We start from the raw sequence: 56,935 nt of genomic DNA, 5'->3' as shown, positions 1-56,935 counted from the left end.
GCCCTGCCGTCGCAGCTGTCGGCGGGCGAGCAGCAGCGCGTTGGCATCGCCCGTGCCATCGTCGGCGAGCCGCGGTTGCTGGTGGCCGACGAACCCACCGGCAACCTCGACCCGGCCCTGGCCGCGGAGATCATGCAGTTGTTCGCCGAACTGCCTGCGCGCGGCACCAGCGTGCTGGTGGTCAGCCACGATCTGGCGCTGCTCAAGCAGATGCGCAAGCGCGTGCTGATCCTGGATCACGGCCGCCTGGTCGACGACATCTCGCCGCAGGATCTGGCCGAATGAGCAAGCTCGCCAATACCGAAGCCGTGGCGCCCTCGCGCTTTGGGGTGTGGATCGACCACCACCTGCACAGCATCGCCTTCAGCCTGGGCCGTGCGATGCGCAAGCCGTGGGCCACGTTGCTGACCATCGTGGTGATGGCCCTGGCGCTGGCACTGCCACTGGGGCTGTCGATCGCGCTGGACAACGTCAAGCTGCTGGCCGGCAGCGTGCAGCAGTCGCGCGAGATCAATCTGTTCCTGAAGGTCGATGTCGCCGCCGATGCGGCGCAGGCGCTGGCGGGCGAGCTGCGTGCACGCCCGGATGTCGCCAAGGTCACGCTGCGCACGCCGGAGCAGGGCTTGGCCGAGCTGCGCGAGAGCGCCAAGCTCGATGAAGCGGCCGATGCCCTGGGCGACAACCCGCTGCCCACCTTGTTGATCGTCACTCCCGCCGATGCGACCGACGACGCGCAGCTGGCCAATGCGCTGCAGGCGCTGCCGCAAACCGATCAGGTGCAGCACGACGCGCTATGGCGCAAGCGCCTGGATGGCTGGTTGCACTTCGGCGAGCGCCTGGTGCAGGTGTTGTCGGCCCTGCTTGGCATCGGCGCGGTACTGGTGGTCGGCAACACCGTGCGGCTGGACATCCAGTCGCGGCGCGAGGAAATCGGCGTGCTGCAACTGCTCGGCGCCAGCGATGGCTTCATCCGTCGCCCGTTCCTGTATCTGGGCGCCTGGTACGGCCTGGGCGCCGGCGCGGTCGCGCTTGCTCTGATCGCTGCCTCGGGCCTGGCATTGCGTACGCCGTTGGCGACATTGGCCGACAGTTACGGCAGTTCTTTTACCCTGCACGGGCTGGATCTGTTGCATTCTGCGATGGTGCTGGTCGGCACCTTAGTCCTGGGGTGGTTGGGTGCCTGGCTGGTGACCGGCCACTTCCTCCGCCAGACCCGTCCCACCGAGACCTGAGGCCTGCCATGCATCCACCAGATCTCAAACACCTGATCAGCGACGCACCGCGTGTGATGGTCGTCGATGGCTCGAAGCTGGTGCGCAAGCTCATTGCCGACGTGCTCAAGCGCGATCTGCCCAATGTGCAGGTGATCGGCTGCGCCAGCATTGCCGAAGCGCGCGACGCGCTGGAAGCCGGCGCCATGGATCTGGTCACCACCTCGCTGTCGTTGCCCGATGGCGATGGCCTGGCGCTGGCGCGCAGCGTGCGCGAAGCCGCCGGCCAGGCGTATGTGCCGGTGATCGTGGTGTCCGGCGATGCGCAACAGCATCTGGTCGAACGCCGCTTCACCGAATACGTCACCGACTATTTCGACAAGGCGCTGGGCCACGAAGCCCTGGCCACCTTCATCCGCGGCTACGTGCAGCCCGAGCCGGTGGTGGGCGCCACCGTGCTGTACATCGAGGACAGCCGCGTGGTGGCCGAGGCGACCAAGCGCATGCTGGAGCGCCAGAGCCTGAAAGTGGTGCATGTGCTCACCGCCGAGGACGCATTCGCGCTGCTCACCGCCGAATCGCTGGGCCGGACCGAGCGCCGCATCGACGTGGTGCTGACCGACGTCACCCTCAAGGGCGAGCTCAATGGACGCGATGTGGTCGAACGCATCCGTATCGACTTCGCCTACGGCAAGCGCCGCCTGCCGGTGCTGGTGATGACCGGCGACACCAACCCGCGCAACCAGTCCGAGCTGCTGCGCGCCGGTGCCAACGATCTGGTGCAAAAGCCCATCGAAGAGCGCCTGCTGGTGACCAAGGTGCTGTTCCAGCTGCGCCTGGCACGCCTGGAAGACCAGGCCGTGATGCTATGACCGAAGGGGAGGGACGCATCCAGCTGGAACCGTCGTGGAAGGCAACGGTGGGTGATTGGTTGCTGCGCCCGGAGATGCAGGAGTTGTCTGCGTTCCTGCGCCAGCGCAAGGCCGCCGGCGCGCGGGTGTTCCCGCCCGGTCCGCAGATCTTTGCCGCCTTCGATGCCACTCCGTTCGAGCAGGTCAAGGTGGTGATCCTGGGGCAGGACCCGTATCACGGCGAGGGCCAGGCGCATGGGCTGTGCTTTTCGGTGTTGCCGGGCGTGCCGGTGCCGCCGTCGCTGCTCAATATTTACAAAGAAATCCAGGACGATCTGGGCATCCCGCGTCCCGATCATGGCTATCTGATGCCGTGGGCGCGCCAGGGCGTGCTGCTGCTCAACGCAGTGCTGACGGTGGAGCAGGGCCGGGCTGGCGCGCACCAGAACAAGGGCTGGGAAGGCTTCACCGACCACGTGGTGGAAACCCTCAACCGCGAGCGGGAGGGCCTGGTGTTCCTGCTGTGGGGCAGTTACGCACAGTCCAAGGGCAAGGTCATCGACCAGGCCCGGCACCGCGTGTTCAAGGCCCCGCATCCTTCACCATTGTCGGCGCACCGCGGTTTCCTGGGGTGCAAGCATTTCTCCAGGACCAATGAGCATCTGCAGCGCCGTGGTCTGGGCCCGATCGACTGGTCGCTGCCGCCCCGCAACGCCCTGGACACAACCTCGGCCGCCGGCTGAACAGCCCCGACGCCAGGCCTGTTGGCGGCAGCTTTGTCACGGTCTGCGCAGGGTGTCGGTGGTAGCGTAGTGATCGAAATCGGGGAGCTCTACGGTAGAACGCCGTCAGGATCTCAAGCCCGAATGTCCTATGAATGGAACGCTGGGAACTCTTTCTATACCCGGCAGTCCAATAGTTCGACTGCTAAGATGGTGCCTATGAACCAGACTACTTCGACTGCCCTTGTGGCAAACAATCTCCCGATTCCCAGTGCGCTCGGTTCGCTGGACGCCTACATCGGTGCCGTGCACCAGATCCCGGTGCTGTCGGTCGATGAGGAGCAGAATCTGGCCCGCCGTTTCCGCGACGAGCTGGATCTGGACGCGGCGCGTGAATTGGTCCATTCCCACCTGCGCTTCGTGGTGCATGTGGCTCGCGGCTACAACGGCTACGGCCTGCCGCTGGGCGACCTGATCCAGGAAGGCAATATCGGCCTGATGAAGGCGGTCAAGCGCTTCGACCCGGACATGGGCGTGCGCCTGGTCAGCTTCGCGGTGCACTGGATCCGTGCCGAAATGCACGAGTTCATCCTGAAGAACTGGCGCATCGTCAAGGTCGCCACGACCAAGGCGCAGCGCAAGCTGTTCTTCAACCTGCGCAAGTCCAAGACCCGCCTGGGCTGGCTCAATGCGTCCGAAGTGACTGCGGTCGCCAAGGACCTGAATGTCTCCGAGCGTGAAGTCATGGAGATGGAGTCGCGCCTGTCCGGCCGCGATATCGGATTCGATGCCTCCTCCGACGAGGACGACGACCATGGCCCGCCGTCGCCGGTGAGCTACCTGGTGGCCAACGAGGAAGATCCCTCGCAGGCCTACGAGCGGCACGACAGCGAAGACAACCAGCTGCAATTGCTGCGCGAAGGCATGGCCGGCCTGGACACACGCTCGCGCGACATCGTCAAGCGTCGCTGGCTGGATTCGGAGTCCAAGGTGACGCTGCAGGAGCTGGCCGACGAATACGGCGTATCGGCCGAGCGCATCCGTCAGATCGAGGCGAATGCGCTGAAGAAGATGAAGGCGCTGTTTGTCGCCTGATTGTTCGATCACGCCATCACTGCTGCACAAACGGCCCGGTTTTCCGGGCCGTTTGCGTCTGCGGCGTCGGTCATGCGTTGAGCAAGAAGGCGCGTGGTTGGTTCGCCGGTTTGCTGTCGTAGTGCGGCATGTGCGCCTGGCTGCACGCAAGGAAGGGTTGGCTTGGTGCCGACATGGATGGCCAATGGCAGGCATGGCGGCGGGTGCTTAGCGCAATCGCGAGCGCTCCCGTTGTGCAGGCGGCGGCAACGCGCAGCGAGTCGTCGTGGGTCAGTGTGGCGTCGCAGTGGTCACCCGAGCAGACGATCTGTCTATGTCCAGCGCGGGCTACGCCCAGCTGGCGGCCACGCAGAGTGGCTGGTTGCGCTTGATCGCCATGCCCCGCGACCGCCTGACTAGTCCGGCAGGCGCGCGACAGGCAAATGCCAGCCGTAGCGAATCGCCATGAAACGCAGGCCGAAACACACGCCGGCGCCGCTGGCCAGCGACCAGGCCTGCGGTACGCCGAGCACATGCCCGATCGCCACCAGCCCGCCACCGGCGAGCGCGGCCACCGCATACAGTTCGGCCTGCAACACGACCGGCGTGCGTGCGACCAGCAGGTCGCGCGCGATGCCGCCGCCGATACCGCTGAGCATGCCCAGCAAGGTCGCGCTCAGCGGGCTGAGGTGGTAATCCAGCGCCTTGCTGGTGCCGTAGACCGCAAACAGCGCCAGCCCCGCTGCATCGAAGATCTGCACCGGGTTGCGCAGGCGCTCCACCGCCGCATGCCAGTAGAAGCCGGCAACGCCGGCCAGGCAGGCGGTGAGCAGGTACTGCGGCTGTACCAGTGCGGCCGGCGGGGTGGCCCCGATCAACACATCGCGCACGATGCCGCCGGACACCGCGGCCGCACACGACAGCACCAGCACGCCGAACAGGTCCAGGCGATTGCGCACCGCCACCGTCGCGCCGCTCAGGGCGAACACGAAGGTGCCGAGCAGATCCAGCAGGAACAGGACAGTCGCCACGGTCAGGCCGTCAAATCAGGCCGCACAGCATCGCGTACCGCGCGGGCCGCTGTCACCCGTCCTTGCTGTTGGGCGGCGGGTCGTCGGTGGCGCCGCCGAAGATGATGCGCGCGGCGCGCTGGTAGCTCCAGTACGCCATCGCCCAGTTCACCAGCACCACGAAGCGGTTGCGGAAGCCGATCAGGAAGTAGACGTGCGCGGCCAGCCAGAACCACCACGCCACGATGCCCGACAGCTTGAGCTTGCCTACGTGCACGATGGCCGCCATGCGACCGATGGTGGCCAGGTTGCCGAAGTCCTGGTACTGGAACGCGGCTGCCGCCTGGCCGCGCTGACGTGCACGGATCGCCTTGGCGATGTGCTTGCCCATCTGCTTGGCTGCCGGCGCCACGCCCGGCACCGGGCGACCGTCCTGCTGCACCGATGCCAGATCGCCGCCGACGAAGATGTCCGGATGGCCGGGCACGCTCAGGTCCGGCTCCACCAGCACCCGGCCGGCGCGGTCCAGCGGCACGCCCAGCGTGCGCGCCAGCGGCGAGGCCGCCACGCCCGCGGCCCACACCACGGTGCGCGCGGGCACGAAGGTCTCGCCGAGCTGGTAGCCCAGCGCATCGATATGCGTCACCGGGGTGCCGGTGTGCACTTCCACGCCCAGACGTTCCAGCTGCTTGCGCGCCTTGGCGGTGAGGTCGTCCGGGAACGAGGGCAGCACGCGCGGTCCGGCTTCGACCAGGCGCACCCGCGCCTGCCGCGGGTCGATATGGCGGAACTCGTTCTTGAGCGTGTGGCGGGCGATTTCGGCCAGGGTGCCGGCCAGTTCCACGCCGGTGGGGCCGCCGCCGACCACCGCAAAGCTGAGCCATGCGGCGCGTGCGGCGGGATCGGTTTCGGCTTCGGCGCGCTCGAAGGCCAGTAGCAGCTTGCGGCGCAGCACCAGCGCGTCGTACAGCGTCTTCAACCCGGGCGCGTGCTCGGCCCACTGGTCGTTGCCGAAGTAGGCATGGGTGGCCCCGGTGGCGAGCAGCAGCAGGTCGTAACCGACCGTCTTGCCGTCGGCCAGTCCCACCTCGCGGCGGCCGGGCGCGATTTCGACCACATCGCCGAGTTGCACTTCGACATTGCGCTGCTGGCGCAGGATGTGCCGCAGCGGCGCGGCGATGTCCGGCGCCGACAGGCCGGCGGTGGCCACCTGGTACAGCAGCGGCTGGAACAGATGGTGGTTCTGGCGGTCGATCAGGGTGATGCGGATGCCGGGATCGTCGAGCGCGCGGGTCGCCCACAAACCGGCAAAACCGCCACCTACCACGACCAGATGCAGCGGAGCGGGGGAGGGGTGAGAGGTCATCGTAGAAGTCCGATGGAATGCGACGCGGGCCCGACAGCATGCCAAAGTGCCAATGAACATGACGCGTGGGCGCAGCGCGCCTGCGGCATCATGTTGCATCCATCTTCGACGGTCTTCGCATGTCTTCGTTCCCACCGCCCTTGCCCCCGCTGCCGACTGCGCCGGCGCCCACTGCCGCACCGATCGCCCCTGCGGCACCAGCGGCCCGGAAGCCGCTCAGCGGCGTGGCCATCGGCCTGATCGGCATCCTCGCCTGCGCGAGTCTGTTCGGAGTGGTGGTGCTGGCCGCGGCCATGTGGCTGGTCAATACGGGCTGGTCGGTGTTTACCGACCAGGCGCGCAGCGCGCTGCAGGACGATGCAGTGGTGCAGGAACATATCGGCCAGATCCGCAGCATGCGGGTGGATCTGGTGCGCACGGGAATGGCACCGGGCGGCGAAGAGTTCGTGTTCGATGTGGAAGGCGACCGCGGCGCCGGTCGCGTCAAGGCAACCTGGGTCAGTGCCGGCGCCGATCAGGAGATCCTGAGCGATGGGGTGCTCACCCTGCGCGATGGCACCGAGTACACCTTGCCGGCTGCAGAGGCGGCAGAAGAGGCCACGCTCGATGCCGATGCCGATGCCGATGCCGACGCCGACGCCGAGACAGAACCAGATCTGGAAATGGACACCGAGACCGCAACCGAAACCGAAACCGCAACCGAAACCGTCACCGACGCTGCAGTGGAGCATTGAGCATGACCGACAATCCCGACAAGCGGATCGCCTTGCTGATCGACGCCGACAACGCGCCTGCCGGCAAGATCGATGTGGTGCTGGCGGAAGTGGCACGCTACGGCGTGGCCAACGTGCGCCGCGCCTACGGCAACTGGAAGAGCCCGCACCTGAAGGGCTGGGAAGCGGCGTTGCACGATTATGCAATCCGGCCGATCCAGCAGTTTGCCTATAGTTCGGGCAAGAACGCCTCGGACATGGCCATGGTGATCGACGCGATGGACCTGTTGTACGCGCGCAACCTCGACGGGTTTGCCATCGTCTCCAGCGATGCGGACTTCACCCCGTTGGTGATGCGCCTGCTGACCGATGGCATGAAGGTGTATGGCTTTGGAGAGAAAAAGACGCCGGCACCGTTCGTCAATGCCTGCTCCAAATTCACCTACGTGGAAGCACTGGGCGAGCAGGCCGCTGCAGCCAGCGACACTGCTGCCGGGCGCAAGGACGCGACTGCGTTGCGCAGCGACACGCGGCTGGTGCAGATGCTGCGCAATGCCATCGTCAGCGCCTGCGAAGACGATGGCTGGGCGTTGCTGAGCGCGGTGGGCAAGCAGGTGGCCAACCAGGCCTCGTTCGATCCGCGCAACTACGGCTATCGCAAGCTCAGCGATCTGGTGCGCGCGATCGGCTTGTTCGAGATCAGGCAGGACGAACAGGCACTCTGGGTGCGCGATACGCCCAAGGGCAGCGGCAGTCGCGCGAAGACCGCAGCGCCTGCCGCAGCGGCGCCGTCGCCGGCCAACAAGCGCGCGGCGCGCGCACCCGCCAAGCCTGTTCCGGGGAAATGACGATGACGCATGCAGCCAGCGACACACCGCCGACGATCACTGTGTGGGGGCGGCGCAATTCCAGCAATGTACGCAAGGTGCTGTGGTGCGCCGAAGAAGCCGGCGTGGCCTATGCTTCGATCGAGGTGGGTGGCGCATTCGGTGGCAACACTACGCCCGAATATCGCGCACTGAACCCGAACGGGCTGGTGCCGACGCTGCAGGATGGCGCGCTGGTGTTGTGGGAATCCAATGCGATCGTGCGGTATCTGGCTGCGCAGTACGCACCCGCGCTGTATCCGGCATCGCCGGCCGAACGCGCGCTGGGCGACCGTTGGATGGACTGGACCACCTCCACGTTTGCCGGCGCTTTCCGAGATCTGTTCTGGGGCGTGTTGCGCACCCCCGAGCCCGAGCGCGATAGCGCGCGCATTGCCGCCGCGCTGGCGCAGTCGGGCGAGTTGCTGGCGCGCGTGGATGCGGCCCTGGCGCAGCAGCCGTACCTGTCCGGCGAGCAGTTCGCGATGGGCGATATTCCGCTCGGAAGTTTCATCTACGCCTGGTTCGAAATGCCGATCGACCGGCCCGAACTGCCGCATTTGCACCGGTGGTATCAGCGCCTGTGCGCGCGGCCGGCGTACCAGCGCGGCGTGATGACGGCGCTGACCTGAGTGTCGTGCCTGCGCTGAGGCCTGCGTGATGCATTGCAGGCACAGGCGCGCCGCGACCCAAATCGCCGCGACTGCAAATCAATGGGCCAGCACACCACGCGGCCTGATGGCTCGCGTTTGCTGCAGGAGCGCAGCCAGGCGCGAGGGCCGTGCCGGTAACGCCGCGTCGCGCCCAGGTGCGCTCCTGCAAAACCCGGAGACATCGCGCACCGTGGATCCGGCTGCTGCCCGTGCGCGAGACGCACCGGCCTCAATACAGATCGATCGGATCCACATCCAGCGACCAGCGCACGCGCCGCGCCTGCGGCAGCGCGTAGATGGCCGGCAGTTGCGTATCGAGCAGGCGATGCAAGGCCGGGCGCTGCTGGGCCGACAGCAGCAACTGGGTGCGCTGGAAGCCGGCGCGGCGCGGCATCGGCGCCGGCATCGGGCCATAGCATTCGACGGCTGCCAGGGAGGGTGCGGGCACGCCGTTGTCTGCGCTGGTCAGGCCGCGCACCGCCTGCAGGAACTCGTTGGCCGCCGCCACGTCCTTGGCCTCGGCGCGGAACAATGCCAGGTGGGCGAACGGTGGAAAGCCGGCGGCCTCGCGTTGCTGCAACTCGGCATCGGCAAAGGCGTGATAGCCGCCGTTGACCAGGGTCTGCAGCAGGGGATGGTCGGGATGGTGCGTCTGCAGCCACACCTCGCCAGGGCGGTCGGCGCGCCCGGCGCGCCCTGCCACCTGGATCAGCTGCTGGGAGAGTTTTTCGGCCGCGCGGAAGTCTGCAGAGAACAGGCCCTCGTCGATGCCCACCACCACCACCATGGTCAGCCGCGGCAGGTCGTGGCCCTTGGCCAGGATCTGGGTGCCGACCAGGATGCCGGCCGCGTTGCCGAGCCGGGCGAGTTGGGTTTCCAGGGCGTCGCGGCGCTGGGTGGTGCTGCGGTCGATGCGCACCACCGGCACGTCCGGGAAGGCCTCGCTGAGGCGTTCTTCCAGGCGTTCGGTGCCGATGCCCTGCGGCTGCAGCGCCAGGCTGGCGCAGGCCGGACAGGCCAGCGGTGCGGGCTGGCGCGCCCCGCAGTGATGGCATTGCAGGCGACGGCCGCCGGCATGCACGGTCATCGGGGTCTGGTGCAGCGGCGTGCTGCAGCGTTGGCAGGCGGCTGTCCAGCCGCAGTCGTGGCACAGCAGCACCGGCGCGTAGCCGCGGCGGTTCTTGAACACCAGTACCTGCTCGCCGCGCGCCAGGGTGGCGCCGATGCCGGCCAGCACCTCCGGCGAGAGCCCGTCCTTGAGCGGGCGCTTGCGGACATCCAGCACGCGCACGCGCGGCGGGCGCGCTTCGCCGGCACGACGCGACAGGCGCAGGTGCTGGTAGCGGCCGGCGTAGGCGTTGTGCAGGCTTTCCAGCGAGGGCGTGGCGCTGCCCAGGATGACCGGCACGTCCAGCGCCTTGCCGCGCACCAGGGCGAAATCGCGGGCGTGATAGCGGATGCCGTCCTGTTGTTTGTAGCTGCCGTCGTGCTCCTCGTCGATCACGATCAGACCGGCCTTGGGCAGCGGGGTGAACACCGCCGAGCGGGTGCCGACGATCAGCTGGGCTTCGCCGCGCCAGGCCGCGGCCCAGACGCGGGCGCGCTCGCCATCGGACAGGCCCGAGTGCAGTGCATGCACCGGCACCCCCAGGCGCGCGCGGAAACGGCCCAGCGTCTGCGGGGTCAGACCGATCTCCGGGACCAGCACCAGCGCCTGGCGGCCGGCGGCCAGGCAGTCGGCGATTGCCTGCAGATAGACCTCGGTCTTGCCGCTGCCGGTGACGCCATCGAGCAGATAGGTGGCAAAGCCGCTGCGCGCGCGAATCGCCGCGGCTGCGGCCTGTTGCTCGTCGTTGAGCGCCGGGCCGCTGGCGGGACGGGGCGGGAGGGCATCGGCAGCCACCGCCACGCGTTCGGCGTGGCCACGCTTGGCCAGGCTGCGCGCGGCTTGCCGCCACTGCGGCAGCAGCGAGTCCAGCTGGTCTTCGCTCAGCGCGCCGGCCTGCAGCAGGCCAGCCAACAAGGCGGGTCGGCTGCCGGCGCGCAGGCTGCCCGCCCCGGTATGCCCGGCCTCGGTGAGCTGCCAGGCCCAGGCGTGGGTGTCGGCCAGTGGCTCGCCGCGGCGCAGCGGGCCGGGAAGGGCGCTGGCCTGGGCCTCGCCCAGCGGTGCATGCGTATAGCGGGCCAGCCATTGCAACGAGCGGGCCAGTTCATCCACCAGCAGCGGCGCCGCGTCGCACCACTCCAGCGCCGGGCGCAGCCCGTCTGCCGACGGCAGCTGGCCGATCTCCACCACCACCCCGACCAGCTCACGCGAGCCGAACGGCACCCGCACCCGGGAGCCCACCCGCCCTTGATCGGGCTGCGCGGCATCGGCGGGGGGCAGGTAATCGAACAATTGCGGCAGCGGCACCGGCAGGGCAACGCGCAGGGTGGTGACAGTCGAAGGCATCCTCCCAGTCTACCGACACTGTCCAGCGGCCCGGGCAGGCCGGATTTTGCGCGTGAAAGCGGTGTGATCAGTTGCGGCGCCTTTTTGTGACCGAAGTGATAAATACGACGTAAACCTATGTGAGGGCTCAGGAAACCGGTTTATCCACACTGCCTGTGGATAAACCTGTGAATTACATGCGTGCTCCACGCCGTGAAGGCGGATTCACTTGCCTCGGCAACCTCTTGGACATTTTTTCGCCACCTGGTGAAAATTCATATGGATCAATCGGTTAGGCGTGAAACACGAATGCAACAAAGAAAAAACAACAGTTGACAGACGGGTGCGTATCGGTATGTCTGCCGCTGTGCACAACGTGCGCGGACAGCGGTCGGGAGCGGAGCAACGACGGGGCGATCTGTCAAGCGGTCGGCGCGGCCGATTTGCGTCGGTATCATGCCGGCCGATGCTGGAGTTCACATGACCGTAGTCCCCGACGCCCCCGTTACCCCCGCCGCGCTGTCAGCCTTCCTGCGGGGCGTCGAACGCCGGGGTCTGGTGCTCGCGCAGCTACAGTGCGGCGACGGGGCAGCGGCCGAGCGGGCCCTGGCGGCGGCGCTGCGTGCCTTCAGTAGCCAGGCGGCCGGGCGGCCGATGGCTGGCTGGCCGATGCGCTTCTGGAGCCTGCTGGCGGCGGCGCCGCCATTGCGACGCGAACCCATGCCGGGCACCTGGTTGCCGCCCTTCACGGCACTGGGCCGGATGCAGACCTCCGACCGGCTGGCGCTGTTGCTGCGGATCGTGGCCGGGCTGGAGGAGGATGCCGCCAGCGAGGTCCAGGGCGTGGCCGTGGCGGATTATCGCCAGGCGCTGGCACGCGCCTGCCCGCGCGATGCGGCGGGCAACCCGGATGCACAGGCGTGGCGGGTGCTGGCCGAGGCGGCGCAGCAGGAGTTGCGCGACCTCAGCCCATCCCAGCTCAGCCGGTTGAGTCAGCTGCGCGACGCGGCGCTGGCCGGCATGCCGCTGCAGCCGGCCACCCTGGCAGAGCCGTCGCCGGTGCCGGCGCGGCAGCGTCCTGCCCGCGCGCGCAGCAGGCGGCAATGGCAATGGCCCCGGGTCGATCGCCGCCAGGCCGGCATCGCCCTGGGCGTGCTGGCACTGGCGATGCTGTTGGCGGTGCTGGCCTGGTGGTGGACGCATCGCCGGCCGGCATTGCCGCCGGAGCCGGTGTCGCAGGCCCCGGCGGGCGTGCTGCATGTGACCGATGCCGCCCCGGTTTTGGTGGAAGAACTGCCGGCGATCGACTTGCCGGATCAGCCCGCCGCCCCCGCGCTGGATCCACGTGACCAGGCGATGCTGGCCGACCCGGACCTGGAACTGGCGCGTTCGGCGGATTTCTACGCGTGGTATGCGGCCGGGCATCCGATCCCGGCCGACGAATCCGGCGCACACGCCACGGCGGCCGAACAGCCGTCGGCGCCACTGGAGACGGTCGATGACGAAAACTGACTGGGCAGCACTGTTGCTGTGCGCCGTGATCGGCAGCGCCGGTGCGCAGGCCCTGCCGGCCGCGCTGGATGAAGGTGGCGCCACGACGCCCGCGTCCGCTGCGACGTCGCCGGCCGCACCCAGCGCCGCCCAGCAACGCGCGCGCTGGGCCGCACTGACGCCCGTGCAGCAGGCCGACCTGCGTGCCCGCTACGCCGCCTGGAAGGACCTGACCGCCACCGACCGGGTGGTGCTGCGCCAGGCACGCGAGCGCCTGCAGGGGCTGCCCGAGGACCAGCAGCGCGCCCTGCGCACCCAGTTCACCGCACTGGATCGCCTGCACCGGGACGGGTGGCGGCTGGGCTCGCAGCTTGGCAACTTCTATCCGCAGCTGCAGCCGCTGGTTGGCTACGTGCCGGTGGCGCAGCGCGAGCAGGTGTTGGCGGTGCTGCGTAGCCTGGATGCCGGCCAGCTGGCGCAGCTGGCGGTCCTGGCGCAACGCACGCCGCCACAGGAGCGCGATGGTCTGCGTGAGGCACTGCTGGCGCAGGCGCCGGCCACGCGCGGCAGCTGGTTGAGCCGTCAGCTGGCGCGTTGATCGCCCGCGCCGCGGCGGTGGGCCGCCGCGCACACGCCGCACCTTCGATGGCAACTGCGCACAGTGCCCGCACACGCCGATGCCGCGTTGATGCCGTGATCCGAGCAGCAGGCCAATGCCCGGCTGGCGTGACCGCCATGGGTGTGCTGGCGCAGGAACTGACGGCGGCACTGGACCAGGGGCAGCCGCACCACACGCGCCGATGCCGATACGTGGGGGCGCGAACACCGCCGCATCGCAAGCCTGGTTGCAGCCAGCGCTGAAGCAGCGCTCTTCAGGGCCTGCTTGATCTACAAGGCCTGCTTAAAGACGCGCCAGGCTGGCCACCATCAGCAGCGCAGCGGCCACGGTAACGACGACCAGATAGATGCCGCCCAGGCCAACGTACTTCAGCACCGTCAGCGGCCAGCCCTGCCCATAGACACGCCGCTGCATCCACAGCAGCTACAGCGGCTACAGCGGCATCCACAGCGCCAGCCCGAATTGAACCACCCCGATGCTCCAGGCGATCGGGCTGGCAATCTGCGCCAGCGCATCGGCCAGCAGCGACAACAGCAGCATGGCCAGCAGGTTCAGGCACACGAACGCGTGGCTGTAGAGCGCGACCACCAGATGTTGCAGATACACCCGGCCGCTGCGCAGGTAGAACACGCGCAACAGCAACGCAAACAGCGGTACCAGCACCAGCAACGTGGACGGCACCGCGGCAAAGAAGGCGTTGTAGAGCAGCTGCGGGTTGCTGCGCAGGCGCGGCAGGTTGTCGCGGATATGGCGGAGCTGCACGTTGAGCCAGTGGTTGGCGAACGCCGGCAGCGGCGCCGATGTCAGCGGATTGCTGACCGGATCCCAGGGCTTGCCAACCACCGAAAAGAACGTGGCGTTGTCGGGTGCATCCACCGCCGGCGCGGCACTCTCCAGGCGCGCTCCCTGATGCAGTTGCGCCAGCCGTTTACGCGCTCCGCTCTCGGCGCGGGCGATGCCGGCATCCACGTCGTTGCGGGCAATGCCTGCCGGCACCACCTTGCGGGTCTGCAGCAGCGCGCCGGCCATCTGCGCGCGGACCGCTTCCACCTGTGCCGGTGTGCGTGCGCGGGCAATGCCTACCGGCACCACCTTACGGGTCTGCAGCAGCGCGCCGGCCATCTGCGCGGACCGCTTCCACCTGTGCCGGTGTGCGTGCATGCGCAAAGTCCTTGGGTAACGACGTCTGGGTGAGGTTGTCCCCGGTGAGCGCGTGCGCGTCGTCTGACGCATGCACCGCCAGCCGGGCGATGAAGGATGTCAGCAGGCTCAGCACCAGGAACAGCCGCATCGGCGCGACGTAGCGCAGGCGATGGCCGCCCAGGAACCGCAGCGCCACGCGGCCGGGCACCAGCAGGTCGCGCAAGGTGCGGAAGATCCGTCCATCCAGGTGCCAGAAGGAGTCGAAGACTTCCTCCACCGCGTGCGCGACGCTGCGCACCGGGGGGTTATGCGTGCTCTGGCCGCAGGCGTGGCAGACGCGCCCCGCAGGGCGGTGGCGCGGTTCTCGCAGTCCGAAGGATGCGCGGTGGGCGGGTGCAGGGACATGGCCGGATCCGGTTGGCGGCGAGGGACGCTGAGTGCCAGGCCGGGCCGCTCCACGGTCGTGCCTGGCAGGCCATGCAGCGTATCGCGCGGCGCAGGCCCACACCCTTGGCGATGACGGCGTGTTGCCACCGCAATCGCCTTGCGCTGCCGGGTGCTGCGGGCGCGTCAGATCCCTGTCGGGAAGTGCGCGTAAGATGGCGGCCCCGCGCGACCCGGTGCCAGCGCCTCCCGGCACGGCCGCAGTCCGCGCGGCGATCGGTTTGTCATGTCTGTCTCTGCTACACCCGCGCCCACGACGCCAGGCTTCGCCTCGGAAGTGCGCACCACCGGCCTGCTGGCCTTGCCGCTGGTACTCGGTCACGTCTCCACCGGCTTGATCGGCTTCGTCGATAACGTCATCGCCGGCCACCACGGCACCGCCACGCTGGCGGCGGTGACCATCGGCACCTCGCTGCTGTGGCTGCCGATGCTGGTGCCGATCGGCACCCTGATTTCGTTGACCGCCTCGGTGTCGCAACTGCTCGGCGCCGGGCGCGAGCGCGAGATCGGGCCGCTGTTCCGTCAGGCCCTGTGGTTGTCGCTGGGGCTGAGCGCGCTGATGTTCGCGTTCCTGAGCGTGGTGCCGCCACTGCTGCCGACCTTCGGCATTGCGCCGGACATCGTGCCCGGCGCCACCGACTTCCTGCATGCGGTGCGCTGGGGCGTGCCGGCGCTGACGTTCTACTTCTGCATGCGCTATCTCAGCGAGGGCATGCACTGGACGCTGCCGACCATGCTGCTGGGCTTCGGCGGGTTGCTGGTGCTGGCGCCGCTGGGCTATGCGCTGACCTATGGCCGATTCGGGTTTGCCGAACATGGCGCGCAGGGGCTGGGCATGGCGTCGGCGATCACCATGTGGGTGCAGGCCAGCGCGTTTGCACTGTATCTGTGGCGCGCGCGGCGGTTTGCGCATCTGGAGTTGTTCACTCACCTGGAAGGGCCGCGCTGGCGGGCGATCGGCGATCTGCTGCGCACGGGCCTTCCGATCGGCATCACCGTGTTGATGGAAGGCGGGTTGTTCATCGTCACCGCGCTGCTGATCGGCCGGTTGGGCGCGACCGAGGCGGCCGCACACCAGATCGCCATCAACGTCGCGCAGCTGTGCTTCATGATCCCGATGGGCGTGGCCGAGGCCACCACTGTGCGCGTGGGCCACGCGGTCGGCCGCGGCGACCCGCTCGCGATGCGTCGCGCCACCTGGGCCGGTTACGCCATCGTGCTGGGCACCCAGGCGCTGTCGGCCAGCGCGCTGTTGCTGGGGCACGACGCCATCGTGAGCGTGTATACCGACGATGTGGCGGTGGCCGCGCTGGCTTCGCTGCTGCTGCTGTTTGCCGCCACCTTCCAGTTTCCCGATGGCATCCAGGTGTTGTCGGCCGGCGCGCTGCGCGGGCTCAAGGACACGCGTGTGCCGATGTTTCTGGCCATGGTCTCGTACTGGGGCGTGGGCATGCCGATCGGCGCCGGGCTCGGGCTGGGTCTTGGTTGGGGACCGCAGGGCATGTGGGTCGGTCTGATCCTGGGCCTGACCGTGGCATCGGTCCTGATGGGATTGCGCTTCCGCCAGACCAGCCGGCGGCTGACCGACACTGTGGCACCCTGACTTTCAGCGCATGCCGCATGCACGGTGCAGCCGGTATGCTGGGCGCCACGATCTGTCCGCAACGTCTTTTCGACGGAGTTTTCCATGAATCACCCCGTGCGTCGCAGTCCCATCGCCAGCTTCTTCGTCGGCCTGTGGGATGTGATGAATTTCACCCGGCGCCTGATCTTCAACTTGGTGTTCTTCGGTTTTCTGTTCCTGTTGCTGCTGGTGTTGGTGGTGGCGATGGCGCGCGGCGACGGCACCAAGCCGCTGGCCGAGCGCACCACGCTGGTGATCAATCCCGAAGGCACGCTGGTCGAGCAATTCAGCGCCGACCCGGTGAGCCGGTCGCTGGCCAAGGCGGTGGGCGACAAGAGCGCCGAAGAAGTGCAGCTGCGCGACCTGGTGCGGGTGATCGAAGCGGCCGGCAAGGACCGCAAGATCGAGCGTGTGGTGTTGAACCTGGACAAGCTGCAGCCGTCCGGCTTCGCCTCGCAGCGCGAAGTGGCCGCTGCGCTGCAGAAGCTGCGCGCTTCCGGCAAGCAGATCGTGGCCTTCAGCGAGAGCATGAGCCAGGGCCAGTACCTGCTCGCCGCGCAGGCCAACGAGGTGTACCTGGACCCGATGGGCAGCGTGCTGCTGGAAGGGCTTGGCCGTTATCGCCAGTATTTCCGTGAAGGCCTGCAGGACAAGCTCGGCGTGGACGTGCACCTGTTCCGCGTGGGCGAGTACAAGTCCGCCGCCGAGCCCTACATCCTCGACGCGGCCTCGGCCGACGCCAAGGAAGCGGACCTGTTCTGGATGAACGACGTGTGGCAGCGCTACCTGGCCGACGTGGGCGCCGCGCGCAAGCTCACGCCTGCACAGCTGACCGCCGGCATCGATACGCTGCCCGAAGGTGTGGTGGCCGCCGGCGGTGACCTGGCCAAGTTCGCGTTGCAGCAGAAGCTGGTCGACGGGCTCAAGACCCGTGAAGACGTCGATGCGCTGCTGACCAAGCGCGGCGTCGCCGACAGCGATGCCGACAGTGGCTTCCGCAATATCGGCTTCAATGATTACCTGAGCCAGTTGCAGGCGCAGCGCTCGCCGATGGACAGCCGCCCGCAGGTGGCCGTGGTCGTGGCAGCCGGCGAGATCAGCGGTGGCGAGCAGCCGGCCGGCCGCATCGGTGGCGAGTCCACTGCCGCGCTGCTGCGCCAGGCGCGCGACGACGACGAGGTCAAGGCGGTCGTGCTGCGGGTGGATTCGCCCGGTGGCGAAGTGTTCGCCTCGGAGCTGATCCGGCGCGAAGTGGTCGCGCTCAAGCAGGCCGGAAAGCCGGTGGTGGTCTCGATGGGCGACCTGGCCGCCTCGGGCGGGTACTGGATCAGCATGAATGCCGATCGCATCTACGCCGACCCGTCCACGATCAGCGGTTCGATCGGCATCTTCGGCATGGTGCCCAACCTGACCCGCGCGCTGGACAAGATCGGCGTGCATACCGACGGCGTGGGCACCACGCGCTTTGCCGGTGCCTTCGATATCACTCGCCCGCTGGACCCGGCCGCCGGCCAGGTGATCCAGTCGGTGATCAACAAGGGCTATGCCGATTTCACCGGCAAGGTGGCGCAGGCGCGGCACCAGTCGGTGGAGGCGATCGACAAGGTGGCGCGTGGTCGGGTGTGGAGCGGTGCGCAGGCCAAGCAGCACGGTCTGGTGGATGCCTTCGGCGGCATGTCCGAAGCGGTGGCCGACGCGGCCGACCGCGCCAAGCTGGGCCGCGGCAAGTTCCGCGTCCGCTATGTGGAAAAGCCGGCCACCCCGTTCTCGCAGTTCATGAGCGGCTTTGCCGGCAGCCGCATGGGCGCCTGGATGCTGGGCGATTCGGGCGTGGCCCGCGCAGTGCTGGCGCGCTCGCTGCCGGAAGTGGACACGCAGCTGCGCTTTGTCGAAGACGCCGTGCATGACGGCAAGGCCGGCGGCACGCCGGTCAAGGCACTGGCCTACTGCTTCTGCGGGTTCTGAGGCAGCAAGCCAGGCCCTCCACTACAGCGACAACGCCGGCCTTGTGCCGGCGTTGTCGTCTGTGCCGCATGACGCTGCGGGCTTGCCGCATGCGGACGGCCCCGCTGCGGTGTTGAACTGTTGAACTGTTGAACGCGCTTCCCCCGCCTCGCACTTACAGCAGCTGACAAGACGGCCGTGCTCACCGCCGTGCGGGCGCGGTCTGTGCTCGGTGCGGCAGGTGCAACTCGTACACATACACACCGGTTCCTGCGCGCCGTCCACACGACTGCGCGTGCAGCGTATTAGCCGCCGTTATTGCGTGGCGGCGTCGATCGCCTTGCGCTGATCTTCGGCAGCCTGGTCGCTGGCGGCCTGCACGGCGTGTGCCTGGTTCAGCGGCGCCTGGATGTGGTCGCGCAAGGCGGTCGCCTGCGGATCGGGCTTTTGATCGGTGGGCGCCGGTTGCGGGCGCTGGCAAGCCACAACCGGCAACGCCAGAACGGCGGCAAGCATCCAGTGCAGTTTCATCGTCGTGACCTCGCTCGGTGTGGCGGTATCCTAACGCCGCTGCCGTCGCGCTGCGTCAACTGCGCTGCAGCGGCTGTTTCCCGCGTTTTGAAAGAGGATCACCCACGTGACAACGCACCGCTGGCGGCTGGACGGACAGACCGCGCTCATCACCGGCGCCAGCGCCGGTATTGGTCTTGCCATTGCCCGCGAACTGCTCGGCTTCGGTGCGGATCTGCTGCTGGTGGCGCGCGATGCCGATGCACTGGCGCAGGCGCGCGACGAACTGGCCGAAGAGTTCCCGGAGCGCGAACTGCACGGCCTGGCCGCCGATGTCTCCGACGACGACGAGCGCCGCGCGATCCTGGACTGGGTGGAAGACCACGCCGACGGCCTGCATCTGCTGATCAACAATGCCGGCGGCAACATCACCCGCGCCGCGATCGACTACACCGAAGACGAGTGGCGCGGCATCTTCGAAACCAACGTGTTTTCCGCGTTCGAACTGTCGCGTTACGCACACCCGCTGCTGACCCGGCACGCGGCCTCGGCTATCGTCAATGTCGGCAGCGTCTCGGGCATCACGCATGTGCGCAGCGGCGCGCCTTACGGCATGACCAAGGCGGCGCTGCAGCAGATGACGCGCAACCTGGCGGTGGAGTGGGCCGAGGACGGCATTCGCGTCAATGCGGTGGCGCCGTGGTACATCCGCACGCGCCGTACCTCCGGGCCGTTGTCGGATCCGGACTACTACGAGCAGGTGATCGAGCGAACGCCGATGCGCCGCATTGGCGAACCCGAAGAGGTCGCCGCCGCGGTCGGTTTTCTGTGCTTGCCGGCCGCCAGCTACATCACCGGCGAATGCATCGCGGTGGATGGCGGATTCCTGCGGTACGGGTTTTAGAGCAGCTAACAAAACTACTGCGCAGCCGCCAGGCGGGCGCGGCCGGTGCTCGGAATCCTCATGTACCACTCGTACACTCCGGTTCCTCCGCGCCGTCCACACCCGCCTGACGACTGCTCGCTACGTTTTGTTAGCCACTCTTAGCCTCATCGGCACACGACTGCGGCCGCTGTGGCAACGGTGTGTAAACGAAAAGACGCTTCAACAGAGAAGGGCGCTTAATCCGCAACGCGCGCAACCAGAGGATCCCCGGGTCGGCGCGGGATACATCCCTTTCCCCCGGCATCGCGGGGGAAGGTGCCCGAAGGGCGGATGGGGGCATCGGTGACGCGCAGGCATGACGCACTTGCCATCGATCGCCTTCCTGCACGCAGCCCTGCAGAGTCAGTCAGGGCGCGGCCGAGGGATTCGCGCAGCGGCTTTCCTCCAGCACACGCCGCATCTGGTCGTAGCGCTGTTTGCGTTCGGCCGACTGCGCTTCATCGGAGAAACGCCAGGTCGATTCGGCCTGCTCGGCGCGTTTGCGCCAGGCCTCGCACAGGCTCTGGTCCGGCACCGGGGCGCAACGGTCGGTGACCACTTCGCAGGCACTGCCGCCACCGGTGGCCGGGCCGCCGGCCAGGTTGGTCGTCTGCATCGGCAGGCAGCGCGTGGCCGGTTCGCGGTCTTCGGTGAAGTAGCGGCCGTTGTCGTGCGCGGTGCATTCGAATAGCGGTGGTGGGGGCAGGGTGGAGGTCGATGGCAGTGGGGCCGGCGCTGCCACGGGCGCAGCGGCAGGCACTGCTGCCGGCGGCGCTGGCGCAACCGGTGCCGTGCGCACGGGCGCTGGCGCAGGGGGCGTGCCGGGCGCAAATGGCACCGAGGCCGGTGCGGTCATCAGCTTCTTCTGTTGCTGCATGCCCTTCGGACACGGCATGTTCTGCACGGTGAGCGCGCCGCTGGGATCGGTGCAGCGATAGATGGCCACTTCCTGGGCATTGCTGCCTGAGACCCAGGCCATCATCAACAAGGCGATCAGGCGCATGCGGCTCATACGCCGCCGCAATCGCGTTGCTGGCGCGCTTCGATGCCGCGCTGTTCGCGGCTGAGTTCCACCCGCTCGCTCTGCAGGGCGCTGTTATAGCGACGGATCAGCTCCCAGCGCCGGTCGGCCAGGCGCGCGCACACTTCCTGCTCGGGCAGCGCATGGCATTCGTCGCGGATCTGCACATTGCCGTAAGGCACGATCACCGTGCCGCCATAACCGCCCTGATAGGTGCCTTGATAGCGACCCTGGTAGGCGTCGGTGCCGAAGCTGGCGCTGCCGCGGATGCTGCCGCCGCGTCCGGAGGAGCCACCCTGCACCGCGATCGCGGGGCGCGGGCTGACCGGTAGCGGTGGGCGCAGGGTGCCGGCAGGTGGCGGAGGCGGAGCGATGCCATTGCCCACATAGGCCGGGCCCCAGGTCGGCACCCAGCGCGGATTGCCTTCCGGGCTGTCGCTGGTATAGCGGTTGCCATCTTCGGTAGTGCACTCGTACATCGGTTGCGGCGGCTGTACGGTGACGATGCGGACCTCGCGCGCCGGCGGCGCGGCAGCCGGTGCCGGTGCATCCAGGCGCTGCGGACGCGCTGGCGGATCCTGCGGGCGCTGCATGTCCAGCACCTGCTGGCGCCCGCTGCTGCACGGCGCGTCCTGCAGCGCAACCGTGCCGGTGCTGCTGACACAGCGGTAGACCCGCACGTTCGGGTCGGGCTTGGTGGCCGTGTTCGCTGCCGAGGCGGGCAGCGCACAGGCCAGCAACAACAGAATCGGGAAAGTGCGCATGGCTGGAGTGTGCGCGCTCGGCGGCCGCGCCGCAAAGTGGGGCGACTGGCTGCCAGGGCGCGATGCGGATGCCGGTCGTGTGCTGCGGGGCGGTGCCGCTTCAGGGTGTGGTGGCCTGGCTTGAACACCGGGCCAGAACCTGGAATCTGGCGCGTCAGCTCCATGACTGGTCGCTACAGAACGCGGACGTAGAACTGCGCCACCGAGACCGGCTGCACTCACTGCGGGGGAGATGGCGTGGATCCCGGCTGGCCGCGCTTGCGGTGATCGGCTACACGGATCAGGCGCGGTGGCAGGGTTGCCTGCAACGCTGACGGGAGGCGGTCGCCGTTGGATCTGCGAGAGCGGGGATCAGATCATGCGTTGTCTGGCCCGCCAGGCCGTGCCAAGGGCGATTGGTCTTGGCAGCGCGTTCCCATCGTCATCCAGGCACCGCGGCATGATCTGTCGCGTCGGATTGGCTGGCGCGGTCTCAGTCGCGCAAGACCTGACCGGTACGCGCATCGCGGATGGTGGTGGGCTGGGCGTGGCCGCCGACGTCGCCGGCCAGCACGCCGTCGATACTGGTCAGCAAGGCCGGGTCCAGCGCGTCGCGGCTGCGCGCCGGCGGCTGCCCGGCCAGGTTGGCACTGGTGGACACCAGCGGCGCACCCCAGGCCGCGCACAGCGCCGCCACGAGCGGATGGGCGCTGACGCGCACCGCCAACCCGTCATGCGTGCCGGTGACCCAGCGCGGCGCGCGGTCGGTGATCGGCAGGATCCAGGTGTTCGGGCCGGGCCAGCTGGCCAGCACGGCTTGTCTGCGGGCCGATTCCAGCGCATCCAGGTCGACCCAATCGCGCAACAGCGCCACATCGGAGGCCACCACGATCACGCCCTTGTCCACCGGCCGCCGCTTGATCTCCAGCAACCGCAACACGGCCGCTTCCCGGGCCGGATCGCAGCCCAAGCCCCACACTGCCTCGGTGGGGTAGGCGATCACGCCACCCTGGCGCAGGGCGGCGACAGCGCCATCCAGGCTGAGTGCGTGATCCATGGCGTGGCTCAGCCTGCGGCCTTGCTCGCGGTCTTCTTGACCACGCGCTTGGTCGCCTTCTTGGCGGCGGCCTTCTTGGCCGGGGCCTTCTTCGCCGCCGTCTTGGTGGCAGCGGTCTTGGTCGCGGTCTTCTTGACGGCCGTCTTCTTCGGCGCCGAATCCTTCACCGCATTCTTCTTGAGCGTGGCCTTCTTGGCACCGAAGCCCTTGCGCACCGGCTTGCCGGTGTCGGCCAGCAGCTGCTGCACTTCCTCGAAGGTCAACGATGCCGGCTCGCGATCCTTGGGGATCTTGCCATTGAGCTTGCCATCGCTGATGTACGGGCCAAAGCGGCCATTGAGCACCTGGATGTCGCTGCCGTCGAATTCCTTGATGACGCGGTTGCGTGCGATCTCTTCCTTCTCTTCGATCAGGAACACCGCCCGCGCCAGATCGATGGTGTACGGATCGTCTTCCTTCTTCAGCGACGCATACACGCTACCGCGGCGCGCAAACGGCCCGAAGCGGCCAATGCCGACGCTGACGTCCTGGTCCTTGTCCTGGCCGAGGGCGCGCGGCATCTTGAACAGCTCCAGCGCGTCTTCGATCGAGATCGAATAGATGCTCTGGCCCGGTCGCAACGAGGCGAAGGTCGGCTTTTCTTCGTCTTCCACGGTGCCGATCTGCACCATCGGGCCGAAGCGGCCGATGCGTGCGCTCACTTCCTTGCCGCTGACCGGGTCGGTGCCGAGCACGCGCACGCTGCCAGCGTCGGTCTTGTCCAGCGAATCCTTCTTGTCCTCGACCAGTTCCTTGAACGGGCCCCAGAACTTCTCCATCAACGGGATCCACTCTTCCTCGCCACGCGAGACCGCATCCAGGTCGTCTTCGAGCTTGGCGGTGAAGTCGTAGTCCACGTAGCGGGTGAAATGTCCGGACAGGAACTTGGAGACCGCACGGCCCACGTCGGTGGGACGGAAGCTGCGTCCTTCCATTTCCACGTATTTGCGGAACTGCAGGGTCTGGATGATCGAGGCATAGGTGGACGGACGGCCGATGCCGTATTCCTCCAGCGCCTTGACCAGCGCCGCTTCGGTGAAGCGCGGCGGCGGTTGGGTGAAGTGCTGGTCGGTGACGATGCGGTCCAGCGGGATGTTGTCGCCGGCCTTCATCAGCGGCAGCTTGCGGCCCTCATCCTCATCTTCGCTGCTCTTGGTGTCCTTGCCTTCCTCGTAGACGGCCAGGAAGCCCGGGACCACCACAGTGGTGCCGCTGGCGCGGAACACATGTTCGCTGCCGGCCGACAGATCCACGCTGACGGTGTTGAGCGTGGCCGGAATCATCTGGCAGGCCACCGCGCGACGCCAGATCAGCTCGTACAGGCGGCGCTCGTCGTCGGACAAAAAGCGCGCCACCTGTGCAGGAGTGCGCAGTGCCGAGGTCGGGCGCACCGCTTCATGGGCTTCCTGCGCGTTCTTGGATTTGGTGGTGTAGGCGTTGGGCTGGTCCGGCAGCGAGGCGGTGCCGAAATCGCGCGCGATCACGTCGCGGATTTCCGCCAGTGCGTCCTGCGACAGGTTCACCGAGTCGGTACGCATATAGCTGATCAGACCGACCGAGCCTTCATCGCCCAGCGCCACGCCTTCGTACAACTTCTGCGCCACCTGCATGGTCTTGCGGGTGGTGAAGCCGAGTTTGCGCGAGGCTTCCTGCTGCAGCGTGGAGGTGGTGAACGGCGGGGCCGGACGACGCTTGCGCTCCTTGCTGGCCACGTCGGTGACGTGCAGCACGCCTTGCGCGGCCTGCTGGATACGCAACCGCGCCGCCTCGGCGGTATCGCCGTCGGTGACGGTGAACTGCTCGAACTTCTGTCCGTCCAGCTTGATCAGCCGTGCATTGAAGGCCTGCGAGGGATGCCGGCAATGCGCATCGATGGACCAGTACTCGCGCGCGATGAAGGCTTCGATCTCTTCCTCGCGCTCGACAATCATGCGCAGCGCCGGCGACTGCACGCGGCCGGCCGACAACCCGCGCTGCACCTTGCGCCACAACACCGGCGACAGGTTGAAGCCCACCAGGTAGTCGAGCGCACGGCGCGCCTGCTGCGCATCCACCAGGTCGGCGGCGATCGCGCGCGGCTTGAGCATGGCTTCCTTGATCGCGCGCGGGGTGATTTCGGTAAACACCACCCGCTGCATCGGCTTGTCCTTGAGCAGGCCGCGCTCTTTCAGGATCTCGGCGATGTGCCAGCTGATCGCCTCGCCCTCGCGGTCCGGGTCGGTTGCCAGAAAGATGTCGTCGGCGCCCTTGGCGGCGCGCGCGATGGCTTCGACATGCTTCTCGTTCTTCTCGATCAGGTCGTAGCGCATCGCGAACCCATTGTCCGGATCGACCGCGCCCTCCTTGGGGACGAGGTCGCGCACGTGCCCATACGAGGCCAGGACGGTGAAGTCCTTGCCGAGGTATTTATTGATCGTCTTGGCCTTGGCGGGCGATTCGACGATGAGCAGGTGCTTGGGCATGGTGGCAACTTCTTGGGGCAAGGCCCGGGGGGCGGGTAGCGTGGCCTAATTGGCCGGTCGAGGGAAGCAGATCGGCCGTTTCCCACACGTTAACGCCCGGGAAGTAGCCCGGGCGTTCAGTTCTCTTATTAGAAAGATCACGGCGGACGCCGCCGTGTCAAGCGGCCAGCGCCGCGAACCGCTAGCTGTGGCTCATCCCGATCGCCGCCAGCATGAAGCCCACCACCACGATCGAGACCAGCAGCAGCAGCCCGTAAAGGGCCAGGACCACGATCGAGACCGTGTCCAACCCCCTGGACTGCAGCTCCGGATGGTCGGTGAAGGCCCAGCGGTCCACCACCAGAGTGTCGCAGACCTTGTCGTGCGGGGCCTGCTTGCGCGCGCTCATACCGGCCATGAAGGCGGCCACGACCACACCGATGCCCAGGGTGAGCACGCTGATCAGCAGGTAGGCCAGGTAGCGCAGCAGGTTGCGCCAAAAGCCGACGCGCGCGCCATGGCTGTCGGCGCGGACCACCTTGATCCCGCAGGCAAGCTTGCCCAGGCTGGCCTGGAGCCGGCTGGACTGCATCCACGCGAAATACAGGGTGGGGATGGCCAGCCCGATGCCGTAGGACAGCACCAGCAGCGCAATGCCGAGCGCGCTGCCATCGTCCAGCGCGGAGCCGGCATCGCTCAGCCCGGCGCCGAAGGCAAGCACGAACACCAGCGGGATCACGATCAGGTAGACCGCGAAGGTGGTGACCAGGCTGTCCAGGATGCTGGCCGCCACGCGGCGCCACAGACCGGCGTAGACGACCGGCGCGTCTGGCGCTGCGACGACGGCGGCCGGTGTGGGCCCGGCCGGGGTGTCCCAGGCGGTCGGCAACGGCGTGGCGGCCGGTGGTGGTTGGAGCGGGGATGCGGCGGCGGCTGCAGGTGGCTGCACGGCGGCGTCCGCTGCGCCCGGTGAAGTGGACCGCGACGCGTCGCCTTCCAGCGCGGCCAGCCCGCCGGCGGTCGGGTAAGGCTGCGCCGCTGCCGGGTGCGAGCCCGTCTGCAGTAAATCTTGCGCGGATGGGCCAGGCGGCGCCGATGCGGTTGCCGGTGCCGGTGCCGGCGGTGTGCTGGTGGCAGCTTGAGCGGGCTCGGCCGGCGCATCCGGTTCGGCGATGGCAGGGGCGGCCGGCCGCGACCAATCCTGTGCTGGGGTATCGGCAGCCGACATGTCCGCTAGCGGTGCGGCCTCCTTCGTCAACGCGACTGCAGGTGCATCGGCGGCCGGCGCTACTGGCGCCGGTATCGGCGTATCCAGACCCAGTTCGGCCGCGACATCGCCCAGCGTCACCCACTGCGGCAGACCCTCGCGCCAGACCAGGCTGCTACGATCGATAAGCCCCTGCGACAGGCGCGCGACCAGCGTGTCCGTGTCCACCGGCCCCTGGCGTTGCCGCTGTGCGTCGGCGTAGTACCACTGCGTCATTGATGTCCCCCTTGGTGGCGCGAAGTGCGAAGTACAACTGCGTGCAGCGGCCGCTCAGCCGCGGCACTGCTGCGGAAGTTGCCGGTCGTCGATCTCGGAACTGCAGTGCCAGCGGCCGGCGTCGGCATCGAAGTCCAGCCATAGCGCCTTGCCGTCGATCCTGGGCGAATCCGGCGACCGCAGCAGCGCTTCAACACCGCAATCTGCGGTATCGAAGCGGCCGATCTGCACGCTGGCCAGCACATCGGTCGCGTAGTGTTCCGGTGCCTGGAAGCCAGTGTCGCCATTGACCGGGCAGCGGCCTTCGCGGGCGAGAAATTCGGCTATCTGCGGCTTCAGCGGTGCCAGTGCGGACACCGCTTCGGTGACCTTGGCGCGGGCCAGGTAGTCCTGGTAGGCCGGCACGGCGATGGGGACAAGCATGCCGAGCACGGCCGCGACGACAAAAAAACCGCCGATGATCGCGATCAGGGTCACTACCAGCGGCCAGCCCGCGCCTCTGGTCGACGGGGAGGGCGTCGCCGCAGCAGGGCGGGCATGCCAGGCATCAGGTGTTGCCATCGGTAGTGGCGGTGGTGCTGGTGCAGCGTGCAGGTCGGTGGAGATCGGTGGGCCGAGTTCGTCGGCGCAGGCGGAGAGCGGCCGCCATTGGTCCAGCCCTTCGCGCCAGACCAGCGTGTCCAATGCGATCTGGCGATCGCGATACAGGCCGCGCAGGACCTCGTCGGTCACCGGGCCACGCCGCTGGCGGTTGCCCTCGGCGTAATACCAACTGCTCATCCCCGTCCCCTCGCGCGCACGTCCGTGGCGGCTTCAGCCTTCAGTGTACGGGTTCAGGCTCGTCCAGGAACATCTGGGTTTCCATCCAGGCATAGGCCGCTTCTGCGCCCGGCTGGTTGAACAACACCATCAGCACCACCCACTTGAGGTCGTCCAGGTCCAGCTCGTCCTGGTCCAGCGCCATGGCACGGTCCAGCACCAGTTCGCGCTGGTCGGCATCGAGGATGCGGTGTTGCTCAAGGAACAGCAGGAATCCGCGGCAATCCACATCGAGCTTGTCCAGCTCCGGGCCATGGTAGATCCGCACCGGCCCATCGACATGCGGGCGCGCGACACTTGGCCGCTGCTCGGAGAGCGCGTCCAGCCAGTCGAAGGCCTTGCTGATTTCTGCAGGACTGAAACCGGCCTGGATCAGGCCATTTTGAAGCGAGTCACGGTCACGGACCAGGTCCGCGTCTTCGCTGAAATAATGTTCGAACAGGTACAGCAGTACATCGAGAATGCTCTCTTTCATTGCCCCTCGGCCTGCGTCGCGCGACGCTGTGGAGGTGAAGAAACTAGGGATTGCGGGTATAGCGACCGTGCTCGGTGACCACGTCTCCCTCCAGTTCCATGATGAGCAGCATGGAGGACAGCGCGGCGGCCGTCAATCCGGTGCGTTCAACCAGGCAATCCATAGGGGTTGGGTCGTGGCCCAGCGCCTGCCACAAGCGCTGGTAGTCGGGATCCGCACGGGTGGGCGTGGCGCGACATGTCGTGCTGGACCACTGAGTGGGGGCGGCCAGGCGCTCGCGCAAGGCGGTGGCCAATTCGCCCGACAGCAGTTGCAGGCCCTCGACGACCTGGGCCGGGTCCTGTGCCAGCGTGGCGCCCTGGCGGATCAAGTGATGGCAGCCGCGCGCCAGCGGGTTGTGCAGCGAGCCGGGCAGGGCGAACACCTCGCGTCCGGCCTCCGCGGCCAGTCGCGCGGTGATCAGCGCGCCCGAGCGCATCGCTGCCTCGACCACCAGGGTGCCCAGCGCCAGCCCGGCAATGATGCGGTTGCGGGCCGGGAAGTGCGCGGCCACCGCGCCGGTGCCCGGCAGGTATTCGCTGACCACTGCGCCGCGTGCAGCGATGCAGTCGCGCAATGCCCGGTGATGCGCGGGGTAGGCCACGTCGGCGCCGGTGCCCACCACCGCCACCGTGATGCCGTCCGGCTGCGCAAGTGCGGCTTCATGCGCGATCGCGTCGACGCCGGCGGCCATCCCGCTGACGATGCCCAGCCCTGCAGCCGCCAGGCCCGATGCAAAGGCGCGGGTGTGATCGCGTCCGCCGGCCGTGGCGGAGCGGCTGCCGACCACGGCCACGCCTGGATGCCACAGCGCATTGGGATCGCCGTCCACGAACAGCGCCAGCGGCGGGTTGACGATGTGGCGCAGCAGCGCCGGGTAGTCCGGCTCGTGCCAGCCGATCAGATGGTGATCTGCGTGTTCGCACCAGCGCAGCGCGGCATTCAGCGCGTGCGGGTCAGGCGACTGCAGCCGTTCCGATTGCAGCGCGTCGCAGCCGGCCGCCCGCCAGGCGGCGGGCCCGGCAGTCAGGATGTCGGACGGGCTGGCGTGGGTGCTCATCAGCGCGCGCCGGGGCGGGCTGCGGCCGCCAGCCAGCAGCAGGATCAGCGATGCGCGGAGGTCGGAATCGGTCTGGGCCATGCGCACAGCCTGGGCCGCAAACGACGACGGCGCCCTCAGGCGCCGTCGCGTTACCGCATCGGAATTGACGCTTACTGCGCGTCGGGATGCTTGACGAAGTACCCCAGGCCGGTCGGCTTGACGCTTTCCATCACCAGCGCATAGCTGACCTTGTCGAAGGTGCGGAACACCATCGCATGCGAGGCATATTCATCGGGCAGGCCGACAGTGGAGCCGGACGGGCCGCTGAAATCGTCATCGGTCCGCGAGAAGCGCGAATGCTTCACGCGGTCGCTGACAGTGCGGCCCTTGCGCCAGATCGAGAACACCGTGCCGTTGTTGATGCCTTCGCGCGCGCCGCCGGAAATGGCGATCACGTCGCGGGTACCGCCAACGATGAAGGCGTCGGAGATGGCCAGCACGCGCAGTTCGGTCTGCAGCGCCTGTTCGGACGGCGGGTGCGGAATGAACTGCAGGTCGTAGGGTTGCGCTTCCACCGCCACGATCCGGTCGCCGGCGCGCACCTCGCGGCCGCTGTCCTGCAATAGCAGGGTCGCCGCCTTGGAGTTGCCGCCCGCCGCGCTGCGGGTGATGGTGCCGACGTTGACCTGGGCCATCTCATAGCCGAGGAACTCACGGCGCGTGCTCGGCGCGATGAAGTTCTTCCAGATGTTGCCGGAGCCGGCGGTGATGTTGCCCGCCATATCCAGGTCTTCGTTGTGCTTGGGCAGGCTGAACTTCACGGTCGGGCGTACCACCGCAAAGCGCTGGCCCGGCTGTGCGTCTTCCAGGCCAACCACGTAGGCCACCTGCCCGGTGGTGGCGCGAGAGCGACCGCCTTCCAGGCCGACCACGTAAGGCAGCTCGTCGAAGTCCTCGACCACGCGCAGGTTCTTCAGGAACGGCTCGACATCGGCCAGCGGAATGGCGTTGATCGGCGCTTCCTGGCGCGGGCCGGGCTGGATCGTGCCTTTGCCGACGCGGTCCAGGTAGGCCAGGCTGATCACGTCACCCGGGTAGATCAGGTGCGGATTCTGGATCTGTGGATTGGCCTGCCAGATTTCCGGCCACAGCCACGGTTTTTGCAGGAAACGCCCAGCGATGTCCCACAAGGTATCCCCCTTGCGGACCACATAGGTGTCTGGATGTTCGCCCACCGCTTGCGCGGCAGCGTAGGTCGCGACGGTCAGCATCGCCGCAGCGACGACCGTACGAAGTCGGTTCAACATGAGTGCCTTCTTGCCTGATTCCCCAACAGGTCCGCGCACTATAGTCCAGAAACCGGGGCGCCACGCAAGCATTGCGCTAGAATGACGCTGTCTTGCCGGCGCAGCGCCGGTATTCCCAGACGGGTAACCCCATGGCTTTGCTCCCTATTCTCGAATTTCCGGACCCGCGGCTGCGCACCAAGGCCGTGCCGGTCGACGCCGCCGACGTGGTCAGCCCGGCGTTCCAGACGCTGCTCGATGACATGTTCCAGACCATGTACGAGGCGCCCGGCATCGGCCTGGCTGCCAGTCAGGTGGACGTGCACAAGCGCTTCATGGTGATCGACGTCAGCGAGGAAAAGAACGCCCCGCAGGTGTTCGTCAACCCCGAAATCGTCGCCAGGCAGGGCGAGCAGGTCTACCAGGAAGGCTGCCTGTCGGTGCCGGGCATCTTTGCCGATGTCAGCCGCGCCGACGCGATCACCGTGCGCTATCTCGACCGCCAGGGGCAGGCCCAGGAGCTGAACACCGACGGCCTGCTGGCGGTCTGCATCCAGCACGAGATGGATCACCTGGACGGCAAGCTGTTCGTGGATTACCTGTCGCCGCTCAAGCGCGAGATGGTGCGCAAGAAGCTGGCCAAGATGCGCAAGCATGTGGCCTGAGGGCCGGGATTGGGGATTTGTGATTCGGGATTGGCAAAAGCGGGTTCTTGCTGGTCGTTGAGCCTGCTGTTTCAACTCTTCGGGCGCGGATCCTGGTGTGGTCTGTTTGTCGGCGTGAGTCGTCGAGTCGCCACTGCCCCGGTCCGCGTGCGCAGAGACTCGGGATTCGGGATTGGATGAGTCGCTGCCCGTCGCGGCTATCGAATTGCTATTTGCAACTCCCGCTTCTCACCGCGCCGATTGATGCTGGGCAATGCCGCTTTCGGCGCCGTTCGCCAAACCTGCTCGCCCAGCTGTCCACCCCATCTATCAGTTCCACGCCGCCACCGTCCCGGCTAGCGCATCCGCCGTTGCGAATCCCCAATCCCTACTCCCGAATCCCAGCCCTATGAGAATTGTCTTCGCCGGTACGCCGGAGTTCGCCGTCGCCTCGTTGCGCGCTGCTGCGCAGCGGCATGAAGTGGTGGCGGTCTACACCCAGCCCGATCGCCCGGCCGGGCGCGGGCGCGGGCTGACGCCCTCGCCGGTGAAGCTGGAAGCGATCGCACGCGGCATTCCGGTCTACCAGCCGCAGACCCTGCGTTCGCCCGAGGCCCTGGCCACGCTGCGCGGTCTTGATGCCGACCTGATGGTGGTGGTGGCCTATGGGCTGATCCTGCCCAAGGCGGTGCTGGCCGCGCCGACCCACGGCTGCTGGAATGTGCATGCCTCGCTGCTGCCGCGTTGGCGTGGCGCCGCTCCGATCCAGCGCGCGATCGAGGCCGGCGATGCCGAGACCGGCGTGTGCCTGATGCAGATGGAAGCCGGCCTGGATACCGGCCCGGTGCTGCTGTCGCAGCGCATCGAGATCGGCGAGCAGGAAACCGGCGGCCAACTGCACGACCGCCTGGCCGCGCTGGGCGCGCAGGTGCTGTCCGATGGCCTGGGCCTGCTGCGCGCCGGCATTCGTCCGGTGGCGCAGCCGCAGCCGGACGAGGGCGTGACCTACGCGCACAAGCTGGACAAGGCGCAGGCACGGCTGGACTGGGTGCAGCCGGCGCAGGAGCTGGCGCGGCGCGTGCGTGCGTTCAATCCGTGGCCGGTGGCCGAAGCGATCCTGGCCGGCGAGCGCGTGCGCCTGCATGGCGCCTTGGCGCTGGAACTGGCGCATCAACAGCCGCCAGGCACGCTGCTGGCGGCCAGCAAGCAGGGCATCGACATCGCCTGCGGGCAGGGCGCATTGCGGGTGCGCGTCCTGCAGCGTGAGGGCGGCAAGGCGATCACCGCCGCCGATTACCTCAACGCGCGCCGCGACCTGCCGGCGTTGCGCTGATGGCCACCGACACGGCGGCGGCCGGCGTCGCCTCGCGGCTGGTGGCAGCAAACGTCCTCACGGCGGTGTTCGACCAGGGCCGTTCGTTGAAGGCCGAGCTGGCCGCGGCGCTGCCCGGCGTTGCCGATCCGCGCGACCGCGCGCTGGTGGAGGCGATCTGCTTTGCGGTGCTGCGCCGCCGTCCGGCCTATGACGTGGCATTGCGGCAATGGATGGAACGCCCGTTGCCGCCGCGCGATGCCGAACTGAAAGCACTGCTGATGGCCGGCTTCGCCCAGCTCGACGTGCTGCAACTGCCCGCGCATGCGGCGTTGTCGGCCACCGTGGACGCCTGCCGCGCGCTGGGCCGGCCGCGTCAGGCCGGCATGGTCAACGCGATCCTGCGGCGTGCGCAGCGCGAGGGCTTCCCGGCGGTGTCCGACGATGCGGGTTGGCCGTCGTGGTTGCGCAAGCAGCTGCGTGCCGATTGGGGCGAGCAGGCCGAAGCGATCTTCGTCGCAAGCGCGCAGATGGCCCCGATGTGGCTGCGCGTGCATCGCGGGCGCACCGATCCCGCCGCCTATGTGGCGCGGCTGGCAGAGGCGGGCATTTCCGCACAGACCGACGCGGTGCTGCCCGATGCGGTGCGGTTGCAGGGAGCGGTGCCGGTCAGTCAGTTGCCCGGCTTTGCCGACGGCGATGTCTCGGTGCAGGACGGCTCCGCGCAGCAGGTCGCCGATGCGCTGACGCTGACGCTGGCGCCCTCGGCCCGCGTGCTCGATGCCTGCGCCGCGCCCGGCGGCAAGGCAGCGCATCTGCTCGAGCGCCATCCCGGATTGCAGCTCACCGCGCTGGATGTGGATGCGCGTCGCCTGGAGCGCGTGCAGCAGACCCTGCGGCGCACCGTGCCGACGGCGCAGGTCAGCCTGCATGCGGCCGATGCCGCCGACCCGGCAGCGTGGTGGGACGGCCAGCCCTTCGATGCAGTGCTGCTGGATGCACCGTGTTCGGCCACCGGCGTGGTGCGTCGGCAACCGGACGTGCTGCTGCATCGCCGGGCCGACGACATCGATGCGCTGTGTGCGCTGCAGGCGCGCCTGCTGGACACGACCTGGCGCACGTTGCGTCCGGGCGGCCAGCTGCTCTACACCACCTGCTCGCTGCTGGCGCGCGAGAACCAGGCGCAGGTCCAGGCCTTCCTGCAGCGCTCGCCCGATGCGCAGGTGCAGCCCTTGGGTGCGCACTTCGGCCATGCGGCGGGCCCGGGACGGCAGCGTTTTCCCGGCGAGCAGCACTGCGACGGTTTCTTCTACGCGCTTTTGCTAAAAGCTTCCTGATCACACGCCGATGCCGGCGCTTCCTTTTCGCGTCCCATTGCCGCCCGCCATGCTCAAGACCCGTGCTTCAAAGGATTTCTGGTTGCTGGCCATCACTGCAGTGCTGGTGATCGGCGCCGGGCTGGGCCTGCGCGACCCCTGGCCGTCGGACGAGCCGCGCTTTGCGCTGGTCGCCAAGCAGATGGTGCTGAGCGGGGACTGGTTGTTCCCGCATCGCGGCAACGAGCTGTATTCGGACAAGCCGCCGATGCTGATGTGGCTGCAGGCGCTGTTCTATACGCTGCTGGGCAACTGGCGTGTCGCGTTCCTGCTGCCGTCGTTGCTGGCTGCGCTGGGCACGCTGGCCTGCGTCTACGACCTGGGCCGGCGGCTGTGGACCCCGCGGGTGGGGGCGTATGCCGCGTGGATGCTGCTGTTCACGCTGCACTTCACCTTCCAGGCCAAGAAGGCGCAAATCGACCCGCTGGTGGTGTTCTGGATCACCCTGGCCAATTACGGGCTGCTGCGGCATCTGTTGATGGGCCCGGCCTGGCGCTGGTGGACGTTGGGATGGTTTGCCGCCGGGCTGGGCGTGATCACCAAGGGGGTGGGCATCATCGCGCTGTTGATGCTGATCCCGGCCGGCATTGCCGCCGCACGCGGCTGGCCGGGCGTGCGCGTGCATGTGCGCGACCGCCGGTTCTGGTTGGGACCGTTGTTCTTCTTCGTGGCGATCGCGTTGTGGTTCGTACCGATGATGGTGACGGCGCTGACTGCCGGCCAGCCCGAATACCGCGTCTACCTCAACGACATCCTGCTGCGCCAGACCGCCAAGCGCTATGCCAGCTCATGGGATCACGCGCAGCCGGTGTGGTACCACCTGCAGAGCATGGCGACGATGTGGTTGCCGACCATCCTGCTGCTGCCGTGGGCAATTCCGGCGTGGCGGCGGCGGCTGCGACGGCGCGATGCACGCTACCTGCTGCCGCTGGCCTGGTGGCTGCTGGTGCTGGTGTTCTTCACCATTCCCAGCGGCAAGCGCGATGTCTACATCCTGCCGGCGTTGCCGATGTTCTGCCTGGCGTTGGCGCCACTGGCCGCGGGTCTGCTGCGCCGGGCCGGGGTGCAGCGGCTGCTGTTCGGCTTCGTGCTGCTGCTGACCGTGGCTTTCGTGGCCGGTGGGGCGGCGATGCTGATCGGGCACCCGGGATTCGAGCAGAAGATCATGGACAGCCGCGGCGTCGGCAGCGAAGCCACCGACCCGCTGGGCTGGCTGCTGCTGGCGGTGGGTACCTGGGGCGTGGCCAGCCTGCTGTGGCTGCGGGTCCGGCGTTCGCCGCTTGCCGTGGTCTCGCTGCTCGGCGCCTGGTGGGTGGCGTTCGGCCTGATCTGCTACCCGATCTTCAACGATTCCAGCTCGGCCGGTGCGGTGATGCGCGAAGCCGGGCGCCGCATCGGCCCGGATGCCCAGCTCGGCCTGGTGGCCTGGAAGGAGCAGAACCTGCTGATGGCTGACCGGCCTGCGCAGACCTTCGGTTTCAAGGTGCCGTGGGAAGAGCAGCTGCGTCGTGGGGTGGCCTGGCAGGCCGCGCAGCCACGGCAGCGTTGGCTGATGGCGCAGGAGACGGCACTGCTGGGCTGCGTGGACCGCAGCCGCAGCCAGCTGGTGGGCGTGGCCAACCGGCGGCGCTGGTGGCTGGTGCCGGCCGATGCCGTCCAGGGCGACTGCGTGGCCAGTTCCACCGAGAAGGCGGTCGAGGAAAAGGAGCAGGGCAACCTGGATGTCGAATGAGTCAGTGGCCTTCCGCCGCTGGCCTCTGGCGCCCGCCACCAATGCATGCAGCGCCCCTCGTCTAACAAGGATTCATGCCCGGCATCGTTAGCTTGGCCGGCGTTTGAACCCCGACCCGTTCGTTTCTTCACCCCTTGACCGATGTCTCGATGAATTCCCTGCGCACCCAGCCCGCTTCGCTTCCTCACTCCGCTCCCGTGACATCGCGGGCAGCCGTGAGCATTGCCGAACTGGGGGTGTTCGCGCTGACGGCGCTGGTCGTGAGCATGCCCAGCGGGCTGCTGCCGTTTGGCCTATGCCTGATGCTTGGTTCGCTGGTCGGCTGGCGCAGCCTGCGCGCGGGCATTGCGCAGCGCAGCTGGTCGCTGCGGACGCTGGGCTGGCTGACGGTGGCGGTGATCGCCATGTCGCTGCTGTCGATCGCCCTGTTCGAGCACGGCCTGCGCGATGTGGACAACCGCTCGCGCTTCCTGGTGCTGCCGTGGGCGGCGGTGTGGGCCTATGCGCTGCAGCCACGCCAGGCCTGGCTGTGGCGGGGTGCGCTGGTCGGCGTGTTTGCGGCCATGTTGATCGCGATGCTGCAGGTGATGAACGGCGCCGACCGCGCGGAGGGCTGGACCAATGCGATCGTGTTCGCCGACATCGCGATGATGCTGCTGGTGGTGGTGGCGTTTTGCCGGCCGGTGGGTGCGGTGCGCTGGCTGGTGGGCGCGGCGATCGCGGCGATCATGGTGATCGTGCTCAGCGGCAGCCGCGGCGTCTGGCTGGCCCTGGTCGCCACCCTGGGCGTACTGGTCTGGGGCGCACCCTGGCATAGCGCGCGCATGCGCCTGCTGACCTTCATCGGCGGCGCGGTACTGGCGGTGGGCGTGATTGCAAGCGTGCCCGCGCTGACCGATCAGATGCGCCTGGGCGAACTGCAGAGCGATCTGAAACGCTATGAGGTCGGCGACAGCGATTCGTCCGCCGGTGCCCGCATCGAGCGCCTGCAGGTGGCCTGGGACACCTTGCTGGCGCATCCGCTCACCGGCGTTGGCGTGGGCCGTTTCGACGACGCGATGCATGAACTGCCGGTCTGTGCCGGAGATACCTGGCTGCTGCGCTGTCACCTGGGCCATGCGCACAACGATCTGGCCGAGTGGGGCGCCACCCAGGGCGTTCCCGGCTTGTTCCTGCTGATTGCGGTGTACGGTGTGCCGCTATGGATCTTCGTGCGCCTGCACCGGCGCAACGGGCAAGCGCAGTTTCGCGGCCCAGCCGCAGCCGGGGTGATGTTCGTGATCAGCTATGCCTTGTGCGGACTGACCCAGTCCATGTTCGCGCACCAGGTGGCGGCGAGTTTCTACACCGCCATGGTGGGCGTGCTGGTGGGGCTGGCGGCGCGTGAGGCGCAGCAGGCAACGCCAGGGGCGGCCAGCAACCCGTAGCATGCGCAATCTGGCGGGTGCGTGGGCGCAGGACAAACGGATCTGGTATGTACGAGCGGGTGGCTGCCTTCAGGCCTGTACAGATATCGCTGCCCCACCACGACGGATGCGCGTTCGTGCATCGGCCGTTGCTGACCGGCGGCGGCATTGCCGGTGTATCGGCCAAACTTCAGTCGCTGTGCCGATCCGGTGCGCGCGGTGGGTCCTGCACGGGCTGGTCGTGCTGCAACAGCCACAGCATGATGGTCTTCTGGCGCACGTAATTGGCGCGCACGTAGGCGTAGATCAGCCCGTGCCAGCCATCGCGAAACCCGCCGCGCAGCAGATAACCGCGCCAGAAACGCCAGGCCGGCGCCAGCACCAGCTTGCTCCAGGTGGCACGCTTGCCGCGTGCGTGATCGTGTTCGGCCATCATCTGCGCATAGCGCTGGGTCTTGGCCAGTTGTTGTGCCAGCGAGCGGTAGGGATAGTGGATCAGGTCGCCGGACAGGGTGATCACCGTGCCATCGACACTGGCCGCCTCGTGGATCTCGCGCTTGCCGCGCCAGCCGCCACGGCGTCGGTCGAACAGGCGTAGCACGCGGTCGGGATAGGCATTGCCGTGACGCAGGAAGCGACCGAAATAGTCCGACAGCCGCGCGAACCGGTAGCCGGCCGCACCGGCGAAGCCGGCGTCGCGCGCAGCGAGGATGGCATCGCGCAAGGGATCGCTGATGCGTTCGTCCGCATCCAGGCACAGCACCCAGTCGTGGCTGGCCTGTGCGGCGCAGTACGCCTTCTGGCTGCGGTAACCGTCGAAGGCGCGTTGCAGCACGCGCGCGCCATGCGCACCGGCAATCGCTGCAGTGGCGTCGGTGGAGCCGGAGTCCACCACTACGATCTCGTCGCAGAATGCCAGCGAGGTCAGGCAATCGCGTAGGCGATCGGCCTCGTTGAACGCGATAATGCAGGCGCTGATGCGCGGCCGTTGGTCGGGTGCGGTCGAAGAGGACATGTGATGGCCGATTACCTGCTGTTCGCAACGGAACGTTACGCCTTGCCTATTCTGGCGCCATTGGCGCAGGCATTACAGGCCCGCGGCGATGCGGTGGCCGCCTGGTACGAAGGCGGCGCGCGGGGCCTGGTGCTGCCGGGCGTGCGCGAAGTCGGCCTGCGCGAAGCGCTGGCCTTGCGTCCGCGTGCGGTGTTCAGCGCGGCCAACTGGGTGGCGCCGTTCGTGTCCGGCGCCAAGGTGCAGCTGTTCCACGGGTTCAACGTGCAAAAGCGCGAAGACAACCGCGGCCATTTCCGCGTGCGCGGGCTGTTTGATCTGTACTGCACGCAAGGCCCGGCCACCACCGCACCGTTCCGTGCACTGGCCGCGCGCGAAGGACATTTTGCGGTGGCCGAAACCGGCTGGCCCAAGCTCGACCCGGTGTTCCGCGACGATGGCGGGCACAGTGCCGCACTGCGCGCGCCAGCCAACGGACGCCCGACGATCCTGTTCGGTTCCACCTTCACCGAGCGGCTGAGCGCGGCACCGGTGCTGTTCGACGAGATCGCCGCCGACATCGCGCGCGGAGCGCATTACTGGCTGCTCACGCTGCACCCCAAGTGTGCGCCGGAATTGTTCGATCGTTATCGTGCGCTGGCCGGCGCCAATGCACGCTTCGTCGAGCCCGAAGAGGTGATGGCCGCGCAGCGTGCGGCCGACGTGCTGGTGTCGGACACCTCGTCGATCGTGTCCGAATTCGTGGTGCAGCACAAACCGGTGGTGACCTTTCGCAACCGCGTGCCGCAGCCGCATATGCTCAACTTCGAGCAGCCCGAGCAGCTGCCGCAACAGCTGGCGCGCGCGCTGGCGCCGGATGCCGAGTTGCGCAGCGCACTGGCCGCCTATGCCGATGCGATCCACCCGTATCGCGACGGGCATTCGTCGGAGCGGGTGATTGCCGCCACGGATGACTTCATCGCCGGCAGGCTCGGCACGCTGCGGCGCAAACCGCTGGGTGCGCGATGGCGAGGGCTGCAGATCCGGCGCGAACTCGGCTATTGGGGTCCGGCGCAGCACTGATGGCCGCTGGCCGATCGCTGACGAGATAGCGCTGCCAACAGCGACGTCCACCCAATCCCTCAATCCCTCAATCCCTCCATCCCTCAATCCCTCAATCCCTCAATCCCTCAATCCCTCAATCCCTCAATCCCTCAATCCCTCAATCCCTCAATCCCTCAATCCCGATTCCCGATTCCCGATTCCCGATCACCAACGCAGCGTGCGACGTGCCAGCGCGGCGCCGAGTTGCGCCTGCAGCCCCTGCGCCTGCGCCAGCGGCACGAAGCGCAGCCGCAAGGCCGGGCCGGTGGCGCTGGCACCGGCGGTATCCAGCCACAGCGTGGCAGTGCCGGTCAGGCGATCGAGCGGCGAGCGTTGCAACTGCAGTGCCTGCAGCTTGTCCAGTTCGGCCAGCCGCCACCAGCGCGTCCACCAGCCGCCGCGCACTGCCACGTAGCGCGCATCCACCGCGTAACCCATGCGCTGTACCTGCCGATGCGCCTTGAACGCGCTCCACGGCAGCCAGAGCAGCAGCCACGTGGCCTGGCTGCCGAACTGCCACGCCAGCCCGGCCACCAGCGGCAGCAACAGCAAGACCGTCGGCAGGCTCAGGCGCCACCAGCAGTGCGTGGCAATGCCCTGCCACTGCGGCGGCGGCCAGGCGATGCCGGGCAGCAGGCGTTGCAACAGGGCATCGCATCGCTGCGGCTCGGCGATCGGCGCCAGCTCCTTCAGTGCGCTGCCGTGGGTGTCGCCGGTGCCGGCCACGGCGGTGTCCACGCGCAACTGGCGACGGCCGAACAGACGGTGCAGGCGGCCTTCGTACACCGTCCACGACTGGATGCGCCGTAGTGCGACGCTGCTGCGGATACGCGTTAGCAGGCCGCGCTCCACGGTGAGGCGGCGTTCCGATTCGCTGAGATGGAAGCTGTGGTATTGCGCCAGCGCCAGCGCCACCGAGAGCGCGCGCATCGCCAGCAGCACTGTCACGGTGGCGAGCACCGCCAACGTGGCGGCCACTGCCGCGCCGGGATGGACCTGGCTGACGTAGCGGTAGGCGATCTCGCCATTGGTCTCGATGAAGTTGGAGGCCACGCGGCGCGGAATCATCTGGTAGATCACGCCAAAGCTGGCGGCCACCACCACCATGCCGCGGTTGGAGATCAGGCCGAGCCGGATCACTTCGCCCATCGGCAGGCGCAGCAGGGTGTTGCCGTCGTCGGCCTGCACCGGTGCTGCATCGGCAGACTGCACACGGCGCCGGATCAGGTCTTCCAGCGCCAGCGCCTGGTCCAGCCGCAGCACCCGCATTTCCGCCTCCGGCTTGTGCCCGCCGGCCGACTCCAGCCGCACTTCGGCCACGCCGGCCAGCCGATGCAGCAGCGATTGGTGCACCACCACGTTATGGATGCGGGCGAACGGAATATCGCGCCGGCTGCGTTCCAGCAGGCCGCTACGAATGGCCACGCCATCGGTGCCGATGCGGTAGCGATAGGTGAAGTAGCGCAGCACCGAGATCGCCACCAGCACCGCCATCACCACGCCGGTGGCGACATGGTCGGCGACGTCGCGGCTGCCATCGCGGCTGCCGAACACGATCAAGGCGACCAGCGGGACCAGGAACTGGCGGATCTGTTGCAGCAGCACGAACACCCACGACAACGGATGCAGGCGCTGCTCGTCGTGGCCGGGATGTTCGATCGCGCTCACAGCGCGTCGTCGTGGTGGTCGAGCTGGCGCGCCAGCCGGTCGCGCAGCTGCTCGGCATCGGCCCGATCCAGCCCGGACACGGCCACCGCATTGAGCCGGCTGCCGGCGGTATGCACCACCAGCGTGGTCAGGCCGGTGGCACGTTCGATCGGCCCGCGGCGCAGGTCCACGTGTTGCACGCGCGAGATCGGCACGCGGGTGTCGCTCTGCCACAGGTGCCCGCGTTGCAGCGCCAGGCCGTGCTGGTCGAGTTTCCACAGCGTGAGCCGGTGCCGTTTGACTGCCAGCCATGCGCATAGCAGCGCAAGCAGCAGCGTCACCCCCAGCACCACCGGCCAATAGCGCCAGGCGTGCAGCACGGTAACGGTCACACCGGCAGCAATCAGACCGGCGCAGCCACCGCCGAGCGCACCATTGACTGCCGCCACATAGGCGCCGCGACGAGGGAGCTGTTGCCACTGCGCATGGTCCACTGCAGGAGTCCGGGCAGCTGCAGCGGTGACCAGGATGTCGGGGTGCGGCGGTGGAGCGTCGTGCACGGTGCAGGCCTGCAGAAGCGGTGCGCAAGCATAGCCGGGCGCCCGGTCGGGACGCATCCGCTGCGGGCGGCCTCACCTGGCGGGACGTGCGTTGCCGATGGGAGGCGGGTGACCAGGGCCGGGCGGGCGCTGCGCTCGAAAGCAATGACGATCGCAGCGCGCGTGGGCGCTGCAACCCTCGCGCTTTTCGGGCAGGCCACAATGGGGGAGCCGGCGAAAAGGGGGTTAATGCAAGCTAGGCGTGGACGCCATGCAAGCGCCGCGTGCGCGCCGGCATCTAGCCTCATCGACGCCACGCGCGGCCATTCCGACGCCGGGGGCCTTCCACCGCCGCGAACGGCCTCGTCGGCTGACTACTGCGCCGCCAGGATCAGCGCATCCACATCCAGCGCATGGCCGGCACGGGTCGCCTTGGTGCGCAGGTAGTGTTCGTTTTCCGGGGTGATGTCGCCGGTGACCGGAATGCGGTCTTCCACCACGATGCCGGCAGCGCGCAACCGCTCGGCCTTGGCCGGGTTGTTGGTCAACAGGCGGATCCGGCCGATGCCCAGGCCCCGCAGCATCGCCACCGCGCTGCCGTAGCGGCGCTCGTCCGGACCGAAGCCCAGCTGCGCATCGGCATCGATGGTGTCCAGGCCGGCATGCTGATACCCATAGGCGCGCATCTTGGCGGCGATGCCGGTGCCGCGGCCTTCCTGGTCCAGATACAGCAGCACGCCGCCGCCCAGCTCCTTCAGCTTGGCCAGCCCATGCCGCAACTGGTCGCCGCAATCGCACTTGAGCGAGCCGAACAGGTCGCCGGTCAGGCACGAGGAATGCACACGCACCGGCACCGCCGCCGACAGGTCGGGCTGGCCGACCACGATCGCTACCTGGTCGCGCTGCGCCACGCCGCCGCGGAACACCACGAATTCGCTCATGCCCAGGCCACGCAGCGGCACCGGGGTGCGGGTGACCAGCTCGTAGCCGGCTGCGGCCGACTTGGCGCACCCGCTGCCCAGGTCGTCCAGCGCCAGCGACTGGCAGCCGGCGAAGGCGGCATGGTCGTGCACATCGCGCAGGTCCACTGCCAGCAGCGCCGGCAGCAGCAGCCCCAGCCGCGCAATCTCCACGCCGCCGGCATCCAGCGCGTCGCCCGCAGCCCAGTGCGCCGGTACCGGGGTGTCGCGCAGATAGGCCAGGGCGGCCAGCTGGTCGTAGCTGTAGTCGGCCAGCGCGACGCGTGCGCCCTGCGGCGCGGTCAGCCCCAGCACCTGCGCGCGCGTGGGCGTGACGAACAGATAGTGGCGGCCTTGCGCCGCACGCGCGAAAGCGGTGTACGACTGCGCCGTGCTGCTATCCAGCGCCAGCACGGCGCGTGACTGACCACCCGCGGCGGTGAGCAGCACCGGCCGGCCAGCACGCAACTCGGAGGCGGCGCGCTCGCAGCGGATTGCCGCCGGATCGCCGAAGGCCTGCGCGCTGGGGGAGGGGACGGGGCTGCTCATGCACGACTCCAGATGGGGATGACCACGGCCGCTTCAAGGCGAACGCCGCCGCGCCGTTGCCGGACGCGTGGCGCCATTGTCGCGTGCTTCACAACCGACGGTTGCCGCCGTGAGGTGGAACGCTGCATCCAGCGGCCGCGAATGAGTGACAGCACCGGCAGTGATTGGTTGCGCACCGGCTGCGTTGTTCAGCGCCCGGCAATGCTTTCTAATCAGCGATCTTTCCGTTCAGCAGACCCCATGCGTCTTATCGACTGCAGCGAAGCACGTCATGCCAGTGCAATCCTGGATATCTTCAACGAGGCCATCGCCCATTCGACCGCGCTGTACGACTACCGGCCGCGGCCGGCGGAGAGCATGGTCGGCTGGTTCGCCACCAAGCGCGCCGGCGGATTTCCGGTGATCGGCGTGGAAGATGCCGATGGCACGCTGATGGGCTTCGCCAGCTACGGCACCTTCCGTGCCTGGCCGGCGTTCAAGTACAGCGTCGAGCACTCGATCTACGTGCACCGCGACCATCGTGGCAAGGGCCTGGGCCGTGTCCTGCTGCAGGCCCTGATTGTCGCGGCCGAAGCGCGCGGCGTGCATGTGCTGGTCGGCGGGATCGATGCCAGCAATCAGGCCAGCATTGCCTTGCACGAGCAATTTGGCTTCACCCATGCCGGCACGGTGCGCGAGGCTGGCTTCAAGTTCGGGCGCTGGCTGGACCTGGCGTTCTATCAGCGCATCCTGGCCACGCCCGCCGAGCCGCACGACGACTGAGCCTGGTGCGGCTGCGGTCCGCTGATGCGGCCAGGGCGGTTCGAAGGAAGGGCTGGAGGTGCAGTGGCGCAGTCTGCGCAGGGAGGGTGGAACAACGCGACATCCGCCACTCCTGGCCGCAGCGCCTGGTCGTTGGGAGTGCCGCGTTGCGTCCCTGGCACAACGCGGCGATCACCGGCCCGCTGGCGGCGCCCCAGCGCGGAAAACCCAGGCCAGGCATGCAGCCGCCTCATGCACGGAGGCCGCATACGCCGGCCCGGCCGCGTGGCGATGTCTTGTTCCCGGCCTAGTGCGGGTGCCGCTCGGTGGCGTACGGGTTGGCCTCGCCGCTGCCCGGCGGACGCAGCGTGTAGCGCTTGTAGGTCCACTGGTACTGCGCCGGGTCGCGCCGGGCGATCTGTTCGATGCCGGCATTGAGCGCGCTGGCCGCACGTACCGGGTCGGGGTCGGCCACCGCCGGGTCGGCCGGTTGCACATGCAGCGCGAACTGCAGATCGTCGCCGGCACGCTCGCACCAGCCGTACAACACGGTGGCGCCGGTGCGCTCGGCCAGCCGGTTGACCAGGGTCATGGTCAGCGCCTGCCTGCCAAAGAACGGCGCAAACACGCCATCACCCATCTTGGGTTGCTGGTCGGGCAGGATGCCGACCGCACCGCCGTCCTTGAGCACCTTGAACAGCTGCCGCACCGCCGGGCCTTCGGCGCGCACCTGGCGCACGTTGTCGCCGCCACGCGCGAGCTGCAGGAACCCGTCCACCGCCTCGGACTCAGGCGGCCGGTACACGATGGCGATCGGGCCACGTTCGGATAGCCATTGGTTGAGCAATTCCCAGTTGCCGAAGTGCGGCGCCGCCACGATCACCCCGCGCCCGGACGCCAGCGCCGCGTCGTAGAGCTCCTGGCCGTTGCGTTGCAGACGGGCCAGGTTTTCCGCCGGCGGGCGGGTCCAGGTGCGCAGCACTTCCAGGGTCTGGCGTGCGGTCGAGCGCAGGATCTGTACATGCAGCTGCGCGCGCTGCGCATCGCTCAGCTCCGGGTAGGCCAGTTCCAGATTGCGGCGCGCCACGCGCGCCTCGCGCGCATTGAGCTTGCGCCAGCTCCAGGCCAGCGTGTCGGCCATGCGTTTGAGCAGCGGCCACGGCAGGCGGCCCACGGTGGCGGCGGTGGCGTAGAGCAGGCGAGCGCGAAGATCAGGTGTCATCCGCGCAATTCTAAACAGCGTGGCCGGCGAAGACCCGCAGGTGACAGTGTGGGCAGCGCTGGGCATGCTGCGCGACACACTTTGCTGCCCAGGACTCTGCATGCTCGCCTTGATCCAGCGCGTCACCCGGGCCTCGGTCACCGTCGATGACCGGATCGTCGGGCAGGTCGGTCCCGGCCTGCTGGCCCTGATCGGCGTGGAGCCCGGCGACAGCGACGCGCAGATCCGGCGCCTGGCCGAGCGCCTGCTCAGCTACCGGGTATTCGGCGACGACGCCGGCAAGATGAACCGCTCACTCACCGATACCGGCGGCGGGCTGCTGCTGGTCAGCCAGTTCACCCTGGCCGCGGACACCGACTCCGGTAACCGGCCGGGCTTCAGTACCGCCGCGCCTCCGCAAGAGGCTGAACGGGCGTTCAATCAATTGGTGGCGATCTGCCGCGAAAAACACCACGGCGGGGTGGAAACCGGGCAATTCGGTGCCCATATGGTTGTCGACCTGGTCAATGACGGCCCGGTGACCTTCCTTCTCAGACCCTAGCCAGCGCAGTTCTACCAGCGGTCCCGTCTTGATTCCGGCAGACCGGGCTTCACGCTGGTATAATGCTAGGTCCTCTTTCCAATCTCAAAGCCGGTGGCGCGAGCACTCATGGCCAACGAACGTCCTGCCCAGCAATCCGACATCAAGCTACTGATCAGCAAGGGCCTGGAACAGGGCTATCTGACCTACGCCGAAGTCAATGACCACCTGCCCGACGACCTGGTCGACCCGGAGCAGATCGAAGACATCATCAGCATGATCAACGGCATGGGCATCGATGTCCATGAAGTTGCCCCCGATGCCGAAACCCTGCTGCTCAACGATGGCAACACCGGCAACCGCGAGGTTGACGACACCGCCGCCGAAGAAGCCGCCGCCGCGCTGACCGCGCTCGATACCGAAGGTGGCCGCACCACCGACCCGGTGCGTATGTACATGCGCGAGATGGGTACGGTCGAACTGCTGACCCGCGAAGGCGAAATCGCCATCGCCAAGCGCATCGAAGAAGGCCTGAGCCAGGTCCAGGCAGCGCTGGGCGTGTTCCCGCTGTCGACCGAAATGCTGCTCGCCGATTACGAAGCGCATAAGGAAGGCAAGAAGCGTCTGGCCGAGATCGTGGTCGGCTTCAACGACCTGATCGAAGAAGCCGATGCCGCCGCCGCTGCGCTGGCCGCCGCCGGCCCGGTCGCCGTGGACGAAGACGCCGTCGATGAAGACGACGACGAAGACGGCGATGACGACGCTGCCGAGGAAGAGGCCGGCCCGACCGGTCCGGACCCGGTGGAAGTGGCCACGCGCATGGAGAACCTGGCCAACGAATACGCCAAGTTCAAGAAGATCTATGCCAAGAACGGCGCCGAGCACAAGCTGGTGGTCAAGGCGCGCGAAGACATGGCCGCCATCTTCACCACGCTCAAGCTGCCGCTGCCGCTGACCGACGCGCTGGTCACCCAGCTGCGTGGCGTGGTCAACGGCATCAAGGACCACGAGCGCAAGGTGCTGCACCTGGCCACCACCGTGGCACGCATGCCGCGCAAGGACTTCATCCGCTCCTGGGAAGGCAACCAGACCAACCTGGAATGGGTGGAAGACGCACTCAAGCGCAAGCAGAAGTGGTCCTCGGCGTTGCGCGACGTCAAGGATCAGATCATCTCCGAGCAGCAGGGCTCGATGGAGATGGAAAAGGCCAGCTATCTGACGCTGGGCGAGATCAAGGAGATCAGCCGTGCGATGGCCTATGGCGAAGCCAAGGCGCGCAAGGCCAAGAAGGAAATGGTCGAAGCCAACCTGCGCCTGGTCATCTCCATCGCCAAGAAGTACACCAACCGCGGCCTGCAGTTCCTGGACCTGATCCAGGAAGGCAACATCGGCCTGATGAAGGCCGTGGACAAGTTCGAATACCGTCGCGGTTACAAGTTCTCGACCTATGCAACGTGGTGGATCCGTCAGGCCATCACCCGTTCGATCGCCGATCAGGCGCGCACCATCCGTATCCCGGTGCACATGATCGAAACGATCAACAAGTTGAACCGCATTTCCCGCCAGATGCTCCAGCAGTTCGGCCGCGAGGCCACGCCGGAGGAATTGGCCAAGGAAATGGACATGCCCGAGGACAAGATCCGCAAGGTGATGAAGATCGCCAAGGAGCCGATCTCGATGGAAACCCCGATCGGCGACGACGAGGATTCGCATCTGGGCGACTTCATCGAGGACACCAATGTGGAGTCCCCGATCGACAACACCACCAACATCAATCTCTCCGAGACGGTGCGTGACGTGTTGGCCGGCCTGACCCCGCGTGAGGCCAAGGTGCTGCGGATGCGCTTCGGTATCGACATGAATACCGATCACACGCTGGAAGAAGTCGGCAAGCAGTTCGACGTCACCCGCGAGCGGATTCGTCAGATAGAGGCCAAGGCGTTGCGCAAGCTGCGTCACCCGAGCCGTTCGGAACAGCTGCGTTCGTTCCTGGACATCGACTGAGTTGTCGGTCGTCATGCTCAGCTGATCACACAACAGCCCCGCACGTGCGGGGCTGTTGCGTTGTGGGTCCCGGTGGGGCGATGCTTGCCGCGTGCTGCCGACAATAGCGCCGGCCAGGCCACGCAGCTTCACGTTGCGGCGACGAAACCGCACCGCACTGCACTATTAAGTGGATGTTTCCTTCAATCTCACCTGATGTTCCAGCCGGCACTTTTAGGTTGGTGCGCGAATGGAAACGAGACCGTCCGATGAGTAGGCAAAGCCGTTTCGAGACCACCACCTACCGCGATCACGAGATCCGCGTACGCGCTGCGCAGGCGTCACTGACGGCCAGGTGGACCCTGTGGGTCGACGTGTATGCCAACAACGGCAGCACGCGGCTGCCCCGCATCAGCGACCAGGAACAAACCTGGGAAACCTGCCAGGACGCGATCGCGCAGGGCTTCCGCGCAGGCCGCCAGCTGATCGATAAGCAACGTCAGACAGCGGATGCTTGATGGGTGTGGGTCTGTGGCCTTGTAGGGGCGTGTGTGGCGTGCAGGCATCCATCTACCAAGCAGCCGGCGGATACCAGGCGCCTGCGAAAATCGCAGAGCAAGCGGGCGCAGAGACGGCGCGCAGAGACGACCGGCCGCAGCAGACAAGTTCGCGGACGGACAGGTAAACTTGCCCAACTCCTGAGGGCCCGACGCATGGCATGCGGCATCAGCGAGCGCTGTGCAGCAGGGCCTATAGCTCAACGGTTAGAGCAGAGGACTCATAATCCTTTGGTTCCAGGTTCGAATCCTGGTGGGCCCACCAATACAAGACAGGCACTTGGACGTGTTCTTGTAAACATAAGTTGTCCGCTGCAACCCGCGACACTGGCGGCGCAAGGCCGGACCGGCGTCGGCGTCGGCGTCGGCGATGACAAGAAATCAATTTCCAAACAATTGCTTACGGAATTTTGGCTGACGGTACAAGAAGCCGAACGGCGAATCTGTACCAGAGCATCCGACATGTGCCCGCGAAACATCGTGGGAATTCGCTGGATAGGATCCTCCAGGATCCCGCGCCACGCATTGGCGTAGTAGGGGCAGGAGACCCTCCGGCTTTCCCAGACGCAATGTTGCGCAACGCCCGTTGCACGGTCTTCGCGACTTGGTCCTGCTCAATCCCGGTAAGGTCCAAGGCGATCTGGCGATGGATCCTCCGCAGCACTCGTTAGCGCGCCTTAGATTGCTCGACGGCAAGCCGGCGCTCTTTGAGATTCGGCGATACGGCGCCGAATCTCTTCAAAATTTTCGCAACTTGCCCCAGCGACTTCATCCCTAACCCCATCTTGGTGGGCACGCAAGCTATCTCGGATAGCGCGCTGATACCCCGCACGCGGCTTCCGACCCAAAGCGGACGCCAGAGGACTAAGCCTGAAGACCACTGAGATGTTCGGCTCTCGCTCAACGCATCCGGCTCCGCGCGATCTGATGCATGCGTTACGGCTGCAACCAGCACCTCTGCCCTACCGCGCAGCTGTATCGCAACACCCGCATTCCTGGAATGAAGCCCAGCATGGCAACCCGGCTCATTGATTTTTCAGGCGGTTGCGCGCGCCAAAGTTGGATAGTCGGTATAGCCCTTTGCATCACCGCCATAGTAGGTGGTGTGATCCGGTTGATTCATCGAGGCGTCTGCTTTCAGACGTTCGACGAAATCGGGATTCGCAAGCACCATCTGCCCATACGCTTCCAACTCGGCAAGCCCCGCCTCTACATCAGAGCCAATTTGTTCGCGCGCGCGACCAGGACGGTTGACGATCAGCGCACCGCTCCACAAATTGCGGATGTCGGCCAGCAATGCCTCATCGCCAAGGTGCATCACATGCACATATGCCAGGCCCAGCTTGGCAAGTTCGGTGATCAGATAACGGTATAGCGCCGGTGCTTCGGAGCCTTCATCGATGCCCCACAGCTTGGCACCTGGAGACAAACGGATGGCAGTACGGTCCGCGCCGATCTCTTCGGCGATTGCTGCGGTCACTTCGAGTGCGAAGCGTGCGCGATTCTCGATCGATCCGCCGTATTGGTCAATACGGGTGTTGGCGCTTGGAGCGAAGAACTGCTGGACCAGATAGGCGTTCGCGCCATGGATCTCGACTCCGTCAGCGCCGGCTTCGATTGCGCGACGAGCTGCCAAACGGAAATCTGCCACGGTCTGGCGAATCTCATCGGTGGTTAACGCGCGTGGCTGGGGAATGTCCTGCATGCCCGTCATGGTGAACATCTGTGCCCCAGGCGCGATGGCCGAGGGAGCCAAGGCCTGCCTGTGGTGAGGGGTGTTGTCCGGATGAGACATGCGCCCGGTATGCATGAGTTGGATGAATAGATGTGCGCCTCTGTCATGCACGGCAGCGGTAACCGCCTTCCATCCCGCCACATGGGCTTCGGTATAGATGCCCGGGGTACTTAGGTAGCCTTGTCCATCGTCAGAGGGCTGCGTGCCCTCGGAGATGATCAAACCAACGCTGGCGCGCTGTGCATAGTAGGTCGCAGTCAAGGGCTTGGGTGTGCCGTCGGGCTCGGCACGTGAACGCGTCATCGGCGCCATTACCAGGCGATTAGTAAGGGTGTAGCGTCCGACGCTGACAGGGCTGAAGAGTTGAGTCATAACGATCTCCTGAGAGGTTGAAGAGGCGGTGTGGTGGACGTACCGCGAAGGCTCGCGAGTAGCTGAAAAGATTTCTTGTTTATAAGCCTCTCCTGGCGCGGAGTGACTCGCCAGGGGTGGTGCCGGCGGCGCTCCGCGGAGAGATTCTTGGCGGCGTTACTTGAAGACCGGAATTGTTCCGGAGGCAGTGGTTCGGTCGCCGGCAGCCTGCATTTTCTTCCCGAGCTCACGGATGCGCTCTTCGCCGACATCAAGCGCGTGTGCGTTGGTATGCACAGAGTAATAGCCAAGGTGCAATGCATGCGGGTGTGGAACTGACGAGCCGAGCACGAAGACGGCATTCGTGGCGCCCCGCGCCTCCAGCACGATGGGCGCACCATCTTCGGCAAACACCACCATGTCGCCCCGCTGCAGCAGCACACCGGCATCGAGCGTGCCGCTGGCGACTGCCAGCCACCCCACCAGGTGACCGGCCGGCGGGTGATACGTCCAGCGCTCGCCCGGCATCAGCGTCACCAGCAGGTAATTGATGCCATCGGGCGCATCGACCGGACTTTGCGCGCCCTCGTAATGACCGATCACGACATGCGCAGGCCCGACCTTGGCCATGTGCTGCGCTTCGATGTAATGGCTTTGTGGCTCCCCCAGCTCCAACGCTGCGGGCAATGCCAGCCAGAGTTGGAATCCCTGGATGCATGAGGCATCGGCTGGCGGGGTCATTTCCTTGCCATGCCACACGCCGATTCCGGCGCGCATCCATTCCACACCGCCGTAGCCGATGGTGCCGCGTCCGCTTGTTTGGTCGTGGTAGTGCATGCTGCCTTGGGTGAAGACCGTGACGGTTGCGATGCCCGAATGCGGGTGCAGCGGCATGCCGGACATCGTGTGGATGATGGGTCCTTGCGCATCGAAAATATCGAGGAAGACGAACGGTTTCAGCACTTGCCCAAGATCGGATGGGCTCATGAGCCTTGTGATGGGGCCGGTGCCTGTACCGCGCGTGCGGTGTGCGATCGCCCGCTGCTGCGTCGGGACAGGTGCACTTGCAGGCGGAGACGAGATTGGCAACGAAAGGGTTTTCATGATCTGCTCCTATCAAGCCGAACGGGCTGAGCGCAGCACAGCTGCGAAGCGTGCGCGATTCAACCAGGCGATCGTTGCGGTGACCATCATCAGGAAGATCGCTGGGACCGGGCTACCGCCGATGACGAACAGATGCACACCGGTCGCAACGAACATCATGGCTGCAAGCAGTGCACCGCTGAAGGCGAACGTTGCCGGCAGCAGCAACGCGATGGCGCCGATGATTTCGATCACACCGGTGACGATGCGAAACCATTGGCCGAGGCCGATGTGATCGAAGACGTCGACCATCATCGGAACGCCAGCCAGCTTGGCAGCGCCAGCGGCGAAAAACGCCACGGCAGCGAAGATGCGCAGGGTCCACGAAAAACCGCGGATGAAGCGCCCGGACGTGGCCTGCGTGTGGATGGAAGATGTATGCATGAGGTGTTTCTCCAGAAAAGGATGGGGTGCACGTGGTGATTGATCGGCGTGTGCCGGACGGAATGAGGTCCGAGCGTCCTGCTTCACGAAGGACTGGCGGTGCCAGCGCCCTCAAAGCAGACTGTGATGTTCCGAATGCGGCTAAGCTAGCCGCGCCAAGCGACATGTCGTGTCGCAGAAACAGGGACGCCAATGGAATTCGAAGACCTGCGGACGTTCGTCGAGGTGGCCGACGCGGGCGGGGTGTCGCCAGCGGCCCGGCGCCTCGGCGTTGCCAAGTCCATCGTCAGCCGTCGTTTGATCCGGCTCGAGCAAGAACTGGGTATCCAACTGCTCGCGCGCACCACCCGTGGTGCTGCCGTCACCGAGGCCGGCGCGACGTTTCGTGAGCACGCCGCGCGCATGTGTGCCGAGATGGACGTGGCGCGCGAGACCATTTTCCCGGCTGGCGATCTACGTGGCCGCTTGCGGATCGCTGCACCGCTGACGTTCGGCCCCACGCATCTGGCGCCGGTGCTCGCCGAACTGGCCAGCCGGCATCCTGCGCTGCAGGTGCATGCCTGCTACAGCGATCGCTTTATCGACATCGTCGCCGAGGGCTTCGACTGTGCGATCCGGCTCGGCTATCTCGCGGATTCAAACCTGGTGGCCCGCCGCGTGGCGCCGATGCGCGGCAGCCTGATGGCTACACCCGATTACCTGCGCAAGCATGGTGAACCTGAAACGCCCGATGCACTGCTGACGCATGAGGCGCTGTTGCAAGGTACTGAAAGCTGGCGATTCATGGACGGCGACAAGCTGGTGACGATCCATCCACGGGGGCGTTTCAAGGCCGATAACGGCACTGCGATCGCGGCCGCTGCGCTCGCAGGACTCGGTATCGCGGCACTGCCGGACTTTCTCGTTGCCGAGCACCTTGCATCCGGCGCACTGGTGCGTGTCATGACCAAGTACCCGGCTCCCGAGGCGGGTCTTTATGTCGTTCGCGCGCCGGCCGCGCACCCTGCGCGCAAGATCCGTGTATTGACCGACCTATTGATCGAACGCTTTGGTAGCGGTGTCTGAAGCTCAATGGCGGCGATTGTTCGGGACATCTTCCATCCAGCGTGGCCGCTGCGTGGACGCGCCTGCCCAAGCGAGATGGCGCCGCCCTATCCCTTCAACACAAGCGACACATCCGGGTATCTGTCACACATGAAGTCCACGAAGGCGCGCACCTTGGGTGCAGCCAGACGCCTGGAGGTGTGCAACACCCACAGCGCCGGCTCTACACCCGCGATCGTGCCCCACTGCACCAGTTCGCCGCGCGCCAGCTGATTCCATGCAATCGACTGCGGAAGCAGCGCCACGCCACCGCCTGCAATCGCCGCGTCGCGGACCATCAGGAATGAGGAAAACCGCATCCTTGGAACAGGTTCCAGGACCAGGCGCCCGTCATCGAGCGCCCATGTGGTCGGCTGGAAGCTCGACATCACCACGGCGGCAACGGGCGTGACCGCGCCACTGCTGGGCATGGCGATGCCAGGCGCAGCCACGACCACCAGCCGGTCCTTGGCAAAGCAGCGCCCGACCAGGCTGCTGTCCGGGCTTGGGTTGATTCGGATGGCCACATCGAACTGCTCTTCCACCAGATCGACCGTGCGGTCCTCTGCGACCACCTCGAGCGTGATCTCCGGATAGGCCGCGCAGAACTCCGCGCCGATGTGGCCCATCGCCAGTTGCGAGAACAGCACCGGAGACGCCACCCGCAAGCGTCCGCGCGGGACCGAAAGCCCCTCGCGTGCTGCAGCCATCGCCTCGGCCACCTCGCTCAACGGCACTTCGGTGCGGTCCATCAGTAGCTGCCCGGCTTCGGTGAGCTTGAGGCCACGGGCGCTGCGCTCGACCAGTCGCACGCCCAGCTGCTCCTCAAGCTCGGCGATGCGACGCGACAAGGTCGCCTTCGATCTACCACTGGCACGGCTCGCCTTTCCAAGGCCTTGGTTGGCTGCGACCAGCGAGAAATCGATCAATGCATTCAGATCCATGGTGTTCCATATTTGAAACCAGGCGTCTACATCTTGGCGTCTTCGTATTGGTTGCGCAACGGCATAAGGTCTCGTCACCGTAACGCCAGACGAGCAACTGTCATGAGCACCACGCAACGCGCTGTATTGATCCGGGCCTACGGCGGCGCCGACGCCGCCGAAGTGGCCACCATCGCCAAACCCCTCGCAGGACACGGCCAGGTGCTGGTCCGCATCCACGCTGCCGGCATCAACGGCATCGACTGGAAAGTCCGCAGCGGTGTCATGCGCGAGGTTTTCGCGCTGCCGCTTCCGCTCGTGCTGGGTGCAGAACTGGCCGGTGTGGTTGAAGCGGTCGGGCCCGGCGCCACGCGTTTGCAGGTCGGTGACCGCGTGATGGGCGCAATGAGTGGGTTCGGCGCGTTTGCCGAGTGCATTGCGGTTGATGACAGCAAGCTCGCCCGCATTCCTGACGGCCTGGACGCTCTCCATGCTGCCGCGATGCCGGTCGCTGCGGTCGCCGCGTGGAAGAGCCTTCACCACGCCGGGCCGCTGCATGCCGGCCAACGCATTCTGATTCATGGCGCCGCCGGTGGGCTGGGCGGCTATGCCGTGCAATACGCCAGGCGCTCCGGTGCAGAGGTGTTCGCCACCGCATCAACGGCGCATCTGGACTACGTGCGCAGCCTTGGCGCGGACCATGTCATCGATTATCAGGCGCACCGTTTTGAAGAGTTGGTGCACGACATCGACCTGGTCCTGGACTATGTGGGCGGCGATGTACTGGATCGCTCGTGGCAGGTGCTCGCACCCAACGGCGTGATCGTTGCCACCACCTCGCCGGACATCCTTACCCGCACACCGCCCGGCCGCAGCGGCCTGTGGTTCATGAACACGCCGGACGTCGCCCTGCTGGAAACGCTGGCCGCACAGGTGGCGAGCGGCGCGCTGGCATCCAGGGTCGGCGAGGTCGTCGGCTTCGCCGGGATTCCTCTGGCAATCGAACGCAATCGCACCGCATCACGGGCCGGCAAGGTCGTGGCGGACATGTCGCGCTGATTCACCCTTCCATCCACAACAGGAGATTCACATGAGCATTCTCGTAACCGGCGCCACCGGCACCATCGGTTCTCTCATCACCCAGGGCCTTGCCGACGCAGGCGCAGAGGTCAAGGCATTGGTTCGCCAGCCGGGCAAGCGCGTTTTCCCGGCAGGTGTCACCGAAGTCGTCGCAGACCTCACCGACGTTGCATCGATGCGTGCCGCGTTTTCGTCGGTGCGCACGCTGTTCCTGTTGAATGCGGTCACCCCCGACGAAGTGACGCAGGCGCTGATCGCACTGAATCTGGCCGGGGAGGCAGGCATCGAGCGCATCGTCTACCTGTCGGTCATCCATGCCGACAAGTTCACCAACGTGCCGCACTTTACCGGCAAGCACACAGTCGAACGCATGATCGAAAGCCTCGATATTCCTGCGACGATTCTGCGTCCTGCCTACTTCATGCAGAACGAAGCGATGATCCAGCAGACGATTCAGGACTATGGTGTCTACCCGATGCCGATCGGCTCTGCAGGTGTGGCCATGATCGATGCGCGCGACATCGCAGACGTCGCGGTTGTCGAGTTGCTGCGACGCGACCGCGCACCTGCCGCGCTCGAACGTATCACGCTCGAACTGGTTGGCCCGCATGCCGTGACGGGCAGCTCGGTTGCGAAGGTCTGGAGTTCGGCCCTCGGGCGCGAGATCGCCTATGCGGGCGACGACGTTGCTGCCTTCGAAGTGCAGATGGCCGCGTACGGCCCCTCCTGGCTGGCCTACGACATGCGTCTGATGATGGCCGGTATCCAGACATTCGGCATGCAGGCGGCCGACGGCGCGGTGGAAAAACTGCAGGCCATTCTGGGGCGCCCGCTGCGCACCTATGAAGACTTCGTGCGCGAGGCGACGGCGCGGGCTTGATCGGATGCGGCGCAACAAGCGTGGGCATCCCCACGCTTGTTGCGTACAAGCGTCTGCTGAAAGCGTGTGTTGCGTCCAACGACCAACGCGGTGGACGACCCGGACATAGCAGCGGACGTCTGCGGACACTTGCGCAGGTCGAAGAACCCACGTAATGCAAGCGAAGCGCTTGGCATGCCGATTGCTTAGTGCCATGGACCTTTCCAGCCAAGACGCCAAGACATGACCGTCACCATTGGTGCACCATCGCGTACTCCCCAACGACAACCTCGCTTTCAGCGCGGAGTGCAAGCCAGCCTCCTTTCGATAGCGCTGCTGGCCGTTGCGTCTTGCCCGGCTGCCGATCAAGCACCGCCCACGCCACTGCAAGGCTGGGCCGCCATGGCCGACAAGGACGTGGACTTTTCGCTGCAGTGGTTCAAGGACCAATCGATCCTGGCCGTGTATCCAGACCCTGCAGCGTTTGAGGCCCCCATGGCCAAGGCGCGCAAACAGGCCGATGCGGATATCCAACAGGTCACCAGCTTCGAAGGCTATCGTCAGACACTCGCGCATTTCTTTTTTACGTTCAACGACGCGCATGCCTATGTCTGGATGCAGTTGCAGACAAAGGCGTATCAATGGCCGGGCTTTCTTGCCCGATACCAGGGTGGCCGCTTCGTCGTCGCAGGTTCGGATGGGAGCGTGGCAGATGGCTCGGAGATCAGCGCCTGCGATGGGCAGCCGATGAGCGCATGGTCCGAGCGAATCGCGCTCTACGAGCACATGATCCCGGAGAACATCATCCCTGGATTGGAGTCGACGCGCGCGCGAACCGCGCCGATCATGTTTCGGTACCGTAAGAGCCCGTTCCTCAAACGTCCGGAACACTGCACCATCGACGGTCGTAGCGTCAGCCTGAATTGGAAAAGCCTTCCGCAAGACGAGCTGACCAAGGTGATGTCGACGCTCAAGCCCGATCTTGGCAGGGACGTTGCGATCACGCCATTCGGCGACAATGGTGCGTGGGTCCGTCTTGGCAATTTTTCTCCAGAAAACAAACAGCAATCCGATCAGTTCGCGGCGTTGTACAAGGCAGCTCCCTCACTGCGCAACAAGTCGGTGATCGTGTTCGATGTGCGCGGCAACGAGGGCGGCCCGTACGAATGGTTTATGGGGGTGCTGCGATCGCTGTACGGCGCCGACTACACGAACTACTACGCAAGAGAGCGGTTAAAGATCTCGGCTGTTTATCGGCTAACCGAAGCGTCAGTCGACGACTCGACATTTTCCCACGGCAGTCCCGGAGCCGACGCGCCGGCAGATCCACCGCCGGACGGCATTCCCTACGACGAAAACAGCAAGCTCTCCCAGGCAGCGATGGCGCGTGGGGATAAGGTCCTGCATGCACCGGTTAACGCAGAAAAAATCCCGAAGCCAAAGCGTCAACCCATCAACCCGGTGCACGCCCGTGTGGTGGTGCTGACCGACTATGACTGCGAGAGTGCCTGTATCGGATTTGTCGACGAGCTGAAGCAGTTTCCGGGCGTACTGCAAGTGGGCACCGAAACATTTGTCGATTCGCGTACCGGTTCACCGATCACGGCCCTGCTCCCCAGCGGAAATGGCGGTATTGGCGTTCCTTATATGACCCGCGACGGTCGGCTACGCAATGACAATGTACCTCAGAAACCAGACATCGAGTTCGGCGGCAACATTAACGACACTGCCGCAGTGCAGGAATGGCTAATGAAGATTTTAAAGAAAGGTTGAGGCTTCCACACCCAGTCTCTCTGATACGCCCAGGGTTCCGTAGACACTCAAGACCCTCGTTGCGCGTAGCGCCGTTCGAACTCTACAGGCGACAGGTCGCCAGTTGAACCGTGGCGGCGTTTTGGGTTGTAGAACATCTCGATATAATCGAACACCTCGGCGCGTGCGGCGTCCCTGGTCGGGTAGATCCGCCGCCTGATCCGCTCGCGTTTGAGCAGGCCGAAGAAGCTCTCCACGGGTGCGTTGTCGTGGCAGTTGCCACGCCGACTCATGCTGCACA

At 66.8% G+C, this 56,935-nt stretch carries 50 protein-coding genes, 1 tRNA gene, 1 other RNA gene and 1 pseudogene (1 of these 53 cut by a window edge); 29 read left to right on the top strand and 24 right to left on the bottom strand.

Annotated features, from left to right (window positions below; all coding sequences use genetic code 11):
- The 5 genes from ftsE to rpoH form a co-directional block, all read left to right on the top strand.
- On the top strand, window positions 1–285 hold the 3' end of the coding sequence (ftsE, locus tag A7D17_RS05370; RefSeq protein WP_046964288.1) for a cell division ATP-binding protein FtsE. 402 nt of this gene lie to the left of the window's left edge; 285 of the gene's 687 nt are visible here — the last part of the coding sequence; its start codon lies off the left edge, out of view; the stop codon is at window positions 283–285.
- Complete coding sequence (gene ftsX, locus A7D17_RS05365) at window positions 282–1,232, top strand: permease-like cell division protein FtsX (RefSeq protein ID WP_064508154.1); 951 nt, start codon at window positions 282–284, stop codon at window positions 1,230–1,232. The genes ftsE and ftsX overlap by 4 nt, the downstream gene beginning before the upstream one ends.
- Before the next feature lie 8 nt (window positions 1,233–1,240).
- The gene (locus A7D17_RS05360; RefSeq protein WP_064508153.1) at window positions 1,241–2,083 is read left to right on the top strand and encodes a response regulator; all 843 of its coding nucleotides are present in this window, start codon (window positions 1,241–1,243) and stop codon (window positions 2,081–2,083) included.
- Complete coding sequence (gene ung, locus A7D17_RS05355; protein WP_064508152.1) at window positions 2,080–2,805, top strand: uracil-DNA glycosylase; 726 nt, start codon at window positions 2,080–2,082, stop codon at window positions 2,803–2,805. The genes A7D17_RS05360 and ung overlap by 4 nt, the downstream gene beginning before the upstream one ends.
- 198 nt (window positions 2,806–3,003) lie before the next feature.
- Window positions 3,004–3,879 carry an RNA polymerase sigma factor RpoH gene (gene rpoH / locus A7D17_RS05350; RefSeq protein ID WP_064508151.1) on the top strand — a complete coding sequence of 292 codons (876 nt, stop codon included), beginning with the start codon at window positions 3,004–3,006 and terminating at the stop codon, window positions 3,877–3,879.
- Between the two features lie 395 nt (window positions 3,880–4,274).
- Here rpoH and A7D17_RS05345 read toward each other — a convergent pair whose 3' ends face one another.
- Together A7D17_RS05345 and A7D17_RS05340 are read right to left on the bottom strand one after the other, a co-directional pair.
- On the bottom strand, window positions 4,275–4,889 hold the full coding sequence (locus tag A7D17_RS05345) for a trimeric intracellular cation channel family protein (protein WP_064508150.1): 615 nt from the start codon (window positions 4,887–4,889) through the stop codon (window positions 4,275–4,277).
- Between the two features lie 52 nt (window positions 4,890–4,941).
- A complete protein-coding gene (locus A7D17_RS05340) occupies window positions 4,942–6,234 on the bottom strand; it encodes an NAD(P)/FAD-dependent oxidoreductase (RefSeq protein WP_064508149.1) in 1,293 nt (430 codons plus the stop codon).
- 119 nt (window positions 6,235–6,353) lie between these two features.
- On the opposite strand from A7D17_RS05340, the gene A7D17_RS05335 reads away from it, so the two are divergent.
- The 3 genes from A7D17_RS05335 to A7D17_RS05325 are packed head-to-tail and all read left to right on the top strand — an operon-like array spanning window position 6,354 to window position 8,445.
- The gene (locus A7D17_RS05335) at window positions 6,354–6,968 is read left to right on the top strand and encodes a hypothetical protein (protein WP_064508208.1); all 615 of its coding nucleotides are present in this window, start codon (window positions 6,354–6,356) and stop codon (window positions 6,966–6,968) included.
- Complete coding sequence (locus A7D17_RS05330) at window positions 6,965–7,795, top strand: NYN domain-containing protein (RefSeq protein ID WP_064508148.1); 831 nt, start codon at window positions 6,965–6,967, stop codon at window positions 7,793–7,795. The genes A7D17_RS05335 and A7D17_RS05330 overlap by 4 nt, the downstream gene beginning before the upstream one ends.
- Window positions 7,792–8,445: a glutathione S-transferase family protein gene (locus A7D17_RS05325; RefSeq protein ID WP_064508147.1), complete on the top strand. Its 654-nt coding sequence runs from the start codon at window positions 7,792–7,794 to the stop codon at window positions 8,443–8,445. Before A7D17_RS05330 ends, A7D17_RS05325 begins: the two co-directional genes overlap by 4 nt.
- 250 nt (window positions 8,446–8,695) lie before the next feature.
- On the opposite strand, the gene A7D17_RS05320 is transcribed toward A7D17_RS05325, so the two are convergent.
- Window positions 8,696–10,918: a primosomal protein N' gene (locus tag A7D17_RS05320; protein ID WP_064508146.1), complete on the bottom strand. Its 2,223-nt coding sequence runs from the start codon at window positions 10,916–10,918 to the stop codon at window positions 8,696–8,698.
- A 459-nt stretch (window positions 10,919–11,377) separates the two neighbouring features.
- Here A7D17_RS05320 and A7D17_RS05315 point away from each other — a divergent pair, with 459 nt between their 5' ends.
- A complete protein-coding gene (locus A7D17_RS05315) occupies window positions 11,378–12,409 on the top strand; it encodes a hypothetical protein (protein WP_064508145.1) in 1,032 nt (343 codons plus the stop codon).
- Complete coding sequence (locus A7D17_RS05310) at window positions 12,396–12,986, top strand: DUF3106 domain-containing protein (protein WP_064508144.1); 591 nt, start codon at window positions 12,396–12,398, stop codon at window positions 12,984–12,986. Before A7D17_RS05315 ends, A7D17_RS05310 begins: the two co-directional genes overlap by 14 nt.
- 303 nt (window positions 12,987–13,289) lie before the next feature.
- Here A7D17_RS05310 and A7D17_RS05305 read toward each other — a convergent pair.
- Window positions 13,290–14,555 (bottom strand): annotated as a pseudogene (locus tag A7D17_RS05305) (DUF3667 domain-containing protein).
- A 265-nt stretch (window positions 14,556–14,820) separates the two neighbouring features.
- Between A7D17_RS05305 and A7D17_RS05300 the strand changes: the two are divergent.
- Both A7D17_RS05300 and sppA read left to right on the top strand, forming a co-directional pair.
- Window positions 14,821–16,197 (top strand): MATE family efflux transporter, encoded by a 1,377-nt coding sequence (locus tag A7D17_RS05300; protein ID WP_064508143.1) that lies wholly within the window; start codon window positions 14,821–14,823, stop codon window positions 16,195–16,197.
- 84 nt (window positions 16,198–16,281) lie between these two features.
- The gene (gene sppA / locus A7D17_RS05295; protein ID WP_064508142.1) at window positions 16,282–18,183 is read left to right on the top strand and encodes a signal peptide peptidase SppA; all 1,902 of its coding nucleotides are present in this window, start codon (window positions 16,282–16,284) and stop codon (window positions 18,181–18,183) included.
- Between the two features lie 294 nt (window positions 18,184–18,477).
- On the opposite strand, the gene A7D17_RS05290 is transcribed toward sppA, so the two are convergent.
- A complete protein-coding gene (locus A7D17_RS05290; protein ID WP_064508141.1) occupies window positions 18,478–18,693 on the bottom strand; it encodes a hypothetical protein in 216 nt (71 codons plus the stop codon).
- Window positions 18,694–18,799: 106 nt separating this feature from the next.
- Here A7D17_RS05290 and A7D17_RS05285 point away from each other — a divergent pair, with 106 nt between their 5' ends.
- Both A7D17_RS05285 and A7D17_RS05280 read left to right on the top strand, forming a co-directional pair.
- A complete protein-coding gene (locus A7D17_RS05285) occupies window positions 18,800–19,576 on the top strand; it encodes an SDR family oxidoreductase (RefSeq protein WP_064508140.1) in 777 nt (258 codons plus the stop codon).
- A 60-nt stretch (window positions 19,577–19,636) separates the two neighbouring features.
- A non-coding RNA gene (locus A7D17_RS05280) (sX9 sRNA) lies at window positions 19,637–19,712 on the top strand.
- 252 nt (window positions 19,713–19,964) lie between these two features.
- On the opposite strand, the gene A7D17_RS05275 is transcribed toward A7D17_RS05280, so the two are convergent.
- The 9 genes from A7D17_RS05275 to A7D17_RS05235 form a co-directional block, all read right to left on the bottom strand.
- Window positions 19,965–20,591 carry a DUF4124 domain-containing protein gene (locus A7D17_RS05275; RefSeq protein ID WP_193395316.1) on the bottom strand — a complete coding sequence of 209 codons (627 nt, stop codon included), beginning with the start codon at window positions 20,589–20,591 and terminating at the stop codon, window positions 19,965–19,967.
- Between the two features lie 14 nt (window positions 20,592–20,605).
- Window positions 20,606–21,382 carry a hypothetical protein gene (locus A7D17_RS05270; protein ID WP_064508138.1) on the bottom strand — a complete coding sequence of 259 codons (777 nt, stop codon included), beginning with the start codon at window positions 21,380–21,382 and terminating at the stop codon, window positions 20,606–20,608.
- A 472-nt stretch (window positions 21,383–21,854) separates the two neighbouring features.
- Window positions 21,855–22,418: an L-threonylcarbamoyladenylate synthase type 1 TsaC gene (tsaC, locus tag A7D17_RS05265; RefSeq protein ID WP_064508137.1), complete on the bottom strand. Its 564-nt coding sequence runs from the start codon at window positions 22,416–22,418 to the stop codon at window positions 21,855–21,857.
- An 8-nt stretch (window positions 22,419–22,426) separates the two neighbouring features.
- Window positions 22,427–24,919, bottom strand: a complete 2,493-nt coding sequence (locus tag A7D17_RS05260) for a DNA topoisomerase I (protein WP_064508136.1) — start codon at window positions 24,917–24,919, stop codon at window positions 22,427–22,429.
- A 181-nt stretch (window positions 24,920–25,100) separates the two neighbouring features.
- Window positions 25,101–26,381, bottom strand: coding sequence for an RDD family protein (locus A7D17_RS05255; protein ID WP_064508135.1), 1,281 nt, complete (start codon window positions 26,379–26,381; stop codon window positions 25,101–25,103).
- 54 nt (window positions 26,382–26,435) lie between these two features.
- Window positions 26,436–27,161 carry a pilin gene (locus A7D17_RS05250; protein WP_064508134.1) on the bottom strand — a complete coding sequence of 242 codons (726 nt, stop codon included), beginning with the start codon at window positions 27,159–27,161 and terminating at the stop codon, window positions 26,436–26,438.
- A gap of 40 nt (window positions 27,162–27,201) precedes the next feature.
- Complete coding sequence (locus A7D17_RS05245) at window positions 27,202–27,675, bottom strand: DUF494 family protein (protein WP_003484452.1); 474 nt, start codon at window positions 27,673–27,675, stop codon at window positions 27,202–27,204.
- Between the two features lie 43 nt (window positions 27,676–27,718).
- A complete protein-coding gene (gene dprA, locus A7D17_RS05240; protein ID WP_064508133.1) occupies window positions 27,719–28,855 on the bottom strand; it encodes a DNA-processing protein DprA in 1,137 nt (378 codons plus the stop codon).
- A gap of 71 nt (window positions 28,856–28,926) precedes the next feature.
- Window positions 28,927–30,063 (bottom strand): LysM peptidoglycan-binding domain-containing protein, encoded by a 1,137-nt coding sequence (locus tag A7D17_RS05235; protein ID WP_064508132.1) that lies wholly within the window; start codon window positions 30,061–30,063, stop codon window positions 28,927–28,929.
- Between the two features lie 131 nt (window positions 30,064–30,194).
- Here A7D17_RS05235 and def point away from each other — a divergent pair, with 131 nt between their 5' ends.
- From def to A7D17_RS05210, 5 genes are all read left to right on the top strand, one after another.
- A complete protein-coding gene (gene def / locus A7D17_RS05230) occupies window positions 30,195–30,707 on the top strand; it encodes a peptide deformylase (RefSeq protein WP_064508131.1) in 513 nt (170 codons plus the stop codon).
- A 388-nt stretch (window positions 30,708–31,095) separates the two neighbouring features.
- Window positions 31,096–32,019: a methionyl-tRNA formyltransferase gene (gene fmt, locus A7D17_RS05225; RefSeq protein ID WP_064508130.1), complete on the top strand. Its 924-nt coding sequence runs from the start codon at window positions 31,096–31,098 to the stop codon at window positions 32,017–32,019.
- Window positions 32,019–33,335, top strand: coding sequence for a 16S rRNA (cytosine(967)-C(5))-methyltransferase RsmB (gene rsmB / locus A7D17_RS05220; RefSeq protein ID WP_064508129.1), 1,317 nt, complete (start codon window positions 32,019–32,021; stop codon window positions 33,333–33,335). Before fmt ends, rsmB begins: the two co-directional genes overlap by 1 nt.
- Before the next feature lie 49 nt (window positions 33,336–33,384).
- Window positions 33,385–35,106, top strand: coding sequence for an ArnT family glycosyltransferase (locus A7D17_RS05215; protein WP_064508128.1), 1,722 nt, complete (start codon window positions 33,385–33,387; stop codon window positions 35,104–35,106).
- A 149-nt stretch (window positions 35,107–35,255) separates the two neighbouring features.
- Window positions 35,256–36,533 (top strand): O-antigen ligase family protein, encoded by a 1,278-nt coding sequence (locus A7D17_RS05210; protein WP_064508127.1) that lies wholly within the window; start codon window positions 35,256–35,258, stop codon window positions 36,531–36,533.
- A 169-nt stretch (window positions 36,534–36,702) separates the two neighbouring features.
- Here the strand turns inward: A7D17_RS05210 and A7D17_RS05205 are convergent, their stop codons facing one another.
- Window positions 36,703–37,527 carry a glycosyltransferase family 2 protein gene (locus A7D17_RS05205; RefSeq protein ID WP_064508126.1) on the bottom strand — a complete coding sequence of 275 codons (825 nt, stop codon included), beginning with the start codon at window positions 37,525–37,527 and terminating at the stop codon, window positions 36,703–36,705.
- On the opposite strand from A7D17_RS05205, the gene A7D17_RS05200 reads away from it, so the two are divergent.
- Complete coding sequence (locus tag A7D17_RS05200; RefSeq protein ID WP_082861764.1) at window positions 37,528–38,586, top strand: CDP-glycerol glycerophosphotransferase family protein; 1,059 nt, start codon at window positions 37,528–37,530, stop codon at window positions 38,584–38,586.
- Between the two features lie 186 nt (window positions 38,587–38,772).
- On the opposite strand, the gene A7D17_RS05195 is transcribed toward A7D17_RS05200, so the two are convergent.
- From A7D17_RS05195 to ribA, 3 genes are all read right to left on the bottom strand, one after another.
- Window positions 38,773–40,275: a PH domain-containing protein gene (locus A7D17_RS05195; protein WP_064508125.1), complete on the bottom strand. Its 1,503-nt coding sequence runs from the start codon at window positions 40,273–40,275 to the stop codon at window positions 38,773–38,775.
- Window positions 40,272–40,748 carry a PH domain-containing protein gene (locus tag A7D17_RS05190; RefSeq protein ID WP_064508124.1) on the bottom strand — a complete coding sequence of 159 codons (477 nt, stop codon included), beginning with the start codon at window positions 40,746–40,748 and terminating at the stop codon, window positions 40,272–40,274. The genes A7D17_RS05195 and A7D17_RS05190 overlap by 4 nt, the downstream gene beginning before the upstream one ends.
- 419 nt (window positions 40,749–41,167) lie before the next feature.
- Window positions 41,168–42,301, bottom strand: a complete 1,134-nt coding sequence (ribA, locus tag A7D17_RS05185; RefSeq protein ID WP_064508123.1) for a GTP cyclohydrolase II RibA — start codon at window positions 42,299–42,301, stop codon at window positions 41,168–41,170.
- 240 nt (window positions 42,302–42,541) lie between these two features.
- Between ribA and A7D17_RS05180 the strand changes: the two genes are divergently transcribed.
- Window positions 42,542–43,063, top strand: a complete 522-nt coding sequence (locus tag A7D17_RS05180; protein ID WP_064508122.1) for a GNAT family N-acetyltransferase — start codon at window positions 42,542–42,544, stop codon at window positions 43,061–43,063.
- Between the two features lie 286 nt (window positions 43,064–43,349).
- Here the strand turns inward: A7D17_RS05180 and A7D17_RS05175 are convergent, their stop codons facing one another.
- Window positions 43,350–44,264, bottom strand: a complete 915-nt coding sequence (locus A7D17_RS05175) for a lauroyl acyltransferase (protein ID WP_064508121.1) — start codon at window positions 44,262–44,264, stop codon at window positions 43,350–43,352.
- 100 nt (window positions 44,265–44,364) lie between these two features.
- Here A7D17_RS05175 and dtd point away from each other — a divergent pair, with 100 nt between their 5' ends.
- The 4 genes from dtd to A7D17_RS05155 all read left to right on the top strand — a co-directional run bounded on the left by dtd (window position 44,365) and on the right by A7D17_RS05155 (window position 47,589).
- Window positions 44,365–44,805 (top strand): D-aminoacyl-tRNA deacylase, encoded by a 441-nt coding sequence (gene dtd, locus A7D17_RS05170; protein WP_064508120.1) that lies wholly within the window; start codon window positions 44,365–44,367, stop codon window positions 44,803–44,805.
- Between the two features lie 108 nt (window positions 44,806–44,913).
- Entirely contained in the window at window positions 44,914–46,788 is a 1,875-nt protein-coding gene (gene rpoD / locus A7D17_RS05165) for an RNA polymerase sigma factor RpoD (protein ID WP_064508119.1), read from the top strand.
- Window positions 46,789–46,961: 173 nt separating this feature from the next.
- Window positions 46,962–47,285, top strand: coding sequence for a DUF6566 family protein (locus A7D17_RS05160; protein ID WP_064508118.1), 324 nt, complete (start codon window positions 46,962–46,964; stop codon window positions 47,283–47,285).
- A 228-nt stretch (window positions 47,286–47,513) separates the two neighbouring features.
- Window positions 47,514–47,589, top strand: a tRNA-Ile gene (locus A7D17_RS05155).
- A 771-nt stretch (window positions 47,590–48,360) separates the two neighbouring features.
- Here A7D17_RS05155 and A7D17_RS05150 read toward each other — a convergent pair.
- From A7D17_RS05150 to A7D17_RS05140, 3 genes are all read right to left on the bottom strand, one after another.
- Window positions 48,361–49,431, bottom strand: coding sequence for an alkene reductase (locus tag A7D17_RS05150; RefSeq protein ID WP_064508117.1), 1,071 nt, complete (start codon window positions 49,429–49,431; stop codon window positions 48,361–48,363).
- Between the two features lie 156 nt (window positions 49,432–49,587).
- On the bottom strand, window positions 49,588–50,514 hold the full coding sequence (locus tag A7D17_RS05145; RefSeq protein WP_064508116.1) for a pirin family protein: 927 nt from the start codon (window positions 50,512–50,514) through the stop codon (window positions 49,588–49,590).
- Window positions 50,515–50,526: 12 nt separating this feature from the next.
- Window positions 50,527–51,024, bottom strand: coding sequence for a DoxX family protein (locus tag A7D17_RS05140; RefSeq protein WP_239692144.1), 498 nt, complete (start codon window positions 51,022–51,024; stop codon window positions 50,527–50,529).
- Window positions 51,025–51,129: 105 nt separating this feature from the next.
- Between A7D17_RS05140 and A7D17_RS05135 the strand changes: the two genes are divergently transcribed.
- Window positions 51,130–52,002, top strand: coding sequence for a LysR family transcriptional regulator (locus A7D17_RS05135; protein WP_064508114.1), 873 nt, complete (start codon window positions 51,130–51,132; stop codon window positions 52,000–52,002).
- A gap of 86 nt (window positions 52,003–52,088) precedes the next feature.
- Here the strand turns inward: A7D17_RS05135 and A7D17_RS05130 are convergent, their stop codons facing one another.
- Window positions 52,089–52,964, bottom strand: coding sequence for a LysR family transcriptional regulator (locus tag A7D17_RS05130; protein WP_064508113.1), 876 nt, complete (start codon window positions 52,962–52,964; stop codon window positions 52,089–52,091).
- Between the two features lie 201 nt (window positions 52,965–53,165).
- Here A7D17_RS05130 and A7D17_RS05125 point away from each other — a divergent pair, with 201 nt between their 5' ends.
- From A7D17_RS05125 to A7D17_RS05115, 3 genes are all read left to right on the top strand, one after another.
- A complete protein-coding gene (locus A7D17_RS05125; RefSeq protein WP_204377351.1) occupies window positions 53,166–54,002 on the top strand; it encodes an alcohol dehydrogenase catalytic domain-containing protein in 837 nt (278 codons plus the stop codon).
- 31 nt (window positions 54,003–54,033) lie between these two features.
- Window positions 54,034–54,903, top strand: a complete 870-nt coding sequence (locus A7D17_RS05120) for an NmrA/HSCARG family protein (RefSeq protein ID WP_064508111.1) — start codon at window positions 54,034–54,036, stop codon at window positions 54,901–54,903.
- Window positions 54,904–55,125: 222 nt separating this feature from the next.
- Window positions 55,126–56,655, top strand: a complete 1,530-nt coding sequence (locus tag A7D17_RS05115; protein WP_082861763.1) for a S41 family peptidase — start codon at window positions 55,126–55,128, stop codon at window positions 56,653–56,655.
- Between the two features lie 47 nt (window positions 56,656–56,702).
- Here A7D17_RS05115 and A7D17_RS05110 read toward each other — a convergent pair.
- Window positions 56,703–56,935 (bottom strand): IS3 family transposase (locus A7D17_RS05110; RefSeq protein ID WP_153041903.1); only part of this gene is annotated, 233 nt, incomplete at its 5' end.

Source organism: Xanthomonas floridensis (genome assembly GCF_001642575.1).
GTDB lineage: Bacteria > Pseudomonadota > Gammaproteobacteria > Xanthomonadales > Xanthomonadaceae > Xanthomonas > Xanthomonas floridensis.
The sequence above is the reverse complement of the archived record's forward strand: the minus strand, read 5'-3'. Positions and strand labels throughout refer to the sequence as shown.

Bases quoted from the DNA above. Each gene is read 5' to 3' on its own strand.
- A7D17_RS05320 (WP_064508146.1), bottom strand. From the start codon at position 10,918: ATGCCTTCGACTGTCACCACCCTGCGCGTTGCCCTGCCGGTGCCGCTG.
- A7D17_RS05145 (WP_064508116.1), bottom strand. From the start codon at position 50,514: ATGAAAACCCTTTCGTTGCCAATCTCGTCTCCGCCTGCAAGTGCACCT.
- A7D17_RS05250 (WP_064508134.1), bottom strand. From the start codon at position 27,161: ATGAGCAGTTGGTATTACGCCGAGGGCAACCGCCAGCGGCGTGGCCCG.
- A7D17_RS05310 (WP_064508144.1), top strand. From the start codon at position 12,396: ATGACGAAAACTGACTGGGCAGCACTGTTGCTGTGCGCCGTGATCGGC.
- ribA (WP_064508123.1), bottom strand. From the start codon at position 42,301: ATGAGCAGCCCCGTCCCCTCCCCCAGCGCGCAGGCCTTCGGCGATCCG.
- A7D17_RS05300 (WP_064508143.1), top strand. From the start codon at position 14,821: ATGTCTGTCTCTGCTACACCCGCGCCCACGACGCCAGGCTTCGCCTCG.
- A7D17_RS05210 (WP_064508127.1), top strand. From the start codon at position 35,256: ATGAATTCCCTGCGCACCCAGCCCGCTTCGCTTCCTCACTCCGCTCCC.
- A7D17_RS05290 (WP_064508141.1), bottom strand. From the start codon at position 18,693: ATGAAACTGCACTGGATGCTTGCCGCCGTTCTGGCGTTGCCGGTTGTG.
- A7D17_RS05260 (WP_064508136.1), bottom strand. From the start codon at position 24,919: ATGCCCAAGCACCTGCTCATCGTCGAATCGCCCGCCAAGGCCAAGACG.
- A7D17_RS05135 (WP_064508114.1), top strand. From the start codon at position 51,130: ATGGAATTCGAAGACCTGCGGACGTTCGTCGAGGTGGCCGACGCGGGC.
- A7D17_RS05255 (WP_064508135.1), bottom strand. From the start codon at position 26,381: ATGACGCAGTGGTACTACGCCGACGCACAGCGGCAACGCCAGGGGCCG.
- dprA (WP_064508133.1), bottom strand. From the start codon at position 28,855: ATGGCCCAGACCGATTCCGACCTCCGCGCATCGCTGATCCTGCTGCTG.
- rpoH (WP_064508151.1), top strand. From the start codon at position 3,004: ATGAACCAGACTACTTCGACTGCCCTTGTGGCAAACAATCTCCCGATT.
- A7D17_RS05160 (WP_064508118.1), top strand. From the start codon at position 46,962: ATGTTTCCTTCAATCTCACCTGATGTTCCAGCCGGCACTTTTAGGTTG.
- rpoD (WP_064508119.1), top strand. From the start codon at position 44,914: ATGGCCAACGAACGTCCTGCCCAGCAATCCGACATCAAGCTACTGATC.
- dtd (WP_064508120.1), top strand. From the start codon at position 44,365: ATGCTCGCCTTGATCCAGCGCGTCACCCGGGCCTCGGTCACCGTCGAT.
- A7D17_RS05175 (WP_064508121.1), bottom strand. From the start codon at position 44,264: ATGACACCTGATCTTCGCGCTCGCCTGCTCTACGCCACCGCCGCCACC.
- A7D17_RS05315 (WP_064508145.1), top strand. From the start codon at position 11,378: ATGACCGTAGTCCCCGACGCCCCCGTTACCCCCGCCGCGCTGTCAGCC.
- A7D17_RS05270 (WP_064508138.1), bottom strand. From the start codon at position 21,382: ATGCGCACTTTCCCGATTCTGTTGTTGCTGGCCTGTGCGCTGCCCGCC.
- fmt (WP_064508130.1), top strand. From the start codon at position 31,096: ATGAGAATTGTCTTCGCCGGTACGCCGGAGTTCGCCGTCGCCTCGTTG.
- A7D17_RS05325 (WP_064508147.1), top strand. From the start codon at position 7,792: ATGACGATGACGCATGCAGCCAGCGACACACCGCCGACGATCACTGTG.
- ftsX (WP_064508154.1), top strand. From the start codon at position 282: ATGAGCAAGCTCGCCAATACCGAAGCCGTGGCGCCCTCGCGCTTTGGG.
- A7D17_RS05215 (WP_064508128.1), top strand. From the start codon at position 33,385: ATGCTCAAGACCCGTGCTTCAAAGGATTTCTGGTTGCTGGCCATCACT.
- def (WP_064508131.1), top strand. From the start codon at position 30,195: ATGGCTTTGCTCCCTATTCTCGAATTTCCGGACCCGCGGCTGCGCACC.
- A7D17_RS05120 (WP_064508111.1), top strand. From the start codon at position 54,034: ATGAGCATTCTCGTAACCGGCGCCACCGGCACCATCGGTTCTCTCATC.
- A7D17_RS05205 (WP_064508126.1), bottom strand. From the start codon at position 37,527: ATGTCCTCTTCGACCGCACCCGACCAACGGCCGCGCATCAGCGCCTGC.
- A7D17_RS05130 (WP_064508113.1), bottom strand. From the start codon at position 52,964: ATGGATCTGAATGCATTGATCGATTTCTCGCTGGTCGCAGCCAACCAA.
- A7D17_RS05150 (WP_064508117.1), bottom strand. From the start codon at position 49,431: ATGACTCAACTCTTCAGCCCTGTCAGCGTCGGACGCTACACCCTTACT.
- rsmB (WP_064508129.1), top strand. From the start codon at position 32,019: ATGGCCACCGACACGGCGGCGGCCGGCGTCGCCTCGCGGCTGGTGGCA.
- A7D17_RS05115 (WP_082861763.1), top strand. From the start codon at position 55,126: ATGACCGTCACCATTGGTGCACCATCGCGTACTCCCCAACGACAACCT.
- A7D17_RS05245 (WP_003484452.1), bottom strand. From the start codon at position 27,675: ATGAAAGAGAGCATTCTCGATGTACTGCTGTACCTGTTCGAACATTAT.
- ung (WP_064508152.1), top strand. From the start codon at position 2,080: ATGACCGAAGGGGAGGGACGCATCCAGCTGGAACCGTCGTGGAAGGCA.
- tsaC (WP_064508137.1), bottom strand. From the start codon at position 22,418: ATGGATCACGCACTCAGCCTGGATGGCGCTGTCGCCGCCCTGCGCCAG.
- A7D17_RS05340 (WP_064508149.1), bottom strand. From the start codon at position 6,234: ATGACCTCTCACCCCTCCCCCGCTCCGCTGCATCTGGTCGTGGTAGGT.
- A7D17_RS05180 (WP_064508122.1), top strand. From the start codon at position 42,542: ATGCGTCTTATCGACTGCAGCGAAGCACGTCATGCCAGTGCAATCCTG.
- A7D17_RS05335 (WP_064508208.1), top strand. From the start codon at position 6,354: ATGTCTTCGTTCCCACCGCCCTTGCCCCCGCTGCCGACTGCGCCGGCG.
- A7D17_RS05235 (WP_064508132.1), bottom strand. From the start codon at position 30,063: ATGTTGAACCGACTTCGTACGGTCGTCGCTGCGGCGATGCTGACCGTC.
- sppA (WP_064508142.1), top strand. From the start codon at position 16,282: ATGAATCACCCCGTGCGTCGCAGTCCCATCGCCAGCTTCTTCGTCGGC.
- A7D17_RS05360 (WP_064508153.1), top strand. From the start codon at position 1,241: ATGCATCCACCAGATCTCAAACACCTGATCAGCGACGCACCGCGTGTG.